Source organism: Kiritimatiellales bacterium (genome assembly GCA_041656295.1).
Taxonomy (GTDB): Bacteria; Verrucomicrobiota; Kiritimatiellia; order Kiritimatiellales; family Tichowtungiaceae; genus Tichowtungia.
On sequence record JBBADV010000020.1, the window covers coordinates 1 to 45965 of the forward strand.

General features: G+C 50.3%; 51 protein-coding genes and 2 riboswitches. Of the genes, 32 read left to right on the forward strand and 19 right to left on the reverse strand.

What is annotated here, in order from left to right:
• The 4 genes from WC959_10830 to pyrF form a co-directional block, all read right to left on the reverse strand.
• On the reverse strand, positions 1 to 587 hold a 587-nt coding region (locus tag WC959_10830; GenBank protein ID MFA5689622.1), incomplete at its 3' end, for a (Fe-S)-binding protein.
• A gap of 153 nt (positions 588 to 740) precedes the next feature.
• Positions 741 to 1343, reverse strand: a complete 603-nt coding sequence (locus tag WC959_10835; GenBank protein MFA5689623.1) for an RnfABCDGE type electron transport complex subunit A — start codon at positions 1341 to 1343, stop codon at positions 741 to 743.
• Between the two features lie 153 nt (positions 1344 to 1496).
• Positions 1497 to 2234 carry a DUF1638 domain-containing protein gene (locus WC959_10840; protein ID MFA5689624.1) on the reverse strand — a complete coding sequence of 246 codons (738 nt, stop codon included), beginning with the start codon at positions 2232 to 2234 and terminating at the stop codon, positions 1497 to 1499.
• A gap of 47 nt (positions 2235 to 2281) precedes the next feature.
• Positions 2282 to 2980 carry an orotidine-5'-phosphate decarboxylase gene (pyrF, locus tag WC959_10845; GenBank protein ID MFA5689625.1) on the reverse strand — a complete coding sequence of 233 codons (699 nt, stop codon included), beginning with the start codon at positions 2978 to 2980 and terminating at the stop codon, positions 2282 to 2284.
• Positions 2981 to 3179: 199 nt separating this feature from the next.
• On the opposite strand from pyrF, the gene WC959_10850 reads away from it, so the two are divergent.
• The 4 genes from WC959_10850 (at position 3180) to WC959_10865 (ending at position 5702) form a co-directional block, all read left to right on the forward strand.
• Positions 3180 to 3647, forward strand: a complete 468-nt coding sequence (locus WC959_10850; GenBank protein MFA5689626.1) for a CYTH domain-containing protein — start codon at positions 3180 to 3182, stop codon at positions 3645 to 3647.
• 69 nt (positions 3648 to 3716) lie between these two features.
• Positions 3717 to 4334: a hypothetical protein gene (locus WC959_10855; protein MFA5689627.1), complete on the forward strand. Its 618-nt coding sequence runs from the start codon at positions 3717 to 3719 to the stop codon at positions 4332 to 4334.
• Between the two features lie 39 nt (positions 4335 to 4373).
• Positions 4374 to 4979, forward strand: a complete 606-nt coding sequence (locus tag WC959_10860; protein MFA5689628.1) for a hypothetical protein — start codon at positions 4374 to 4376, stop codon at positions 4977 to 4979.
• 129 nt (positions 4980 to 5108) lie between these two features.
• Positions 5109 to 5702, forward strand: coding sequence for a hypothetical protein (locus WC959_10865; protein MFA5689629.1), 594 nt, complete (start codon positions 5109 to 5111; stop codon positions 5700 to 5702).
• 188 nt (positions 5703 to 5890) lie between these two features.
• Here the strand turns inward: WC959_10865 and rnc are convergent, their stop codons facing one another.
• Positions 5891 to 6574, reverse strand: a complete 684-nt coding sequence (gene rnc / locus WC959_10870; GenBank protein MFA5689630.1) for a ribonuclease III — start codon at positions 6572 to 6574, stop codon at positions 5891 to 5893.
• Between the two features lie 213 nt (positions 6575 to 6787).
• Between rnc and WC959_10875 the strand changes: the two genes are divergently transcribed.
• From WC959_10875 to WC959_10985, 23 genes are all read left to right on the forward strand, one after another.
• Positions 6788 to 9541: a tetratricopeptide repeat protein gene (locus WC959_10875; protein ID MFA5689631.1), complete on the forward strand. Its 2754-nt coding sequence runs from the start codon at positions 6788 to 6790 to the stop codon at positions 9539 to 9541.
• Entirely contained in the window at positions 9534 to 10232 is a 699-nt protein-coding gene (locus tag WC959_10880) for a hypothetical protein (GenBank protein MFA5689632.1), read from the forward strand. The genes WC959_10875 and WC959_10880 overlap by 8 nt, the downstream gene beginning before the upstream one ends.
• Positions 10233 to 10242: 10 nt before the next feature.
• Positions 10243 to 10977 carry a MotA/TolQ/ExbB proton channel family protein gene (locus WC959_10885; GenBank protein ID MFA5689633.1) on the forward strand — a complete coding sequence of 245 codons (735 nt, stop codon included), beginning with the start codon at positions 10243 to 10245 and terminating at the stop codon, positions 10975 to 10977.
• A 15-nt stretch (positions 10978 to 10992) separates the two neighbouring features.
• Positions 10993 to 11421 (forward strand): biopolymer transporter ExbD, encoded by a 429-nt coding sequence (locus tag WC959_10890; protein MFA5689634.1) that lies wholly within the window; start codon positions 10993 to 10995, stop codon positions 11419 to 11421.
• Positions 11422 to 11425: 4 nt separating this feature from the next.
• Positions 11426 to 11863 carry a biopolymer transporter ExbD gene (locus tag WC959_10895; GenBank protein ID MFA5689635.1) on the forward strand — a complete coding sequence of 146 codons (438 nt, stop codon included), beginning with the start codon at positions 11426 to 11428 and terminating at the stop codon, positions 11861 to 11863.
• Positions 11864 to 11873: 10 nt separating this feature from the next.
• Positions 11874 to 14219: a hypothetical protein gene (locus tag WC959_10900; GenBank protein ID MFA5689636.1), complete on the forward strand. Its 2346-nt coding sequence runs from the start codon at positions 11874 to 11876 to the stop codon at positions 14217 to 14219.
• 88 nt (positions 14220 to 14307) lie between these two features.
• Complete coding sequence (gene radC, locus WC959_10905) at positions 14308 to 15066, forward strand: DNA repair protein RadC (protein MFA5689637.1); 759 nt, start codon at positions 14308 to 14310, stop codon at positions 15064 to 15066.
• Positions 15056 to 15253, forward strand: coding sequence for a hypothetical protein (locus WC959_10910; protein ID MFA5689638.1), 198 nt, complete (start codon positions 15056 to 15058; stop codon positions 15251 to 15253). The genes radC and WC959_10910 overlap by 11 nt, the downstream gene beginning before the upstream one ends.
• Before the next feature lie 95 nt (positions 15254 to 15348).
• Positions 15349 to 16506, forward strand: coding sequence for an ImmA/IrrE family metallo-endopeptidase (locus tag WC959_10915; GenBank protein ID MFA5689639.1), 1158 nt, complete (start codon positions 15349 to 15351; stop codon positions 16504 to 16506).
• Positions 16506 to 16988, forward strand: a complete 483-nt coding sequence (locus WC959_10920; GenBank protein ID MFA5689640.1) for a DUF4411 family protein — start codon at positions 16506 to 16508, stop codon at positions 16986 to 16988. Before WC959_10915 ends, WC959_10920 begins: the two co-directional genes overlap by 1 nt.
• Before the next feature lie 26 nt (positions 16989 to 17014).
• Positions 17015 to 17362: a hypothetical protein gene (locus WC959_10925; GenBank protein ID MFA5689641.1), complete on the forward strand. Its 348-nt coding sequence runs from the start codon at positions 17015 to 17017 to the stop codon at positions 17360 to 17362.
• Positions 17343 to 20609, forward strand: coding sequence for a TaqI-like C-terminal specificity domain-containing protein (locus WC959_10930; protein MFA5689642.1), 3267 nt, complete (start codon positions 17343 to 17345; stop codon positions 20607 to 20609). Before WC959_10925 ends, WC959_10930 begins: the two co-directional genes overlap by 20 nt.
• A 1-nt stretch (position 20610) precedes the next feature.
• On the forward strand, positions 20611 to 21027 hold the full coding sequence (locus WC959_10935; protein ID MFA5689643.1) for a metal-dependent hydrolase: 417 nt from the start codon (positions 20611 to 20613) through the stop codon (positions 21025 to 21027).
• Between the two features lie 16 nt (positions 21028 to 21043).
• Positions 21044 to 21487, forward strand: coding sequence for a hypothetical protein (locus tag WC959_10940; GenBank protein ID MFA5689644.1), 444 nt, complete (start codon positions 21044 to 21046; stop codon positions 21485 to 21487).
• A gap of 121 nt (positions 21488 to 21608) precedes the next feature.
• Positions 21609 to 21929, forward strand: coding sequence for a hypothetical protein (locus WC959_10945; GenBank protein MFA5689645.1), 321 nt, complete (start codon positions 21609 to 21611; stop codon positions 21927 to 21929).
• A 300-nt stretch (positions 21930 to 22229) separates the two neighbouring features.
• Positions 22230 to 22345, forward strand: a riboswitch (FMN riboswitch).
• Positions 22346 to 22412: 67 nt separating this feature from the next.
• Complete coding sequence (locus WC959_10950; GenBank protein MFA5689646.1) at positions 22413 to 23618, forward strand: bifunctional 3,4-dihydroxy-2-butanone-4-phosphate synthase/GTP cyclohydrolase II; 1206 nt, start codon at positions 22413 to 22415, stop codon at positions 23616 to 23618.
• Positions 23619 to 23647: 29 nt separating this feature from the next.
• The gene (gene ribH / locus WC959_10955; protein MFA5689647.1) at positions 23648 to 24112 is read left to right on the forward strand and encodes a 6,7-dimethyl-8-ribityllumazine synthase; all 465 of its coding nucleotides are present in this window, start codon (positions 23648 to 23650) and stop codon (positions 24110 to 24112) included.
• 115 nt (positions 24113 to 24227) lie between these two features.
• Positions 24228 to 24677: a transcription antitermination factor NusB gene (gene nusB, locus WC959_10960; GenBank protein ID MFA5689648.1), complete on the forward strand. Its 450-nt coding sequence runs from the start codon at positions 24228 to 24230 to the stop codon at positions 24675 to 24677.
• A complete protein-coding gene (gene ribD / locus WC959_10965) occupies positions 24674 to 25675 on the forward strand; it encodes a bifunctional diaminohydroxyphosphoribosylaminopyrimidine deaminase/5-amino-6-(5-phosphoribosylamino)uracil reductase RibD (GenBank protein ID MFA5689649.1) in 1002 nt (333 codons plus the stop codon). The genes nusB and ribD overlap by 4 nt, the downstream gene beginning before the upstream one ends.
• Before the next feature lie 63 nt (positions 25676 to 25738).
• On the forward strand, positions 25739 to 26380 hold the full coding sequence (locus WC959_10970) for a riboflavin synthase (GenBank protein ID MFA5689650.1): 642 nt from the start codon (positions 25739 to 25741) through the stop codon (positions 26378 to 26380).
• Positions 26381 to 26462: 82 nt separating this feature from the next.
• Positions 26463 to 27038 (forward strand): orotate phosphoribosyltransferase, encoded by a 576-nt coding sequence (pyrE, locus tag WC959_10975; GenBank protein ID MFA5689651.1) that lies wholly within the window; start codon positions 26463 to 26465, stop codon positions 27036 to 27038.
• Positions 27039 to 27241: 203 nt separating this feature from the next.
• On the forward strand, positions 27242 to 27568 hold the full coding sequence (locus tag WC959_10980; GenBank protein ID MFA5689652.1) for a hypothetical protein: 327 nt from the start codon (positions 27242 to 27244) through the stop codon (positions 27566 to 27568).
• A 252-nt stretch (positions 27569 to 27820) separates the two neighbouring features.
• Positions 27821 to 28528 carry a C4-type zinc ribbon domain-containing protein gene (locus WC959_10985; protein ID MFA5689653.1) on the forward strand — a complete coding sequence of 236 codons (708 nt, stop codon included), beginning with the start codon at positions 27821 to 27823 and terminating at the stop codon, positions 28526 to 28528.
• A 6-nt stretch (positions 28529 to 28534) separates the two neighbouring features.
• Here the strand turns inward: WC959_10985 and WC959_10990 are convergent, their stop codons facing one another.
• Genes WC959_10990 through WC959_11005 form a run of 4 tightly spaced genes read right to left on the reverse strand, consistent with a single transcriptional unit; the run spans position 28535 to position 31878 of the window.
• A complete protein-coding gene (locus WC959_10990) occupies positions 28535 to 29785 on the reverse strand; it encodes an amidohydrolase (protein MFA5689654.1) in 1251 nt (416 codons plus the stop codon).
• On the reverse strand, positions 29782 to 30132 hold the full coding sequence (locus WC959_10995; GenBank protein MFA5689655.1) for a helix-turn-helix transcriptional regulator: 351 nt from the start codon (positions 30130 to 30132) through the stop codon (positions 29782 to 29784). The genes WC959_10990 and WC959_10995 overlap by 4 nt, the downstream gene beginning before the upstream one ends.
• Positions 30119 to 30475, reverse strand: a complete 357-nt coding sequence (locus WC959_11000; GenBank protein MFA5689656.1) for a type II toxin-antitoxin system RelE/ParE family toxin — start codon at positions 30473 to 30475, stop codon at positions 30119 to 30121. Before WC959_11000 ends, WC959_10995 begins: the two co-directional genes overlap by 14 nt.
• Positions 30476 to 30501: 26 nt before the next feature.
• Entirely contained in the window at positions 30502 to 31878 is a 1377-nt protein-coding gene (locus WC959_11005) for an aspartate ammonia-lyase (protein MFA5689657.1), read from the reverse strand.
• Positions 31879 to 31994: 116 nt separating this feature from the next.
• Between WC959_11005 and WC959_11010 the strand changes: the two genes are divergently transcribed.
• Positions 31995 to 32519, forward strand: coding sequence for a nucleotidyltransferase substrate binding protein (locus WC959_11010; GenBank protein ID MFA5689658.1), 525 nt, complete (start codon positions 31995 to 31997; stop codon positions 32517 to 32519).
• The gene (locus WC959_11015; GenBank protein MFA5689659.1) at positions 32516 to 32815 is read left to right on the forward strand and encodes a nucleotidyltransferase domain-containing protein; all 300 of its coding nucleotides are present in this window, start codon (positions 32516 to 32518) and stop codon (positions 32813 to 32815) included. The genes WC959_11010 and WC959_11015 overlap by 4 nt, the downstream gene beginning before the upstream one ends.
• Positions 32816 to 33027: 212 nt before the next feature.
• Here the strand turns inward: WC959_11015 and WC959_11020 are convergent, their stop codons facing one another.
• From WC959_11020 to WC959_11040, 5 genes are all read right to left on the reverse strand, one after another.
• Positions 33028 to 33582, reverse strand: coding sequence for a hypothetical protein (locus tag WC959_11020; GenBank protein ID MFA5689660.1), 555 nt, complete (start codon positions 33580 to 33582; stop codon positions 33028 to 33030).
• Between the two features lie 36 nt (positions 33583 to 33618).
• Complete coding sequence (locus WC959_11025; GenBank protein MFA5689661.1) at positions 33619 to 33939, reverse strand: hypothetical protein; 321 nt, start codon at positions 33937 to 33939, stop codon at positions 33619 to 33621.
• Positions 33940 to 33966: 27 nt separating this feature from the next.
• Positions 33967 to 34161 (reverse strand): hypothetical protein, encoded by a 195-nt coding sequence (locus tag WC959_11030; GenBank protein MFA5689662.1) that lies wholly within the window; start codon positions 34159 to 34161, stop codon positions 33967 to 33969.
• 78 nt (positions 34162 to 34239) lie between these two features.
• Positions 34240 to 35772 (reverse strand): phosphomethylpyrimidine synthase ThiC, encoded by a 1533-nt coding sequence (thiC, locus tag WC959_11035; GenBank protein MFA5689663.1) that lies wholly within the window; start codon positions 35770 to 35772, stop codon positions 34240 to 34242.
• Positions 35773 to 35800: 28 nt separating this feature from the next.
• A riboswitch (TPP riboswitch) is annotated at positions 35801 to 35898 on the reverse strand.
• A 76-nt stretch (positions 35899 to 35974) separates the two neighbouring features.
• Positions 35975 to 37684, reverse strand: a complete 1710-nt coding sequence (locus tag WC959_11040; GenBank protein ID MFA5689664.1) for a hypothetical protein — start codon at positions 37682 to 37684, stop codon at positions 35975 to 35977.
• A gap of 81 nt (positions 37685 to 37765) precedes the next feature.
• Here WC959_11040 and WC959_11045 point away from each other — a divergent pair, with 81 nt between their 5' ends.
• Positions 37766 to 39118: a hypothetical protein gene (locus tag WC959_11045; GenBank protein ID MFA5689665.1), complete on the forward strand. Its 1353-nt coding sequence runs from the start codon at positions 37766 to 37768 to the stop codon at positions 39116 to 39118.
• Positions 39119 to 39173: 55 nt separating this feature from the next.
• On the opposite strand, the gene WC959_11050 is transcribed toward WC959_11045, so the two are convergent.
• Entirely contained in the window at positions 39174 to 40475 is a 1302-nt protein-coding gene (locus tag WC959_11050; GenBank protein MFA5689666.1) for an HD domain-containing protein, read from the reverse strand.
• A gap of 23 nt (positions 40476 to 40498) precedes the next feature.
• Here WC959_11050 and WC959_11055 point away from each other — a divergent pair, with 23 nt between their 5' ends.
• Complete coding sequence (locus WC959_11055) at positions 40499 to 41674, forward strand: cytochrome c biogenesis protein CcdA (GenBank protein MFA5689667.1); 1176 nt, start codon at positions 40499 to 40501, stop codon at positions 41672 to 41674.
• 29 nt (positions 41675 to 41703) lie between these two features.
• On the opposite strand, the gene WC959_11060 is transcribed toward WC959_11055, so the two are convergent.
• The 3 genes from WC959_11060 to WC959_11070 form a co-directional block, all read right to left on the reverse strand.
• Positions 41704 to 41934, reverse strand: coding sequence for a KH domain-containing protein (locus WC959_11060; GenBank protein MFA5689668.1), 231 nt, complete (start codon positions 41932 to 41934; stop codon positions 41704 to 41706).
• Positions 41935 to 41937: 3 nt separating this feature from the next.
• A complete protein-coding gene (rpsP, locus tag WC959_11065; protein ID MFA5689669.1) occupies positions 41938 to 42330 on the reverse strand; it encodes a 30S ribosomal protein S16 in 393 nt (130 codons plus the stop codon).
• 299 nt (positions 42331 to 42629) lie between these two features.
• Positions 42630 to 44675, reverse strand: coding sequence for an elongation factor G (locus tag WC959_11070; protein ID MFA5689670.1), 2046 nt, complete (start codon positions 44673 to 44675; stop codon positions 42630 to 42632).
• Positions 44676 to 44890: 215 nt separating this feature from the next.
• Between WC959_11070 and WC959_11075 the strand changes: the two genes are divergently transcribed.
• The gene (locus tag WC959_11075; GenBank protein MFA5689671.1) at positions 44891 to 45352 is read left to right on the forward strand and encodes a phosphatidylglycerophosphatase A; all 462 of its coding nucleotides are present in this window, start codon (positions 44891 to 44893) and stop codon (positions 45350 to 45352) included.
• A 47-nt stretch (positions 45353 to 45399) separates the two neighbouring features.
• Here WC959_11075 and WC959_11080 read toward each other — a convergent pair.
• Positions 45400 to 45965, reverse strand: a 566-nt coding sequence (locus tag WC959_11080; protein MFA5689672.1) for an IS1595 family transposase, incomplete at its 5' end; no start/stop codon positions are given.

Here is a 45965-nt window from a genome sequence, read left to right on the forward strand (position 1 = left end):
GCTGCGTGCACATTCACCGTTGCCGGTACGAGCGCAATCAGGTTTTTCGGACACGCAGCCACACACTTGCCGCAACCGACGCAAATCTCCGGATGCACAACCGCCAGCCCGTCGCGTATTTCAATCGCATCGAACGGGCACGCCCGTGCACAGCTTGCAAAGCCGATGCAGCCGTAGTCGCAGCCTTTCGCACCGCCGGCAACCACCACCGCCGTGCGGCAGTCGCCCACGCCGTTATACGGTGCGCGCCGGGTTACCGCCGCACTGCCGCTGCAGCGTACCACTGCCACCAGTTTTTCCTTCTCTTCGGCGATAATGCCGAGAAATTCAGCAATCCGTTTTATATCGGCGGCAGACGCCACCGGACACTGCGCTGGCGGGACCTGCCCGGCGGCCAGCGCCTTTGCAAAATCGGCACAGCCCGCATAACCGCAGCCGCCGCAATTCGCGCCGGGCAGCATATCCGCGACAACTTCAACCCGTTCGTCCGTTTCCACCGCAAACGTTTTTGCGGCGACTCCGATCACCAGCGCCAGCAGTGCGCCGAGCACTGCGGTGAAAATTAAAGAAGCAATTATTGTGGTCATAATGAATCAGGCATTAGGTTTAATCAGTCAAAAGTTTCAAAGTCGAAAGTCTGAAAGTCAGATGTCTGGAGCTCGTTTTCCGACCTTTGGCTTTCAGACTTTGGACTTTTAAACGCTTCATTGTTTAGGTCTCAGATTTTAATTTCAAGCATCTTAAACCAGGCCGGAGAATCCCATAAAAACCATTGCGAGAATTCCGGCGGTGATTAAACCGATGCCGGTACCCTGCAGCGGCGCCGGAACTTTTGCGAGATCCAGCTTTTCACGCAGACTGGCGAACAGCACCAGTGCCAGCGCAAAACCAACTGCTGAACAGAAACCAAAAACGGTTGATTCAAGTACGCCGCGCGATGCCTGTACATTCAGCTCCGCAGCGCCCAGCACGGCGCAGTTCGTGGTGATCAGCGGCAGGAAAATGCCGAGTGCCTGATAGAGCGGCGGACTGAACTTCTGCAGAATAATTTCAACCAGCTGCACCAGCGATGCAATGACTACGATAAATACCAGAATACGCAGAAAGCCCAGATTGATTTCCGTACCGTTCAGCACAAAGGATTTGGAAAGAAGATGGTGATAAAAAACTGATGTCGCAAACGATGCCAGTGTCATTACAAAAATCACTGCGCCGGACATGCCGAGTGCGGTTTGCAGTTTTTTGGAAACGCCCAGAAAAGGGCAGATGCCGAGAAATTTTGACAGCACGAAATTATTTACCAGAATCGCGCCGATCGTAATCGCTAAAATATTGTCGCCCATGTTACATCCCGTATTAAAAATACACATGACCCTAGGTTATTCTAATCACCGGCTCAACCTTTCTCTGTGCCGGAACTGTATGTTTAGATTTGATATGAACTGTGAATTGATCATGACAGGCATAATCATCCGGCGCTGAAAATGATCCGCAGTTTAACAGGGGTCAGCGCGTATCACTGAGTTGTCATACACCGCTTTAACCGCAGCACCGGGCGGGACGGTGAGAAAATCGGCGTTATCCCAGTCGCCCTGAATCAGTTTTTCAATCAGATACATACTGCCGGGCACTGTAACGAACTCCCAGTTTTTTTCCACCGCGCACCGGCGCGCTTCTGCTTCCATGTGCGGCGGTTCAATCCCCATCGGAATCCATGTTACGCGATCGTAATGTTTCGTGCCGTTGCACAGCATTTCAAATAAATATTCGGCATTATCCTCACCGTATTTTTCTACCAGTTCCTGCAGAGAAAGATTCATACCGAGCTGCTGCTGTACTGACAGATCTTCAAATTCACCGGCAGCGTTACCGCGCTCAATCCAGCCGCTTGTCAAAAAATAGGTGCCGGGATGTTCATCAAACAGTTTCCGGTAACGGTCGCGTCCGCCGAGAAACAGCGTAATGCAGTCATGCGCGCGCGGCAGAATTAACGGACATCTCCGCGCACGAACACCGGCGAGTCCGTTATTGCACAAGCCGTAGCCGAGCAGGATTGCATCATAGTCGTCGTTTACCGTATCAATTATTTCCTGCATTTTTACCGCCATTTGTCCCGGCGGCAGATCGTGCAGGCCTTTCGGTAGAAAGGTGAGGTCAATCCGGTGCGGCGTGTGCGCAATCACAGAGCACATTTCCCGGAAAAAAATTTCACAGGCGATGAGTTTTAAATTCATGGAATAGAGCCGTTAAATTAAATTTTTATTGTACCGGCAGTTCAAAATTATGTGTTCTGTTTTTTCATGTCCGCAAAAAATGCAGCGCTAGCGGCGGCAGGGTCCCCGGCCTGCATGATTGGACGGCCGACCACGAGATGCGTTGCGCCCTGTGCCGTTGCGAACGCCGGTGTTGCTACGCGCTTCTGATCGCCGGCGTCGCTGCCGGGCATCCGGATTCCCGGTGTAACAAGCAGTGCCGCTGGAAATGCTTTGCGCAGTGTGCCGGCTTCGTGGGCGCTCGTGACCAGTCCATCAATTCCGGCGCCGAGTGCAAGCTCGCCGAGTTTCAGCGCCTGTTCAGAAACGGTGCGATGGATGCCGAGGACAGCAAAATCGTCCTGCGACAGACTGGTCAAGGTGGTTACAGCAACGATTTTCGGCGGATTTTCACACTCGCGTGCGGCACCGGCGGCGGCTTCCAGCATGGCGCGTCCGCCGATGGCATGCACAGTCAGTAAATGCACACCGTGCGCAGCGGCTGTTTTAACCGCGTTAGCCACGGTTTGCGGAATATCGTGCAGTTTGAGGTCGAGAAAAATATTTTTCCCGCGCGTTTGCAGCGGTTTAAGTGCTGCAGGGCCGGCGGCGCAGAATAATTCGAGGCCGACTTTATACCACTGCAGTGAATCAGGCAGACGGTCGAGCGCGCGTTCCATTTCGTTAAGATTCGGAACATCCAAAGCAACAATCAGAGCGGGATCCATGTTATTCCTTTCATTTAAGCGGAAAAAAGATAACCATAAACTCCAGGGAAATTAAAACTCAAACCACAGATATCACGGATATAGACGGATAATTTTTTAACTGGAGGGACGCTGGCTCAGCGTCCGCGGTCGCCGAGGCCGGCGACCCTCCAATTCTTTTTTCGTGTCTTTTTTGTGTTTTTCGTGGCTAATAAAAAACATGAAACAGGAAATCGAACGAAAATTTCTGGTGAAGGACCATAGCTGGCGTTTAAGCGCCGGCGTCGGTGTTAAAATTACGCAGGGTTATTTATCGTCCGGCGCTGAAAGCACGGTACGCGTACGTGTTGCCGGCGGACGGGGATTTTTGACGGTTAAAGGCAGGCCCGCCGGCATTGCGCGCACTGAACTGGAATACGAAATTCCGCCGGCAGATGCGTTGTATATGATTGAGCACTTGTGCGGCGGGCGCGTGATTACTAAAACGCGTTACACAGTGAAATATGCCGGCGCGGTATGGGAAATTGATGAGTTTTCCGGCGCACATACCGGGCTGGTACTTGCCGAAATTGAACTCGAAGCCGAAGACCAGCCCGTTGGAGCGCCGGACTGGCTTGGTGAAGAGGTTTCTGCCGACCGGCGTTACACTAATGCCGCCTTAGCGGAAACCACTACAAAAAAAATTTAAAAAACTTCTTTTTTCTCATACGCCATCCTGTAGAGTCCGCCCGATTTGTCATAAATCCAAACGAACGTTATGAAGAATATTATTACAGCCATTGCACTGGGTTTCATCGCCGGCACCGCCGGCGCCGGAATCACGTTCGATTTTTATAGAGACCCTGCTGTGTATACAGATATGCACCTGCAGGCCGGTCCGGTCACGCTCGTAACGAACGGACTCCAGGCAACATTTTCCGCCAGTACCGGAGTCATGAGCTGCGCTCATTCGACAGGGCTGGGCATTCACACTGCGGGCGGAGACGAAGCTGGACGGTATCTGATCGATCCCGGTGAGGTTTTACTGATCAGCTTTGACCAGGATGTCATATTTACATTTCTTCATTTCATTAGCTTTACTGAGGGGGAAACATTTGTGATCCGGGGCGACAATATCGTGTTAAACGGAGTTGCAACGGATCAGTGTATAATTAATTATCACGATCTGGACGGACTGCCGATAAAAAGCTGTACGAATATGGTTTTTTCTGTGCCCGCCGGAACGGAGCTTCAATTTACCGTAGCCGATGGATTTAGCAGTATCGGTCTGAGAGCATTTACTGTTGATGTAATTCCCGAACCGGCAACCACCGGGCTGGCTGTTATGCTGCTCGTGGGTACACTGTTTTTCTACCGCAGATTTTACCAGCAATAGAAGCATTAATGTGAGATAACGACTAAAAGGAGAAATACAATGAAAAAACTCATTACACTGTGCATTCTCGGCCTCATTACCTGCGCAGCAGGGGATGAAATATCGTTCAATCTGTCCGGACTCACTGCCGTTGCCGGCGATCCGGTGTATGCGCAGTTAACCAACAATGCGGGACCCGTCAGCGTTACACTGGACGGATTGACCGCAATATTTACAGCCAATACCGGAACGATGCACCGGACAGGCAGTGGTTTTGGAATCCGGTCGGATGCCGGAAGTGTTACTTATGAAATTGAAGCGTCTGTTGTTGCGCGGGAAGCACTGCTTGTGCAGTTTGATCAGGATGTAGAGATCACACTCGTTGATCTGCGCCGGTTTGAAAACGGAGAGACGTTTAATGTGATCTTTGATTCAACGGATCATCTGATTGGATATGACGATTTAACTAATAAAACAACTGCGATTTATGCAACCAGCTGGTTTATCTCTGCCGGCAAAACGGTTGAATTTACGGTTCTTCCGGGATCCGGTGTCAGTCTTGACGGATTTACTGTAACAGTGGTTCCGGAGCCGGCGGCGGCCTTAATTCTCGCTTCCAGCTTGCTTGCCCTTGGATTTTATCGCCGGTTTTTCTGCCTGCTGTAATACATTGCCCGGTTGCTCTTTCGCAACCGGGCACCGCATGAAATAAAGAGCAATAAATTCTTTTAAAGTTTATTTCTCCTGCTACACTGCAGTTATAGGAGTTGGTAACTGTACTTAGCAGGAGGAATTATGCAGAAATCTATTGTTTCTATTGTTCTCGGTTTCATCATCGGAGTTAGTGGCAGCGAAATATCATTTGAATTTTTTGATGCCAACTCCGCAGCTTATTTCCCGGTGAGCGGGCTCAGCTCGGCCGTCATCACCAACAATGGCTTAGTGGTGTCATTTTCGGTGAACACCGGTACCATGAATCGCGTCGGGTCATACGGCTTCGGCATAACGTCCGGCGTTACAGGGAATTCGACCTCGGCGATTGACCCCGGTGAAAGTCTGCTCGCGATATTTGATCACGATGTCGAAATTACTGCGCTGGATTTCCGGCAGTTTACCGCTGGTGAAGTTTTTAATGTAATTTTTGATTCAGCGGACCATCTGATTACACGCGACGATCTGACCCAGAAAGTCTCTGCCATCTATTCCGGCATCCACTGGTTCATTGCCGCCGGAACAGCGGTTGAATTTACCGTTATACCGGGATCAAGCATCAGCCTCGACGGATTTACAGTAACCGTTGTGCCTGAACCGGAGGTCACGGGACTGACAGCTCTTGCACTCGCTGCCGGAATTTTTGCCACCCGTCGTCTCCGCCGGCGACAAATATAGGATAAGTTTCCGGTCGCGCGCGCGCGACGAATTCTGTGCAATCATGGACAGGCATCCTGCCTGTCCATGAGCATTCCCCGTTTAATTTGTCGCATTGATTATTGCGCGCCCGCCGGATGCGTCTGCAAATATTGAAGCATACATTGCAGCCGCGGGCGTTGACCGCACTTTTTCAGCGAACACGGTTGCTACATTTTATGGCACAAACTTTGCACCGCCTTTTCAGCGGCGCGTTTTTCCGCTTCGCGGCGGCTGGTGCCTTTGCCGCGAAAGACAAATGTAGAAACCGTTACTTCAACGCAATACTGCCGCGCATGATCCGGCCCCGCCGCTTCAACCACGCGATACGCCGGAATATCAAACCCGTTCTTCTGGGCGAACTCCTGCAGCACACCTTTTGGATTAATCAGTACCGGACCGGCGCTTTGCAGCGGATTCAGAATATTGCGTTCAAAAAATTTGCGCGCCGCTTTCAGTCCGCCGTCCAGCCATACCGCACCGATCAGCGCTTCAAGCGCATCTTCCAGATTCGAATTGCGGTTGGCGCCGCCGCTCGCCGTTTCACCTTTGCCGGTGCGCAGGAAATCGCCGAGCCCGATTTCACGCGCCATTGCCGCCAGCGCCGGACCGGACGTCAGCGCACTTTTCAATGTGGTTAATTCACCTTCCGCCGCCGCCGGGTTTTGAATCATCAATGCATCTGCCGCTAAAAATCCGAGTACCGCATCGCCGAGAAATTCCAGCCGCTGATTATCATCCTTTACCTCTTCCGCTTCGTAACGGAACGATGGATGTGTCAGCGCCGCTGCCAGCAGGGCCTTCTTTTTAAAGCGGTACCCGATTCGTTTTTCTAATGCCTTAAACTGTTGCATAATTGTCAAGCCATGGAATACACCGGTTATTCCGATTACTCAATTCAACTTTTTTAGAGTATATTGCACAATAATTTTATAAAGAAACAACAGGAAGCATGGCGGCGGGAAACTACCGGGTCGCAAGATTTCCGGGATAAGTAAAAAAACACAAAAAATTTATTTAAGGTGATTGAATGGGTGTCCGGTTTCTGTTAGAAGTTTCGTCCACTTATGAATAACGTCCGTATTTTGCGGTTTTTACGATGCATCCTGTATGCGGGATGCTTTCTTTTTACGGCGGCGATTTTTGCTCAAACGGACGAAGCGCCGTTGCCGGAAGAATCCAGTGCATCGGAACTGGCGACAAGTATTCTTTTACAGGATGCGCGTAAACTGCTGGAAGCCGGGCGGAATGTAAGAGCGATTCCATATCTGGAGGCGATTGTTGTTCGTCTGGAAGATATGCCGAATGCGGATTCGGCGATGGTGCGGGCGACCTGCATGTATCAACTCGGAGTGAGTTATATGGAAGCGCGGCGGTTTGAAGAGGCTGCGCAAACATTCCAAAAATTTTCGAAAGAGTATCCTTCGAATGAATCGGCGGAGATGGCGCGTTTTCTGACGCTGGATGCCTATTCGCGCATGTCCGGTTCCGAATTGATGAAAGAATATCTGGCCGAACTGGAAGCGTCCGGTGAAATGTCGCGGATCTTTGCCATGTTCCAAAATCCGGAGCATGCGGATATGTACCGCCTGGCGGTGATTTCGATTTGCAGCGCGTATGCCAGATCAATGGATATTGAAAATCTGGAGAAATTTCTGCCGTACTGCGATAAATCGGCGCGCAATGATATCGGTCTAAATCTTGCATTGCTGGAAGGCGGCGACAATGCGTTTGAAAAGAGTGAATATATTACAGCACTCGAACTGTACCGGTTGATCCAGCTCAGCGAGGAGTTGAAAAAAGATTATGATGTCCGCATTGCGGTGCTGACGGCTGAACTGGCGAAACAGCCGCCGTGGGTTCCGCAGGCGCAACGCGAGGCGCAGGACGCGCAGCGGGCATCGGAATCGAACCGGCTGCAGCGGATGAAAGATGACCGCAGCGCGTTGGACACACAGAATTATGATAATGATGTGCGTATCCGTATGGCACAGTGCTACGACGCGATGGAGCGCCGGTGGGCGGCGTATGAAATTTTCAGCTATATTTATACCGCATTTCCGGAAGGCGTTCAGGCGGAGCAGTGCCGGTTTTTCGCGTTCCAGACGCTGATGGCGCTGAGCGAATATGAGGACGCCAAGAAAGAGGGCTATACCTATCTTGAAATGTTTCCGTCCGGCGGTTTTTTTGATGAAACGGCGCTCGGCCTGATTCATGTTCATATTATGGCGCATGAACTGGACAAGGCGGATGAATTCGCCCGTGCACAGCTTGAACGCGAAATTCCGAACCGCTTCGCCGATCAAATCTGTTATCTGCTTGGTTATATCCGTTTCCAGCAGATGGATTTTGAAGACGCGCTGACATTTTTTAACCGGACATCAAAAGAGTGGCCGACCGGTATTTACGCCGAAGAATCCATTTACTGGGTTGGCATGTGCAATCTGTTTCTCGGAAAGTTCGCCGACGCGGTGGAGGTGTTTGAAAACTATCTGAACGATCCGGAATGCGAACACAAAGAATTTGCCGAAGATGTAACGTACCGGCTCGGCATGGCGCGTTACGGTTTAGAGGAGTTTGACAAAGCGGAAAAAACGTTTCTCGGTTTTCTTGAACAGTTTCCGGATAGCGAGTTGAGATCGGAAGCGCTCAGTATGCTCGGCGATCTGCGCGGTGCGGAAGGCGATTTGGCGGCGTCGCTGGAATGGTACGCGCAGGCGCGCGCAGCGGCACTGAATATGGAACAGGAAAATTATGCGGTGTTCCAGATGGCGCGTGTGTATGAGCTCGACAAGCAGTTTGAGTCGATCATCTCACTGATGGATACATACGGCGAAAAGTGGGGAGATCAAGGCGATTTTGCGCAGGCGGCAATGTGGACGGCGAAAGCATGGCAGTCGCTTGGCAACGATGCAAAAGCACTGGATGTGCGTTGCAGTGCAATTATCGCACATGGTGGAAACCCGGAGCTCGACAGCGTGGATGTAATGCTGAAAGAGCTGATTCAGGATGCGCGTAAATCCGGAGAAGAATACGCCGGCGGAATTAAAAGCCGCATGGCCGCGCCGCTGGCGGATGCGGTGCAAAATGATAAACCGCTCTATTACCGTTTAGCTGCGCTGTTCGCACGGATCAGTTCCGGTACGGAGCATGCGCAGTATGCGGCGCCGGTACTGCAGGAAACGGACTTGAACCTGCTCTCGCCGCTGCCGCTGCTGCTGGCCGCTGAGGAATTGGCCGGTGCCGGAAATATGATACGTGTGCAGGAGGTTTATGACTGGTTCACAAAATCGTTTGGCACATCGGATATGCTGCCGGATATGGTGAATATTGAAATTGCGGCACTGTCAGACTCCGGCGAGTTTGAAGCCGCGCTGAAACTGGCAAATGAAGCCATGATTCGTTTTGACCGTTATGCCGAAACCGGACTGACGAAAAAACTGACCGGCGATATATTCCGCAGGATGAAAGAGTATGATTCAGCGGTTGAGCAGTATAATGAATTTCTCACGGTACGCGAATGGCGCGGGCCGCTGACGCCGCAGGTGCTGTACTGGATTGGCATGTGTAAGTTTGAGCAGGGCCATACGGAAGAAGCATTCGCTTATTTTCAGCGTGTGTATGTGCTGTATGAAGGTTATCCGGAATGGGTGGCGAAAGCGTATGAGGCCAGCGTGAACTGCCTGCAGAAGCTCGGACGCCGGACAGAGGTCGTGAAGACGTGGCAGGAAATGGCGGCAAATCCGAAGGTGGCTGAGATGCCCGAAGGCCGGCGCGCTCAGGAAGAACTTGTGAAACTGCCGGGAGGCCGCCGTGATTAAATTAAAATGGATTCCACTTTTATTAGCCGGCGCTGCGCTGCTGACATCAGCACAGGTACAAAAACCGGCGGCACCGCCGCCGCCGTTCATACTGGATCATACGGCTGTAGAACAGTTTAATGAAACATTTACTGCCGGTGATTTCGCGGGCGCGGCGGATATTCTGAACACACAAAAGCCGGCGCTGATTGCGGCGCTGGCGCGCCCCGGCGACGCAGCGGAGTGGATGGCAAAACTGGTGCGCGCGGAATATCACAGCGGCGATTTTGCATCCATGCGTTCGGCGGTTAATGCATTGAAAAAAAGCGGCAGTCCGCTGGCCGGTGAAGCAGCGGTGTATGAACTGCTCGCGCAAATGGATGAAGGTAAAGCGGCGGTGGTGACAGCGGCGCTGCCGAATGTGACGTTGAGCGATTGTGCGGCAGCGGAAATGGTGTATGCGCGCGCGGCGGTGGAATCCGGCGATCATAAAACCGCGCTGCGGCATCTGGCACGGCTCGGAGCATTTCATTACCGTGAAACGGACTGGCTGCCGCCGGCGCTGTATCATGAAAGTTTAATTTATCGCCAAACGGGTGCTGCAAAGGCGGAGCAGTTTACAGTTCGTGAGCTGAAAGCGAGCGATCCGTCCGGACGCTGGCATCAAAAGGCCGTTGAGGAATTGAAGAAGTTTGAGCAACAGGAAGGATAGGAGTTCGGTTATGAAGAAGATCGGGTTGGTTTTGTTTTCAGTTTTTTCCGCCGCAGTGCCGGTGTTTGCACAGGGTGTAATTAACGCGGAAGCCGCCGCTGTAAACGGCGAAGAGCAGACGATGACGTTTATGGTGCTGCTGAAGCAGGGCGGCTGGACGATGTGGCCGCTCGGACTGTGTTCGGTGGCCATGGTATTTTTCGTTGTTCGCAATGCGCTGATGCTGCGCCAGAAAGAGCTGCTCCGGCCGGATCTGCGTAAAGATTTTGAAGACATTCTGAGGGAAGGACGGATTAAAGATGCGCGCCGGATGTGTGAAGATCATGTCTGTCTGATGACGGCGGTGCTGGACGCCGGACTGGAGCGGATGGAAGAGAGTGCAGATATTGTATCAGCTAAAGAAGCGATTGAGGAAGCCGGCAATGAACAGATGGTGACGTTTATGAAACCGATCAATTATCTTTCAATTATCGGTGCGATTTCTCCAATGCTCGGACTGCTCGGTACGGTTTCAGGTATGATTAAGGCGTTTCAGAGTATTTCCGCCAGCGGTATGGGTAAGCCGGAACAGCTTGCCGGCCACATCGGTGAAGCGCTGATTACCACCGCAGTGGGCTTAACGATTGCAATTCCGGCGATGCTGGCCTACTTCATCTTTAAAAACGGATTCATTAAAACGATGTCGTCGATGGAACGGACTATCAGCCATTTTCTTAATGTATATCAGAATTCGCAGAACCGTTAATCCGGGGCGGAACGAATGAAATTCAGAATTCCGACAGAAGGCGGCGAAGACTCTCTCAACATGGCCCCCATGATTGATATGGTCTTCCTCCTGCTGATCTTTTTTATGGCGGCGTCGCATCTGACGAAGATCGAACGCGTGCCGGTGGAACTGCCGACGGCGGATAACGCGAAAGTACCTGAAAACACCGGTGCCCGGCAGATTATCACGCTCCTTGCAGTGGATGATTCCGGAAAGACGATGGAAATTTTTATGAACCAGCTGCCGGTTGAAATGAAAGAGTTCGGTGCGGCGATTGAAAAGGCGACGAACAGCGGTGAGCGCCCGGTGTATTTGCGCGTTGACCGCCGGCTGCGCCACCGGAATGTCCGGCAGGTTATGGCTGCATGTGCCGACGCCGGTATTGCGGACGTAATTTTCGGTGCACTGGAATCAGGGAAATAATTTAATGAAAGCCTGGCTCGAAGAATTAGTGAATGAAAAGGCGGAGCTGCAGATTGCACCGTTGATCGACGTGGTGTTTCTGCTGCTGATCTATTTTATGGTCAGTTCAACGCTGATTAAATCTGAAGCCGATTTGAGTCTGGCGCTGCCCGGCGCTGTTGCGCAGTCAGAAGCCGTGGCCATCCCGGACGAGCAGATTATTGAGGTCGGAGAAAACGGTGCGATTATTATGAACGGCCGGATATACACTGCGCCGGATAAAAGCGATCTCGCCGAGCTGGAATATACGCTCGTCCGTTACGCCGAGGCGTCACGCATGGTGAATGTTCCGGCGGCGATTACAATTTATGCTGACGATGAAGCGCTGCATGAACGCGTGGTGGATGTGCTGAATGCCTGCGCCGGCGCAAATATTAAAAACATAACTTTTGGTGCGAATTAGACGGATTGGTATGAAAAAAAGATTTTTCAATCTGACCCGCAAGGGACACGTCCGCAGTACAGAGGCGGCAATCGTCAGCATTGCTGTACACGTCGTATTGATTCTGCTTGCCGGTTCGATTGTCGCGGTGCGTATCATTCAGAAACGTAACGCAGAATTTACCGTTTCAACCAGTACGCCTAAACTGGAACGGCGTCAGTTGCAGATGCCGTCGAAAATGGAAAAACTGCGCGAAACATCGCGCGCGCCAAAAATTGTCAGCCGCCGGACATCCTCATCCAGTCCGTCGTTCACGGCGCCGGATATGGGCAAAGTCGGTGCTGTCAGCACTCAGAAATTCACAATGCCGTTTGCACGCAGTGGACGCGATTTCAGCGTACTGATGCGCGGCATCGGAACCAGTGCACCGCAAATAAAATTTTTCGGCATTCGCGCGCAGGGCGAAAAATTTATTTTTGTTATCGATGCCTCGGTTGCCATGATTACAGAGGATACCGGAAAAACGGCCTCGTTTGCTCACATTAAAGATCAGTTGAATCAGACGTTGAAGCAGCTTCCGTCATCGGTTCTTTTTAATGTTATTCTGCATGACGGCGATACCGTTTGTTTATTCCGGCCTGCCATGGTTCCGGTGACGGAAAGTAATTCCACGGCCATGGTTGAATGGCTGGCTCCCGTGAATAGCGATATAGAAAAACCGGGACTGACCGAAGAACAGAATAACTACACACCGCGCGAAGTGTATAACAGTGCGATGGGCACAGATGTCAACAACTGGATTCTCGGGTTGCAGGCGGCATTTGAGCAGCGTCCGGACACTGTATTTATTGTGGGTGCGGGGTGGAATAAATATAAAATCAGCAAAGAAAAAGGCGAACTGCTGTTGGATTTCTCTATGTGGGAGCTGTTCGGCGGCGGCGGACAAATGTCAGTGGCTAATTCGCCGCTGCTCAAAGACGATCGCACCATGCGTGATGATCTGTTAAAGCAGGCCGTGGCCGCCATTCAGAAGGATGAAGAAGCGCGCCGTATCGAACGCAAGCCGACGGATTTTGTACATAGTCTGTTAAATTACGTTGAATATTCCGACAAACAGGTGATCGGACACGCCGAAACAGTTTTCCGGCGGAATTATCTGCCGCGTAAGCTGGCGCGCCCGCGCGTCAGTTTTGTCCGGCTTATGCCGGAACATCTGGCAGCAGTGGCGGATGCGGATACCAGCAGCATTCGTGAACTGGTTCGTAATTACGGCGGCGAAGCCGGTGTCTACCGCTGGCAGGATTTCAGCATTGCACGCCGCCGTTCTTCACCGGCAGCTCTCAGTGGCGAACCTTCCAGAGCTGATAAGACATCGCTGAGTGAAGTAAACTTTTTCGGCGCGCCGGCGCGCGGGCAGAAATTTGCATTCCTGCTGGATGCATCGGCGGATATGATTCGCAGTCATCGCGGTGGAACCAATGCTTATGCGTTTATAAAAGATCAACTGGTCAAAACAGTTGCTGAACTTCCGGCTAGCACGCAGTTTAATGTGATTTTATACGATGAAGGAAAAACCGCATTGTTCCGTCCGGAACTGAGTCCGGTGTCCGCAGCTGCCGGTCTTACGGAATGGCTTGCGCCGGTGAATACGAATGCGGTTTCTGCCGGCTTAACGGATGAGCGGAACAATTATATCCCGCTGACCATTTATTCTTCAGCCCTCGCAGAAGATGTCAAAGGACTGCCGCGCGCACTTCAGGCGGCGATGGAACAGGGCGCGGATTCGATTTATGTTGTCAGTACAGCAATCGGGCGTGTCAGCGTTGACCCGGAAAAAGGACGCCGCCTGCTCGATTTCTCAGTTTGGGGCACGCTCGGTGCCACAGCTTCTTCCGGTAATACAGAAGAAGATGAAATGGATGCGGAGGGAAATGTTGTTGCAACGGCTATTGCGACATCCGGAAACGTTACTTCCGGTGGCATCATGTCGCCGCTCCAGGAGGACCGGAAACAGATCGCTGCCATGATGCGTGCTGCATTGACACGAATCGGTGCTGAAAACCGGCAGCGGCAGAATGCCGGACTGCCGCCCGGCTTCGTTCACAATATTTCACAATATCTCGATTACACTGCCGCTCAGGTGAATGCCCACATTTCAGAAGTTGTTAATGAGCAGTATATCGGGAACGAATTAAATCCGCCGCAGATTCACACCGTGTGTCTGGCTGAAACAACAACCCGCCAGACCGGACGTGAAGTCGGACGCGACCTGAAACAATTGTCAGAAGCATACCGGGGGAATATGCGTGTATTCCGCGGTGCGCCGACGGACGACCAGATCCGAAAAATCAACCGTCTGATTGAATTGAAGCCTTAATGTTGAAAATAAATTGATCTGAAAACGCCGGGAAATATTCCGGCGTTTTTTACGCGCAATACTTTTAAAGAATATATATTGTGTGCGCGTGAAACAGATCTGTTTAAGGGAAGAAGGCGAAGACTATGCTGTGCGGATGCAGGATCTGCCTCCGTCGATGCAGCCGCGCGAAAAATATGATCAGGTCGGGCCGGAACATCTTGCGGATTCCGATCTGCTCGCGCTGATTCTGCGTACGGGCGCTGCCGGTGTAAATGTAGTTCAGTTAGCGGGCGGACTTTTATACCGGTACGGATCACTCAGTGCGCTGTTGCGCGCATCAACCGCTGAGCTGCAAAAATTTCACGGTATCGGAAAAGAAAAAGCGAAAATCCTGAAAGCGGCGCTGGAACTGGGGCGGCGGCTAAGTCAGGAAAATATCGGCGGACAGCCGTATGTTAAAGAACCGGCGGATGTGGCCGCCATTCTGCGTGAACGTGCCCGTGCGGCCGATCGTGAACATTTATGGGTGTTGCTGCTCGATCTGAAACACCGGCTGATCGTTCCGCCGGTTGAAGTATTCCGCGGCACGTTGACTTCAACATTAAGCCACCCGCGCGAAGTGTTTAAACCGGCGATCCAGCACTCCGCCTCCTCAATGATCGTTGCACACAACCATCCGTCCGGCGACCCGGAACCGTCGCCCAACGATATTCAAATCACGCTTCGTCTGATTGCTGCCGGGAAAACACTGGGAATCGGTGTCGACGATCATGTCATTATTGGACGGCGCATGCACGATGGACAGGACGACTTCATCAGTATTCGCGAAACAGGTCGCGTGATTTTTTCTAAGGATGGCTGTTAAAAAAATATCAAGGGAATTTGATGAATGGGAAATGATTGGAACAAAGACGGACAATGAAGCCGCTCTGACGTGTATAAAAGAACCGCCGGATGCAGCGCCGGATTCTCCGGAAGAGGAAGAGCTTGCATCGTTGGCGATACAGATCGAAATGTATGAAAAAGACAATTTTTCTATCGATATACATTGAGTTGTTCATTGCCGAATATCGTTATACAAAGAAATAAAATTAGTACAGACCTTGAGATTTCTTCTGAAACAGTCTAGTTTTTATAACAACAAGGAATGAAAGCATATATACAACCGAACATGATTTTGTGGACACGAAAACGCGCCGGTTTTTCTGTTGAGAACAGTGCGAAAAAATTAAACGTGACACCTGCCCGGTTTGAATTATGGGAACGCGGAGATGATTTTCCGACGCTTCGGCAGGCTCAGGATATAGCCAAAACAATGCATGTCCCACTAGGCTGGCTGTATTTACAGAATCCGCCGCAAGAAACAGTGATTCTGCCTGATTTACGAACGGTCCGTGATGGAGAACGTGTTGAATTGAGTGTTGATTTTCGTGATCAGCTTAATGAAGTTCTCTATAAACAGCAGGAATACCTTGAGTTGATTATAGAAGAAGGGGCTGAACCGCGTCCATTTATCGGCAAATATTCTGTTCGGGATGAAATTAATGCAGTGGTTGCAGATATTCGAACGGTATTGGGGCTGGATAATGAAATGCGCCGCACCGCAAAAAATGGAGGAGATTTTCTCAGGGCATTTATTCACCGCGCAGAGAGTGTTGGAATATTGGTAATGCGCAGTGGGATTGTGGGAGGCAATACTCATCGGGCTCTTTCTGTAGAAGAGTTTCGCGGTTTTGCCATCAGCGATGCATACGCGCCTGTGGTTTTCCTAAACGGAAAAGATGCTCCCGCTGCTCAGATTTTTACATTGGCGCACGAATTGGTTCATTTATGGATCGGCGAAAGCGGCATTTCCAATCAAGCAATGAATTATTCCGGCGGAACGCAAAAACAGATTGAAGTTTTTTGCAATAAAGTGGCAGCGGAACTGCTGGTTCCTGCTGATGAAATGAAATATCTGTGGAATGCTGCAAAAGAACCGCAGGAAAATATTCACGAGTTAACGCGTCATTTCCGTGTTAGCGGATTGGTCCTGTTATATCGGGCAAAAGACCTGAATTACATCAATCGTTCTGTTTTTGATGAGCTTTATCGAATTGAAGCTGCCCGCCATCGCCGGAAAAAGAACGATAACGGCGGCCCGCCGCCTGTAATGACAGTTCCAGTCCGGAACAGCCGTTTATTGACAGATACAGTGCTTGTCGCAGCATATGAGGGTCGTATGCTGTTTCGTGATGCCTGCCGGACTCTTGGAACAACAATGACAACACTCAATAAGCTGGCGTCTGAGGCGGGAGTCATATAATGCCCCGTTTCTGCTTTGACTCAAACGTGTTGATTCAGGCAAAAAACGGACCGTATCCATTTGAAATTTTTCCGGCATTCTGGAACTGGTTTGGAGACCAGATAAAATCCGGAACGGTATACAGTTCTTATTTTGTTTATGATGAATTAATCCGTTATGACGATGAACTCTCGGAATGGGTAAAAGAATATAAAGAACTTTTTCTTGAGCCTGATGAGAACGTTCAGAAAAAATATGCTGAAATCGTCAATCAGGTACAGCAAAGCGATTGTCCTTCTGCAAATATAGATAAGTTTTTAGCAGGAGCGGATCCATGGATAATTGCTCATGCGCTGGTTGCAACGGATGTTTTAGTAACGCATGAAAAACGGGTTGGGGCGGATTCGAAAAAAATAAAAATTCCCAATATCTGTGACACATTCGGCAGTGTTGAATGTATTGATACATATCAGCTTTTAAAACGGTTAAGCGCCCGTTTATAAATATGACGTTAACCTGAAAAACAATCATGGAATATAAAGCACTCAAGCCGCGTGATTCGCTGAATAAAGCTTTTTTAAAAGTTAAGCCGGGCCGCTTTGAAGTTGAACGGTTTAAAGCGGAATTTGCGACGCTGCTGGGGTGCGTTAATCCGGCGGAATCAGAGGAATTTCACAAAAATCTGCTGTCTGATTTTTTAAAGAAAACAGGATTTGATCCGCAGTTTTTTATTAATACCAAGGGATATAACGATTTGGTCATTCACACCGGCAACAGCGCCAAAACTCCGGTCGGTGTAATTATTGAAGCGAAAAAACCGTCCAACCAGACAGAAATGCTTCGTCTTGACCGGGTTAATGTTAAAGCAGTTCCATGAACTGCTTCTGTATTATCTGCGTGAACGGATCACAAATAATAATCTCGAACTCCGGCATCTGATTGTCACCAATGTGTATGAATGGTTCATTTTTGATGCACAGGTTTTTGAGCAGTGTTTTGCAAAAAATAAAGAACTGGTACATTTATTTCGCAGTTTTGACGATGGACAGCTCAGCGGAACAAAAACGGACTGGTTCTATAAAGAAATTGCGCCGCGGTTTATTGATGCGGTGCTTGGCGACATCTGTTTTACGCACATTGATTTTCGGTCGGTCGATCAAGCTAACGACGCAAAACTACTTCCGCTGTTTAAAATTCTCTCGCCGGCACATCTGTTAAAACTGCCGTTTGTCAACGACAGCAACACGCTGGACAAGAAATTTTATACAGAACTGCTTCATATTATCGGTCTGACGGAACGCAGAGAAAAAGGAAAGAAGCTGATTGAGCGAAAACCGGAAAATGAACGCGACACCGGATCGCTGCTCGAAAATGCGATCGTTCATCTCGACAGCCTTGATAAAACTTCCCGGCTCGAAAAACCGCAGCGGTTCGGCGCGAACACAGAAGAGCGGCTTTTTAATGTGGCGCTGGAACTGGCGATTACATGGACAAACCGCATTCTGTTTTTAAAACTGCTCGAAGCGCAATTAATTGCCTATCACAAGGGTGACCGGAAGCATGCGTTTTTGAATAAAGAAAAAATCCGCAACTACGACGATCTCAACAGCCTGTTTTTCGAAGTGCTGGCCAGAATTCCGCCGGAACGCCGCAGTGAAATGAATGCACGGTTTGACAGGGTGCCGTATCTTAACAGTTCGCTGTTTGAACCTGCTGCCATCGAGCATGCCGGATTATTTATCAGCCAGATCAAAGATCGCCCGCTTCCGGTTCTTTCTGCGACAGTATTGAAAGACCGGAAAGGCCGGAAACGTACCGGCGAACTGGATGCGCTGGAATACTTTTTTGACTTCCTGGATGCGTACGATTTTACATCGGAAGGCTCGGCAGAAATCCAGGAAGAGAGTAAAACGCTCATTAACGCGGCGGTGCTCGGATTGATCTTTGAAAAAATCAACGGTTATAAAGACGGCTCTTTTTTCACGCCCGGTTTTATTACGATGTATATGTGCCGCGAAACCATCCGGCGGGCAGTGATTCAAAAATTTAATCAGGAAAAAGGGTGGAGTTGCGTAACGGTGGACGAACTGGTTGAGCGGATTGATGACAACGCCGACGCCAACCGGATTATTAATTCACTGAAAATCTGCGATCCGGCCGTCGGTTCCGGGCATTTTCTGGTTTCCGCGCTCAACGAAATTATCGCATTAAAAAGTGAAATGGGAATTCTGTGCGACCGCGCCGGAAAGCGGTTGAAAAATATACACGTCGAAGTCGTCAACGATGAACTGTTCGTTACGGATGAAGACGGCGAGTTTTTTGATTACAAACCGAAACTGCCCGACAGTCAGCGGATACAGGAAGCACTTTTCCATGAAAAAGAAACCATCATTGAAAACTGCCTGTTCGGTGTGGACATCAATCCGAATTCTGTAAAAATATGCCGGTTGCGCCTCTGGATTGAACTGCTGAAAAACGCCTATTATAAAACAGAAAACGAACTCGAAACACTGCCGAATATCGACATCAACATCAAATGCGGCAATTCGCTCATCAGCCGGTTTGCACTCGATTCCGATCTGAAAAAAGCACTCAAAAAAGGCAAATGGACTATCGATACATACCGTCTGGCAGTAAAAAACTATCGCAATGCAAAAAACAAAGAGCAGAAGCGGGAGTTTGAAAAACTGATCGACGACATAAAAAGCAACTTCGAGGCAGAAATTTATGCCAACGATCCGCGCATGGTTCGCCTGCGCAAAGAACGCGGTAAACTTTTTGAACTGACTAATCAAACGCAAATGTTTGAACTGTCGAAAAAAGAAAAAGCCGACTGGAACAAAAAAGTTAAAGAGCACACCGCTGTAATTGAAACACTGGAAGCCGAAATCGAAGCCATAAAAAGCAACCGGATTTATGAAAACGCATTTGAATGGCGTTTTGAGTTTCCGGAAGCTCTCGACGATGACGGAAACTTTATCGGCTTCGATATTATGATTGGGAATCCGCCATATGTTTATCGGAATTCAGAAGTAGCTAGCTTGAAAGAGTATTTTAAAACTAATTATTATAACGTGTCCGGAAATTTTGATTTATACAAATTTTTTATTGAAAGAGGGGTGGCTTTAAATTCGATAAAAGGAATAAGTTCGTTTATAACCAATTCTTCATTCTTGTTACAAACTTCGTTTGAAAAGAGTCGACAATTTATTCTTGAGAAAACGAAATTTATAATGTTAACGCCTTTAGGTCCAAAAGTTTTTGAGGAAGCTACTGTTGATTCTGCAATTTATGTGATTCAAAAAATACAAGAAAGCAATCCTCAGATTATGATTGTTGTCCCGCCAACCCCTCTCGCAATCAATTCCGCTGATAAATATTATATTAGTCAGGAGCGATTTAAAAACAATGATTCATACGTTTTTGATTATCTTCTTGAAAATTGTGATTACAAATTAGTTAAACGATTGCTTGACTCATTTCCGAATATCGAAACAGGGTTTGAGTTTGGTGTAGGTATAAACACTGGCTACATTAAATCCGAATTAACTTCATCAAAAAAGATCGATGATCGATACCACTTGATGATTACAGGGACAGGTATTCAGCGATACGCTCCGCCTAATTCAAATGGATATATTATGTACGATCGGGAGTTTGTAAAAAGCAAGGGCTCTCGAGGACGCACTTTACCGGAAGAAAAATTTTTTACTGATCCAAAAATTTTGATTGTTCGGACACGCAATCTCTCCATTAAACAGAGAATAGTTGCAACTATTGATTATGAGCAGAAATACAATCTTAATCGGATTTCGAATATCATCGCTCGAAAAGGGTTTAAATTAGAGGGATTGCTTGGGGTTTTAAACTCTAGTTTATTCAACTGGCTATATTTAAATCGGTATTTTGATTATGAAATAAAGCCTGTTTATTTGCGAAAATCACCGTTATGTGATGTAAATAATAAAAAACTCAATCAGCTTGTTGTAAAAATTTTGAAAATAAAAAAGAAAAACCCGGATGCCGATGTGTCGGCATTCGAGGCCGAGATTGATCAAATTGTTTATAAACTTTACGGGTTAACTGAAGATGAAGTGAAGATTGTGGAAGACGCAAAGGTGTAAAATGGCAAATGGGAAAACACATGCAAGTTTAGGGGTCGTTGCAGGAACGGTAGCTGATACCATGTTTCAAATTCAGCGTCTGCGTGCAGGTGAACAGGAAGAATTCAGTTTACCGGAAGTTTTGGGTGCAGGGCTTGTCGGTTATCTGGGCGGTACTTTGGTTGATATTCTTGAGCCTGCTTCAATCGGAGGGTCTTGGCATCGAAAAAGTCTGCACAGTTTTGCGGGATGCGCATGTCTGGTTGCGGCAGCCTGCCTGTCCGAAAACAAAAATACAGCAGGATATCGCTTGTTAAAGGTTTTTGTTGCCGCCCATCTTTCTCATCTTTTTTTGGATGTGCAAACGCCTCGAGGTCTTCCATGGATCCATCCAAAAGCAGACAAATTGATCGGATTGAAAGCATTACGTTTATCTTAGAAAATTCATCTGAAAAATGAAATATTCGTTAAAAATAAAAACATTGAAACGCGGTTGGCAGGATAGGGACAATCTGATTTTACATTCGGCATTTCAATGTCTGGTCGATTTTGTTGAAGAGGAAATGTTTCACGAGATTGCCAGCAGGACACGATCCGAAGATAATCCAGCAGAAGCTGCCGTATACGATGAAGTGCTTTATCTTTACAACTGGTGGACTCAGGAACGTCCGGCACGAAAAGATCCGCTGAATGATAAAACCATTCCGCGCCCAACTGAAAAGGAAAGGTGGGAGCCCCAGCTAGACGGTTCATCTCTTTTACTTTCGGTCGATCCCATCAAATATCCGGAGTATGTGAATGCGTTGAAGGAGTCGAGGCGGCTGGATGATGAGTGGAAAGATGAAGATCAAAGAAATCTGCATCGGTTGATTGATCTGCGTTTTTATCTTTGGACGTAAAGGAGAGCATATGCTCAGAGTTTTAACACCCGAGGAGGTTCAAGAAGACGAGCAGCTGTGTTGGGATGCGTTGTCTGCCGGGTCAATATTTTCTGCCAGGTCAGAGGATTCGGAGGACCGGATGTTTCTCTCGATCAAAAAGACGGCTGACCAGATTGATGTGATCGAATTGCATCCTGAAAATATCAAACGGATTGTTGATTCACAATGCTGTCAACACGATTCATATACGTCCGATGAAATCAAAGTATGGGAATTACATGACCCGGATAGTCAGGGGCGTAAAAATGAAGCCTACGAAACGCTGCATCCGGTGCCGGAGTGGATGTGTTCACCGGTTGCTCCTGTTTCAAAAAAACGAGCTGTCCGTGAGAAATTCATCCGGGAAATTAAACATATAAAAATAAAATTTCGAAAGTTTCCACTACGCCGAAGAAAGTGAGATTTATCAGATTGTTTATGAGCTTTACGGGTTAATTGAAGGTGAAGTGAAAATTGTAGAAAACGTAAAATAGGGTTCGTGCGATGTGGAGCAGACATTCCTGTCTGCTCAATCAATCTTGTGCGAAAAGGGCAGGCAGAGATATCGCCTGAAGCACAGACAGGAATGTCTGCGCCACGATCCTGTAAATCCTGTCAAAAAACGCTTCGTTCTCTTCGTTTGCTCTGTGTGAAAAATCTGAGCGGGTTTCTGCTTGCGATATAAAAACCTTGCACTGATGCCGGAAATATCAATAATTGCAACCATCTTCAGGGCAGGGTGAAATTCCTGACCGGCGGTTAAAAGTCCGCGAGCCGCAAGGCTGATGCAGTGTGATTCTGCAACCGACAGTAGAGTCTGGATGAAAGAAGATAGCGCGGAACCCTTTATGCCCTGAAAGACTGCGATCTTCAGGGTTTTCGTGCATATAAAAGGAAAGTTGCAATGGGTGAAAAACTGTTTGATCCGATAGAGGATGTGCTGGCTGCACTGCGGCGCGGCGAAATGGTGCTGGTGACGGATGACGAGCGCCGGGAAAATGAGGGCGATCTGATTTGCGCCGCCGAGTTTTGCACCGGCGACCACATCAATTTTATGATCACACATGCGCGCGGTCTGGTTTGTGCGCCGATCACGGCGGAGCGCGCGGCAGAACTCGGGTTGCGCCGGATGAACGTCCGGCACACCGGCGATAAATTTAAAACTGCGTTCACGGTGTCGGTGGATACCGCAAACTGTACGACCGGCATCAGCGCCGCCGAACGCGCCATGACGGTGCAGGCGCTTGTTGACGAAAATACAAAACCGGAAGATCTGCTGTGCCCCGGCCATATTTTCCCGTTGATCGCCGTGGACGGCGGTGTACTCGAACGTTCCGGCCATACCGAGGCGACGATCGATCTGATGAAGCTCGCCGGATTGAAGCCCGCCGGCGTTATCTGTGAAGTGACGAACGACGACGGTACAATGGCGCGCCTGCCGGATCTCGTTGCATTCGTAAAAAAACATAACTTGAAAATGACATCCGTCGCCGAAATTGCCCGCCATCGCTATGTTCAGGAAAAACTGATTCGGCGCGAGCGGCAGGTGAACCTGCCGACGGCTCACGGCGCTTTTATGCTGCGGATGTACGATTCGTTTGTGGATCACAAAGAGCATCTCGCGCTGTTTGTCGGTGAGCCGTCAGCGGAAAAGCCGTTTCCGCTGGTGCGTGTTCACAGTGAATGCCTCACCGGCGATGTGTTCGGTTCACAGCGCTGTGATTGCGGCGAGCAGCTCCGGTGCGCGATGGATATGATCAGCGCATACGGATATGGCGCCGTAATTTATATGCGGCAGGAGGGGCGCGGCATCGGGCTGACCAAAAAAATCCATGCGTACGAGCTGCAGGATCAGGGGCTGGATACCGTGGAAGCCAATGTGAAGCTCGGCTTTGAGCCGGATTTGCGCGATTACGGAATCGGTGCGCAGATTCTCAGCGATCTCGGTATGACAAAAATCAAACTGCTCACCAACAATCCGGCGAAAATTGAAGGACTGGATAAATACGGCATCGAGATTGTTGAACGCGTGCCGATCGTGTTTCCTTCCACGCCGTACAATGAACGCTATCTGAACACAAAACGCGACAAAATGCAGCATCTGCTGTAATACTTTATCGCCGCAGTCCAAAGGAATTTATGAATAAGCATTTTCCAGCAATTGAATTAAACGCCGCCGGAATGAGGTTCGCCATTGTCGTCAGCCGGTTTAACGCAGAGCTGACGGCACAGCTCGCCGGCGATGCGGAAACATGTTTGCAGGAAAACGGTGCGGCGGAAATTAAAATTTTCCAGGTGCCGGGTGCGTATGAAATTCCGGTGGTTATCAACGAGCTGGCAAAAACCGGCGGATTTGATGCGCTGATTGCTCTTGGCGTGGTGGTTGAAGGCGAAACACCGCATGCGCAGATGATCGGCGAGTCAACCGGACTTGCGCTGCTGGATATTGCGCGCGAGTATGGTGTTCCGGTCATTAACGAGATCGTCGGCACACGGAACTGGGAACAGGCGGCGGCACGCTGCACGAGCAGCCGCACAAGCCGCGGCTGGTACGCCGCTGAAGCGGCGATTGAAACCGCCGGCGTGATGAAACAATTAAAATGATTTTTCGGAGTGCGGCGATGGCGTGCAGCATATCGCCGCTTGTAAGCGGATTTAACATAGAGGAAACAGCGGTGATATGTCCGACGGCTTTATTCCCGCAATTCGAAGGTGACTTATGAGCAAAATTACCGGGCGCCGGCTGGCGCGCGAGTGGGCGGTGCAGTTTTTGTTTCAAACGGAATTTAATCCGGAAGAACTGGATGTTGCGCTGCCGGATTTCTGGAGCGATCCGGATAAAAAACCGGCGGCGCGCGACCGGGCGTATGTTGAGGATGTTGTACGCGGCGTGCTGGAAAAACGCCGTGAGCTGGACCGTATGATTTCGCGCTATACCGACAACTGGGACATGGAGCGGCTCGGCGTGCTCGACCGCAACGTGCTGCGCGTTGCTGTGTATGAAATGATGTTTCGCGGCGATATCCCGCCGGTGGTTTCTATCAACGAAGCGGTTGAAATTGCCAAGGCCTACAGCAACCGGGGGTCCGGCCGGTTTGTCAACGGTGTGCTCGACCGCATTCAAAAGGAGATCGGCCGCCCCGGACGAAGTACCTATACGACACAATGAATTCGCACGAACCATTCATGCAGCGCGCGCTCGAACTCGCGCGGCGCGGCGAAGGACTGACGCGGCCGAATCCGCCGGTCGGTGCAGTACTGGTTCGCAACGGAAAAATTATTGCCGAGGGATTTCATAAAACCGCCGGCAGCGCGCACGCCGAAGTAAACTGTTTGAAGAAAATCTCCGGCGATCTAAAACACACCATGCTCTATGTAACGCTTGAGCCGTGCTCAACATGCGGCAAAACTCCGCCCTGCACCGACTTGATTTTACAGCGTAAAATTCCGCGTGTGGTCATCGGCGCCAAAGATCCGAATCCGGTGCACGCCGGACGCGGAATCACAATTTTACGGCGTGCGGGAATCGAGGTGAGCACCGGAATCTGCCGCACGGCAGCGGAGGAACTCGTTGCGCCGTTTGCCAAACGCATTCTCACCGGTCTGCCGTTTGTCACGTTGAAGCTCGGTGTAACACTCGATGGACAGATTGCCGATTCATCCGGAAAATCAAAATGGATTACCGGCGCGCCGGCGCGCCGGCGCGTGCAGGAGCTTCGGCGGCGGGTCGATGCAATCCTGGTCGGCGCCGGAACGGTGCGCGCCGATAATCCGTCGCTGCTGCCGCGCCCGGCAAAAGGACGCAAACCGTGGCGCATTATCGCCGGCGGGGCAATTCCGGCAGATTCCGCTGTGCTCACCGATGAAGCGGCGGAGCGCACGATCGTGACTCGCGCCCCGCCGGAAGACATTCTGCGCGATCTCGGCGGGCGCGGCATCATGCACGTTCTGTGCGAGGGCGGCGGCGAGCTTTCCGGCGCGCTGATCCGCGCCGGTTTGGTCGACGAACTTCTGATTTTTATGGCGCCGGCAATTCTCGGCGGTGCCGGCATTCCAATGTTCGGCAAGCGGGGCTGGATGCTGGACGATATGCCGCAACTGGTTTTTAATGATGTTGAACGGTTGGGAGAAGATATTTTAATTAAGGCAGCTATGTCGAAAGTCTGAACGTCGCCGGTCGAATGTCGAGACCTTGGGCATTCAGAGCTGCGACTGAAGAAAGGAGTGTTTATGTTTACCGGAATTATTCAACGGCTGGGAAAAGTAACCGATGTGACGATGAGCGGCGAAGCGGGACGGATTACACTGGAACCGAACCGTCCGTTTGATTCGCCGGTCAATCTCGGCGACAGCATCGCAGTGAACGGAACATGCCTGACGGTTGCGGCCATGGGCGAAAACAGTTTTTCATTTGACGTGCTTAAAGAGACATTTGATAAGACAAATCTCGGCGAAAAAACCGCCGGTTCGATGGTCAATCTGGAACGCGCGCTGGCGCTCGGCGATACGCTTGGCGGACACATTGTTACCGGCCATGTCGACGGCACCGGGGTTGTCCGCAAAATTGAGCGCGTCGACCGCGATTTTAAATTTACCATCGAAGCGCCGCCGGAGATGTTAATGCTGATGGTGTATAAAGGTTCGATTGCACTCAACGGAATTTCGCTGACGGTTGCGGAGCTAACGGACGATGGTTTTGTGGTGCACATCATTCCGCATACCATTGAAGAAACCGATATGTCTGAGTTTAAGATCGGCACGAAAGTGAACCTTGAAGCGGATATCCTCGGTAAACATGTGCAGCGCATTCTTGAATTCGGCGGCGGGCAGGAATACCGGGTCCGCTTTGAAAACATGAATGTTGCGAAATAATTTTTTGACCGGATAACAGGAGCTCTCAGATATTATAAATCCTGTAATCCTGTCTAAAATTTCAAATAGAAAGGACAATACAATGACAGAAAATGAAATGTTGAAAATTTTTGAAGATACAAAAGCGCTGCTGAACGGTCACTTTGAACTGCGCTCCAAACTGCATTCAGACAAATTTTTCCAATGCGCGCTGCTGTTGCAGTATCCGCGCATTGCCGCGCAGGTTTGCGCCGCGCTGGCGGAGAAGATGAAGACGACTCCCGGACTGACGGAGGTGGATACGGTCATTTCTCCGGCGCTCGGCGGAATTCCGGTTGGACACGAAGTTGCGCGCGCGCTGGACAAACGTTTTATCTTTGTTGAAAAAAATGCCGACAAAATGCTGGAGCTGCGCCGGTTTAAAATTGAAGCGGGCGAACGGTTTCTGGTGGCTGAAGATGTGATCACGCGCGGCGGCCGCGTGCAGGAAACGGTTGATATTGTTGAACAGCACGGCGGTATTGTGAAAAGCATCGGTGTGCTGGTCGACCGCAGCGGCGGCAAGGCGCAGTTTAACTATCCGCTGGTCAGCCTGCTGAACATTGAACCGGTGACGTGGGAGCCGGCGGAGTGTCCGCTGTGCAAACAGGGACAGCCGCTGATTCATCCCGGAAGTTAATATAATATTGTATCTTTATTTAATTTTCTTGTTCAAATTATCTTGATTCAACGCACTAAATTTTCTGACAGAATTCCCAGTGAGTAACTTCACACTTGAAAGCATCCTATGATGGTGTAACTTTTATATGTAACACTAGTTCAAGAAATTCTATTGGGGGATTTGTTAGAAAAGCCGATCTCTGATATTCATAGGACAAATAGATGAAACGTCGAAAAGAACTTTTTTTCTTAACGTTTGAGGAAGCCAAAGCCGCTGCAAAAAAAAACCGCAGCTATCTAGTTCGTTCTCCTGACCGGTCTGGATGGTTCGTCGGAGTACGGATATGGTCGGAACCTATATCTAAGTCCGACTCTCGTACAAAAGAAGATGATTCCCTGGAATATGCCGATCAACCACCGATTCCTGGGACTTGGGAGTATTTTAAGCAGGACGTTGGACCAGACCCATCTGTCAATGTGTGGGGTGTTCCCGGAGAGGAATACACTGAAGACTGGAGCGATTGTTTTGATGACATGGAGCCGGGATAAGCGGGCAACGATCAAGTGGAAAAGTATTTTTTAAATTAACCGTAGAAATGGCTGTTGGGTTTGCAACGTCACCTTTTAGATCTCTTGGGTCTGATTGAACCGGTGACGTGGGAGCCGGCGGAGTGTCCGCTGTGCAAACAGGGACAGCCGCTGATTCATCCCGGAAGTTAATTGCGATTTTCTGTTGTCGTGCCCGCTGCAACGCCGTACACTCCTCCCTCAATTTTGTTCTTGAAATCTGAAGGAGAGAATATGGCGCATCCGCTCGAAGCACTGCTGGTCCTGCAGGAAAAGGATCGTAAAACTGCCCGTCTCCGCCGCGAAGTACGAGACATTCCGATTCGAAAATCGGACATTGAAAAACAGCTCGAAGGTGCAAAAGCCAGACTCGAATCCGCCAAAGAAGAGCTGAAACGACTGACTGCCGAACTGCATCAGATTGAAGTTGACGCTGCCTCCCGGCGCGAAAAAATCACGAAATATAAGCAACAGCAGATGGAAGCCAAGAATAATGAGCAGTATCGTGCGCTGCTCAGTCAGGTAGCCGTTGAGGAACAGGAGATCTCTGTACTGGAAGACCGCGCGATCGGACTCATGGAGCAGAACGAAACGGCCAAAGCCGCCGTAGCCGAACGCGAAGCGGAGCTGAAACAAGAGGAAGCCGGTGTCGCAGAAGAGATTGAGATGCTCGAGGAGCGGTTAAAAGAGGTTGAAGCAGAGATTGCTGAACGGATCAATGACCGCAAACATTTTGCCGCCGGGATAAACAACCCGCCGCTGCTTGCCCGGTATAACCGCATTCTTACCAATAAAGGTGATTTTGCCGTCGTCGAAGTGGATAAAGACTATTGTACCGGCTGCCATATGAAACTGCCGCCGCAGATCATCAACGATGCACTGAATCCCGCCAAGCTGGTTGCCTGCAGTTATTGCGGACGTATGCTGATTAACCGGCGCTGAAAAATTTCAGCGCTTTAATTTTTTCCGGTATTCGCGACCTTTGGCGATAATTTCTTCTTCGCCGGCAACATGCCGGCGCTGCATCAAAATTTTTCCGTTGCAAATCACCGTGTCAATACAGCTGCTGCCGGCACTGTAGACCATATCGTCGATCAGATGATATCCCGGCGCGAGCCGTTCGTTATTCAAATCAGCCAGCATGCAATCGGCGAGTGCGCCTTCGGCAATGCGTCCGCTGTCGAGTCCGAAAATTCCGGCGCCGGCGCGGGTTCCGGCGTACCACGCGTCCTGTGCGTTCAGCGCAGTGGGATTGCCCGTAAAATGTTTTTCAAGCAGCGCCGCCGTCTTTATTTCGGCGCGCATATCCAACGAGTTATTCGATGAGCATCCGTCGGTTCCGATAGCAATCCGGATGCCGGCGCGCACTGCATCGGAAAACCGGAATTTGCCCGATGCAAGTTTCATGTTTGAAACAGGACAGTGCAACGCTTTCACACCGCGCGCAGCCAGCAGATCCATTTCCGCCGGCAACAGCCAGATGCAGTGCGCCGCTGTCATGCGCGGTGAGAGAACGCCGATGGAGTCCAGATATTCCGGCGGGCGCATGCCGGTGTGCACCATACAATCCCGCACCTCTTTTTCAGTTTCGGACAGATGCGTATGAATCGGCAGGTCGTTTTCTCCGGCAAATTCGGCGCACCAGCGCAGCAGTTTTTTTGATGCGGTGTAGATGGCATGCGGGCCGAGCTGAAAAATAATGCGGTCGCTGTACTGCCGGTGCTCTTCATACAGCCGGCGCACCAGCGCAATTGCCTCTGCGGTTTTTTGCGGATTGCCGGCGTCAATTAATACATTCGACAGTGCGGCGCGCAGGCCCATCTCTTCCACCGCGCGCGCCGTGCCGTGAAAATACCAGTACATATCATTAAAAAATGTCGTGCCGGATTTAATCATTTCCAGACACGCCAGCCGTGCGCCGTTGTAAATATCCTCTTCCGTCAGCGTTGCTTCGAGCGGCCAGATATACTCATTCAGCCAGGTAAACAGCTCGAGATCGTCGGCGTAACTGCGCATCAGCGTCATTGCTGCGTGCGTGTGCGCGTTGTGGAACGTCGGCAGAATTGCAAAGCCGCGGCCGTCAATAACTGTACCGGCTGACATACCGGCGCACGCGCCGATTGTTTTAAACCGGCAGCCGTCAATCAATACATCCACCGGCGCGCCGTCCAACTCAACCTGCTGAATCAGAATGCTCATTTTTTCTTTGTCTTATAAGAAAACGTAGGTTTTTCTGCCAGAACGGGTGAGTCAAAATTCCGCTCAAACGTTATTTTTAAATCTGCATTCAATGCCTGTGCAACGCGCCGCAGCATGCTCAGAGAATGTCCCTTATATGCCGGTGATTCCAACCGGCTGATTTGCTGCTGTGATGTGTGCAGCATTTCCGCCAATTCGGCTTGAGAAAGTCCGGCTTCTTCTCTCAGTTCAGCAATTTGAAGCGCGACATCCCACGCTTCACCGGCACGTTCGAAGCGGTTGAAAAAATCTTCATCTGCTAAACGTTTGTTCAGATATGCATCAAAATTTGTTTCACGTTGTTTCATTCCGTTTGACCCAGTCTTTCCTTCGCCCGGCTGCCGTTTGCAAATCGCGTGCAGGAATCGATGTGCCTTTATTACGGATTCCGTGTACCGCGATAATTCTTTGTCCGCGCATGAAAAAATACAGAACGCGGATATTTAATTTTCCAACATGCCGCAACTCAAACAACTCATTGCCCAGCGACTTCGAAAGCGGAGGGCGGTGATATTGACAGTGACGCAATTTTGCCAACCCTGCCATCACTGCAGCAAAATCACAGGGATCGCTTATTTCCAATTCATCCAGAAATTCACGAACCGGAGTTCTTCCGTTTTCTGACACATAAAACTCTACGCTGAATTGCATACCGGTCAACATCAAATTTGATGTATTTAGTCTTGCGGACGATTTGAATTTGCGAGCAGGGCGGCGAATTCTTTTTCCGGCAGCAGGTTTTTTTCGCGGACGAGCTCCGTCAGCGTTTTGCCCGTGGCAAGACTCTCTTTTACAAGTTCTGCCACACGATCATAGCCGAGAACCGGGTTTAAAATTGTCGGCAGCCCGGCACTGCGCTCGAAGTAATTTTTACAGACCGCTTCATTCGCCGTGATTCCGCGCACGCATTTTTTGTCCAGCGCCGCGCAGACGCGGATCAGAATGTTTAACGACTTAACAATATTCACGCCGACGAGCGGCATGTGCGTATTTAATTCAAGCTGACCGGCGGCGCATCCTGCGGCTACCGCCGCATCGTTGCCGACCACCTGGAGGCAGGCCATATTCGCAGCTTCGCAAATGCCCGGATTAATTTTGCCGGGCATAATTGATGAGCCCGGTTCCACTGCCGGCAGATTAATCTCGCCGAGTCCGGTATTCGGGCCGGAGCTGATCAGACGCAGGTCGTTCACAATTTTATTAATATCCAGCGCCAGCAGTTTCAATGCGCCGGAAAATGCGCCCATATCGGAAAGGAACTGCGTAATTTCAATACCGTTCGTGGCGACGCGATATTCCTGTCCGGTGGCCTGATTCAATGCACTGATAATTTTTTCGCGAAAGGCCGCCGGGGTATTTACACCGGTGCCGATTGCGTTGCCGCCGACTCCCAGTTCAAGCAGATCCATGCACGTACATGCCACGCGCCGTTCCGCTTTACGCAACGCATGCGCCCATGCCGCAAATTCCTGTCCGAGCGTTACCGGCACCGCATCCTGCAGATGCGTGCGGCCGGCTTTCCAGACACCAGAAAATTCATCCGCTTTTTTATTCAGCGCCTCAATCAGCTCGTCCAGCGCCTGAAACAGTGCGCCGCAGCGCTGCACCGCCGCGACACGAATTGCCGACGGAAATATATTGTTCGTCGACTGGCCCCTGTTTACATCGTCGTTCGGATGAACCGTTTTGCGGTCGCCGCGCGCACCGGCAAGCGATTCCGCTGCCAGATTCGCCAGCACTTCGTTTACATTCATGTTACTGGACGTGCCGGAACCCGCCTGAAACAGATCGATTGGAAACTGATCGTCAAACCTGCCGCTCAGCACATCGCCGCACGCGCCGGCAATCGCCACTGCTTTTTCAGGTGACAGGAGACCGAGCTCCGCATTGGCCGCCGCACACGCCTGCTTCAACTGAACCATCGCGTAAATCAATTCGACAGGCAGCGGCTCGCCCGCCATATTAAAATTCGCAATCGACCGGCAGGTATGCGCGCCGTACATCGCATCGTCCGGAACCTGAAGTTCGCCGAAAGAATCTTTTTCTGTTCTCATAATACGCTGGATTTTATCCATCACCCGGTGAGATTGGAACGCAAAACAGAAAGGAAATAATTCAAACCGCGGATCAAACGGATATAAACTAATTTTTCAACCGCGAATGAACGCCAATGAACGCGAATAAAAAGGTAGGGGTGGCGCGCCGTCGTCATCCGCCGCACGAATACAAAACAGAGACTTTTAATTTTCCGACGCATGTGGTATTCTATGCCGCAATGAAAGAAGAACAGGATATTCGGTGGAAACAACGGTTCCGGAATTTTGACAGAGCATTTGTGCTTTTGCGCGGTGCGCTGGAAGAAGCGGACGTCGGCGAATTTAATCCGCTGGAGCAGGAAGGACTCGTTCAGCGGTTTGAATACACGTTCGAACTCGCGTGGAAAACCGCCAAAGATTACCTGATTGAAAATGGCGCGACATTTCTGGAAATCACTCCGCGCAGTGTAATCAAAGAGGCATTCGCCGCCGGAATTATCAAAGACGGCGATGTGTTTATGAAAATGATGCTCGACCGCAATCTGATGTCGCACTGCTACGACTTTGCAAAATTTTTAGAAGTCATCGGTCGCGTAAAAACAGATTATCTGCCGGCGCTCGGTGAACTGCACGATTTCTTTCTTGGAAAAATAATATGACCGCCGGACTGGACGAAAAAACTGCAACGTTGATCCGCACCGTTCTCAAAAAATTTCCGGCGGTTGAGCGCGCCGTGCTTTTCGGCTCACGTGCTAAAGGAATGCACGCCGCTAATTCCGACATCGACATCGCGTTTTTCGGCGAAATTGATTCACAACTGGCAGAACAAATCAGCCTCGATTTAAACGAACTCCCATTGCCGCAGAAATTCGACGTTCAACCTTATGCCGGAATAAAAAATCCGGCGCTCAAAGATCATATCGACCGCATCGGAATTACCGTTTATGAGCGGTGAAAAATTTGACCGCTGATAGAGTGGGAATATAAACGGATTTTTCAACTGCGAAAAAATATAAGTATGTAACCTTCGCGGCATTTAATTAAAACATTTGCCGAATGGGAGTATCGCCCAGCAGTTCACGTGGTCGCGTTTCGCTCTATATTAAAATTCGCAATTGATCAGTACGTATGCATACCATAGCGTTACATTTACTCGGAGAGTTTTTTTCAATTCTCACTTTCGCCCTTCTTTTCGTCAAATTGCATAATTTGTTTGAGTATGGGTTCAAAGTCTGTAAAAAGATCGGCTTTCAGTACAAATCCTAAATTTACTGGGATATCGCTATTTGATCGCGGTTCCAGTTTTGTTGGGATATTCTTAACGATAATGGTTCCTTCTACTGTATATTGTGGACCTGCGTAAATTATGCCTAGAAAATTAATCTGTCCTCCGCCTGCTATGAAAGAAGAGTTTTCAATATAAGCACCTTCATTAAAACGAAATACTGGCGAGCCATTTGATCCCGGGAAACATGCTGCATCAATAAGAAATTCTTTTTTTCCTTCATAATCTATTTGTGGATTCGTTGCGGTAACACCCTTTCGGGTAATGGGCAAATTATTTTTTGAATCCCATAACCCAATCGGATAACCAAGGAAAATAATGTCTTGTAACGTTCCCATAGTTGATGTGGTTGGCAAAAGTAATGAATCATCCAAACAAATGTAGAATGGGTTCTTTCCTTGCATTTCTGCACGTTTTATCAGAGGTGCAATAAGCATAATACAAAGATCAATGGACGTGTCCGGATGAGGAATTCACAGCGATTCAAAATTATCAAATGCTACGGAAAAATAACTGCCAATTTTGGGTAGTGAATTAGTTCCTCTTTCGGTGAGATAAAATTGCCCTTTTGTTGCACCCTTTATGACGTGTTTACATGTCACAAGAACGGGAACGTATGACCCGTTTTCGTTGTCATTAAAAAAAGAAAAGAAAAAAGCTGTGCCGGTGCCATTTTCAGTTTGAATTCTAACCGTAGTGTGAGTTAGCCGTTCAGAAATAGATAAAGGTGATTCTGCTTTTATAGCGCAATAGCTGATAATGATTAATAACTGGATAGTAAATAAATTTTTCATACATTAAATGTTGAAAGATTAAAATACTTAATTACAATTTTTATTTTTAAAAAGTTTTGTCGTATAATGAAGGGTGATATTGGTTAAATCTTTGCCGCCGAGCACGCGGGCGATTTCTTCGGTGTGGGCGTCGCCGGTGAGTCGGGGAATTTGCGTGAAGGTGCGTCCGTTGCGAACCTGTTTTGAAACGGCGAATTGGAAACTGATCGTCAAACTTACCACTTAGCGCATCGCCGTGCGCTCCCGCAATTACCACCGCGCATGCCTGCTTCAGCTGAACCATCGCATAAATTAATTTAATCAATCGCCATCGTTTTTACGGATGTCATGATTGATGCGCATGGAGCAGAATTTTTCTCCGCACATGGAGCAGTAACGCTGTTTAACTTCAAATTTTTCTCCGGGCGGCATGGACTGTTCGCGGAACCGGCGTGCGCGTTCGGGATCGAAGCACAGGTTAAACTGATCTTCCCACCGGAATTCAAACCGTGCCTTGCTGATTGCGTTATCGCGTTCCTGAGCACCGGGGATCCCTTTGGCAAGGTCGGCGGCATGTGCCGCAATTTTATGTGCGACAACTCCTTCGCGCACGTCATCTTTATCCGGCAGACCAAGGTGTTCTTTCGGCGTGACATAGCACAGCATAGCACAGCCGTACCAGCCGATGATTGCGCCGCCGATGGCACTGTTGAGATGATCGTAACCGGCGCCGAGATCGGTGACTAAGGGGCCGAGCGTATAGAACGGCGCTTCATAACAGTCGGCGAGTTCGCGTTCCATATTTTCTTTGATCAAATGCATCGGCACGTGACCGGGACCCTCAATCATCACCTGACAGCCGTGCTTCCATGCAACCTGCGCCAGCTCGCCGAGTGTTTTAAGTTCACCGAATTGCGCGGCATCGTTTGCATCGGCAAGACAGCCCGGGCGCAGTCCGTCACCGAGTGAAAATGCAATATCATACGCCCGGCAGATTTCGCAGATTTCTTCAAAGTGCGTATAGAGAAAACTCTCTTCGTTTTTTGATTGCATCCACTGCGCCATAATTGAGCCGCCGCGGCTGACAATTCCGGTCAACCGGCCGTTTGCGAGCGGAATATGCTCTCTTAAAATTCCGGCGTGTATAGTGAAATAGTCGACACCCTGCTCCGCCTGTTCAAGCAGCGTCTCTTTGTAAACGTCCCAGTTGAGCGCATCGATCGCGCCGGAAACTTTTTGCAGCGCCTGATACAGCGGCACCGTGCCAATAGGCGCCGGACAATGACGCAGAATCGCTTCACGGGTCTCATGAATCTGCTTTCCGGTGGATAAATCCATAACAGTGTCGGCACCCCAGAGAATCGCCCACTGCATTTTTTCGAGCTCTTCTTCGATTGACGAGCCAAGCGCGGAGTTACCAATGTTGGCATTAACTTTAGTGCGGAATTTTCTGCCGATTATCATCGGCTCGCTTTCCGGATGATTGCGGTTGGCCGGAATAATGGCGCGGCCGGCGGCAACTTCGTCACGCACAAACTCCGGCGCGACCTGCTCGCGAATGGCTGCAAATTCCATTTCCGGCGTGATGATCTTCCGGCGGGCAAATTCAAGCTGCGTTGCATGTTCACGTGCGGCGATCCACGGCGCACGCAATGCAGGCAGAACGCCGCCGGTTTGCGGGCCGGATGTATCGTAAACGCGGACCGGTGCATTATAACTTTTTTGAGTTCCGTCGGCGTTCAGCGTATGCGCGAGTTCAATTTCGCGAAACGGCACACGTACGCCGGTAATTTTCCCATCCACATAAACTTTCCGCGAGTGCGGGAACCAGTTTCCGTATCCATTATTTTTCATCGTTTTCTCCATTGGCGGAGCGGAAGGGATACGGTTCAACGCGCTTCCCTTCGCGGCATTATCCGCGCAGGTTCATAGGGTTTGTTCTCAGCAATCCGCATTCCGGATGCACCCCCGGCAATCCGCAGACTTTACATGAAGTACTGCTGTAACAAAGAACAAAGTGCACAATCGTTAAAGAACCGAACGCCGGCGAATTGTTTTATAACATCACAGTATGATGCAACTGTTTTGAAGAAACGAATTCAATTTCATGCGAATCGAATTTTAATTGTGCGCGGTCAGGCTGAACCGTGAGTTTAAATTTTGTTTCCGGCCGGCGGTGTTTGAAAATATTAACCAGCAGGATTGCTTTCTCAAGCCCGTCGCCGGTTTGAAAATTCCAGACTTCATCGGGCTGGGCGAGTCGCGGTGCAGCGTAAATTGAATCGGAATTCAGCACTGTAATTTTTTCAATGAGCTGCTGATCGGAAAAATCTTTGGTTTCGTCAATAGAAACCGGATTGCGCTCAAGCGCCGCTTTGAAGAAGGGCGCCCAGTCGGAACGGGTCATATCGCGCAGAGCATAAAATGAAAGCTCGGCGGCAGAGTTTTCAGTGCGCATGCTCTCGAGATAAGCGATGATTTCTTCACGGGTCATGCCAGGCATGATCTCCAGTTTTTTCCACGGCACAGACTGTTTGTTTTCCATCGCCGGAAATTCCGGTTCGAGATGAACGAATGAGGCCAGTGCCGCAAGCATTTCATTTTTGTGTATGCTGGTGCATTCCAGCTTTTCACCGAGCTCTGCCATGCCGGCGGCGTCGTAATATTTCATCGGGGCCTGCTTAAAAAACTCTTCGAGTTTCGGCATGCAGATGCGGTCTTGAATCGGCGAGGGATAAAACTCTCCGCTGTCGATCTCCTCAAGCAGTTTGTCGCGCGTGCCGTCGCTGACTTTATAGGAACTGCCGTGTTCATAGGCATACGCGCGTTCGGCGGCGATCCACCGTTTTTTACCGTGAAACATGTGGCAGATCTGAAAACATTGCTGGAAGCGCGAATGCTGCCGTAAAAAATTTGCGAGAATCTCAAAGGTGATGCCGGTGGAGAGATAGGCGCCGATCTGCTTTTTGAACCGTTCGTAATGCGCCGGTTCCATCGTATATTCCGGATAAACGCTGTGAACATATCCGGTATTGTTGAGCACCATCGTAATTTGTTCATGCCGCAGGGCGCGCTGGGCTTTATCCGTCAGTTCCGTGCCGTTGAACCACATGTTTTTGGTGACAATACGCCGGTTGTTCGTCAGCAGCCCGTCGTCCACCATAACAAAATTCTGTGAATGGAGCGGGGTGGCCATCAGGAAAATATCTTCCAGCGGAATGCCGCACACAATGAACAGCGCAGCGGCGTACAGCGCAGCCAGCGAAACACATTCACCGGCGCCGGCACGATAGTTTTTTTTGCGCACAAACGCATTCATCGCCTCCACCGTTTCCGTTTTCCAGTAGGGAATGATATCCGCCGAGTATTTTTCGAGTCCGAAATGCCGGCGGATATCGAGATCAAAATAGTGTTTATCGCCTTCGTAACCGAACAGCGCATTGCTCTGGCTGATGGTTTTCAGATCCATATACGGTGCAAAGCGTTTTAATTCAGTCTCTTTGCTGGTGAGCCCCCACGTATCGAGGTCGAGGTTGAATTCATAATGATCCATGATGAATTGTTTGAGCCGGTCGATTTTCCGGCGCGGACTCATTTTATCGATTTTTTTAAACCACGGATCATTGCGCCATTCCCAGACAGACGGACTCATCAGGTTCGCCAGTACCAGGGCATAAAACAGATCCGGGAAAACAAAAATTTCCATGTCGGAAAGGGTGATGGCGGAAGAGTATTTTTCTAAATTTTCCGGTGTAAATGTTGACATTATTCGTGCGCTCCTGTGAATTTTGCTTTTCCAAACTTACAAAAGCGTATACTAATGACGTTTCAAATCAAAGGATTTGCTATGTCTGATAAAATGGCACTGCCGGAAAACGCTCCCCGCCCGGACGAAGATGTTCTGCTCGATCTCAATTTCGTACCGCAATGGGCAAAAAAAGAGCCGGGGATCAATCACTATGGGATTTCCGACCGCACGGAGCGGGAGCGGTCAGACCGCCGGCCGCGCGAACGCTCCGGCGGGCGCAGTGAACGCCGGCGGGATCGTGACGACCGCCGCGGCAGCCGTCCGCCGCGGCGTGAACGTGAGCGCAACGACGACCGCAGCGAACCGCGTCGCGGGCTGCCTGACCGGCGCGAGCACCGTCCTGAGCGGGTCGAGCTGCCGGTGGACATTAAATTCCTGCCTGACCAGAAGATGCTCGGTTCCATGGTGCGCCAGATTCATCACTCTAAACGCGCGTATCCGCTGGTTGATCTCGCCGGACTGTTCCTGGCCGACACCAAGGGGCATCTGGTCAAGATCGAAGTCCGTTCCGGTTCCGATTATAAATTTTACCAGGGACGTAAGTCGAAGATTGTTGCGACCGGTCGCGAAACACTGCTTAACCAGATTATCAGCGATCACCTCGACACCTTTTTCATCAAGGAAGAACTCGATGTTGAACCGCCGGCCGGTGTATTCCCGATGATCGCCAAAATCGACGACATGCTGATTGGCCCGCCGAATCACCACAGTTATGCTGACCGGCTCGCCGAAATCCACCGCACACGCTATGCCGGTATGCCGTTCGAGCGCTTTAAAGAAAAAGTCCAAACCGTGCGCGAAGAGGAACTCATTGAACGGTGGAAACAGGAAGCCTCGAAAAAAACAGTCTATCGCCTGAAAGACGCGCCGGCAGAAAACGCCAGAGAATTTTCACTCATTCAGGCGGAAGAGTATCTCCGCACCGCCGCTGCCGGTGATGAAATTGAAGAAGTCACGCGCGCCGTCATTCCCTCTGCGCTCGCCCGCAAAATTAAAGATTACAATCTCATTCGCATGATTCGCGAAGCCTGGCAGGCCGAAAGCCGGTTTCCGATCTCACTGTCATTTGCCTTGCGCGCTGCTTTCCGGCACCTGCACCTTTATATGTTTAAAGCCGGCCGGAATATGAACTTTGTCACCGCTGTAAAACCCGATCCGATTGCACCGGATGCAACGGTTGAAAATATCCGCGTCGTGCTCGAATTTCTGGCTGACCATCCCGGCTCAACGCGTGAACAGCTGGTAGAAGAATTGTGCCCCGGCGCAGAAAAAGATTCACCCGCCGCACTCGAAATTCTAAATCCGATCCGCTGGCTTGTGGAGCGCGGGCACCTGATCGAATTTTTTAACGGCACGCTCTCCGTTCCTTCGCGGCGGCGCAGAAGACAGTAGACGCGGCGCCCTCGCCGCGTTCACGAACGCAGGGTACGCGGCGAGGGCGCCGCGTCTACTTTTTTAACCATTCGAGCAGCTCAGCTTTGTTTGCAAACGTTCCCTCAAGCTGTGCATCATACGCTTTTTTCAGCAGCGCACCCATTGCCGGACCGGGAGGAATGCCGCGCGCAATCAGATCGGCGCCGGTAATCCAGCGCGGCGGCAGCACCGGCTCTGCTTTAAAGTTGTCTCGTTCGCGCCGGAGAAATTCATAGTTTCCGAGCATGCGGTGACTGCTTGCGCAATCAAGCCGGTGCAGTTCAAGCTCGAGTTCAAAGGTTTCGGCGCCGATCAGTTTACGCAGCGTGGAGCGGTTCATGTTCTGAACATCTTTGAAACGCATGTGCCGGTCGATGGCAATTACGATGTGCCTGATCTCTTTCGCCGGCAGCCGCAGGCGCCGCAAAATTTCTTCCGCCATGCCGGCGCTGACGTGCTCGTGATTATGAAAACGCCAGCGGTCGGTTTTGAAGGCCGTCGCCGGTTTGCCGACGTCGTGCAGCAGCACGGCATAAGCCAGTTCGCGCGCCGGGTGTTCCGGCATCATATTCAGCATTAAGACGGTGTGTTCAAATACATCGCCTTCGGGATGAAACTCCGGCGGCTGTTCCTGTCCGATCAGCGGCAGAATTTCCGGTATGATAAATTTTATCAAACCGAGTTCAACCAGTTCACGCAGGGCATCCCCGGGGTTCGGGCTTTCGGTGAGCGTGCGCGAAAATTCATTTTCAATCCGCTCCGGACTGATTTTCGCCAGCGCCGGTGCGTGCCGGATTATTGTAGCGCGCGTTTCGGTTTCGATATCAAAACCGAGCGTGAATGCAAACCGCACTGCACGCAGCATGCGCAGATGATCTTCGGCAAAACGCCGGTCCGGTTCGCCGATGGCACGCACGAGTTTATTTTTTAAATCCGCCCGCCCGCCAGTAAAATCAATAACTTCATTTTCCGCCGGATCATAAAACATACCGTTGATGGTAAAATCCCGGCGCTGTGCATCTTCTTCGGCACCGGAAAATTTAATCGACCCGGGACGGCGTCCGTCCTGATATCCGCCGTCGGCGCGGAATGTCGTTACCTCGATTTCGATCCCGTTTTCAACCACAATAATCACGCCGAATGCTTTTCCCACTGCGACGGTTCTCGGGAAGAGCGCTTCAATCTGTTCCGGCAAGGCGTCTGTTGCGATGTCATAATCTTTGGCAGGGCGGCCGAGCAGCATGTCGCGCACCGATCCGCCGGCGAACAGGGCGGCAAAACCGGCGGTGCGAATTGTGTTTAAGATTTTGAGCGCGGTTGTATAAACTGTGTCCATTAAAAAGATAGTGGAGAAATCCGGTGAAAAAGTTAATTCTGTTTTTCTGTTTAATTTCGGCGGCACTTTTCGCGGAGTGGCGGGAACACGCGGACAAGTTTCAGGAAACGGCGCGCGACAGCGGGTTTAAACCGCCGGCGGAGTTTTTTGTTTTCCTCGATCATGCCGAAGGAATACCGGCGGTGGAGCACGGCGCCATGTACCGCTTCATCACGCATCCGATCAGCTTTCTCGAAGAGTCCGGTATCGGCATTACCGCACTGCTGATTCTGCTCGGCGGATTTCTGCTTAATTTTACACCGTGTATCCTGCCGATGATTCCGGTGAATATTGCCATTATCGGTGATTACACATTGAAGCCCGGCGGCGCGTTCGGCACGCATGCGCGCGGATTTATTCTTGGCGGAATTTACGGGCTGGGCATTGCCACCGTGTACGGGCTGCTCGGCCTGATCGCCGTGTCCGGCAGTCGTGCGCTCGGGTCACTCAATTCAAACCCGTGGTTCAATGCGGCGATCGCAGCCGTTTTTGTGCTGATGGCCCTGGCGATGTTCGGCGTTTTCAACATTGATTTTTCACGGTTTAGCGCCGGACAGAATCTGCGCTTTCAAAGCCGTTACATCATGTCGTTTGTGATGGGCGGAATCGCGGCACTGCTCGCCGGCGCGTGCATTGCGCCGGTCGTTCTGTCGGTGCTGCTGCTCGCCGGCACGCTGTATGCCGCCGGCAACAGTGCCGGAATTTTTCTGCCGTTTCTGCTCGGCGTCGGCATGGCACTGCCCTGGCCGTTTGCCGGGGCCGGAATTGCGCTGCTGCCGAAACCGGGCAAATGGATGAATACGGTAAAATATATTTTCGGCACCGTTATTTTAATGATCGCATTGTATTATGTGCGGGTTGCATTTTCATTAACGCAGCGTCATACAGCGACCTACGATCCGGCGCTACTCGCAACGGAATTTGCCGGCGCGCTGGCAGATCAACAGCCGGTGTTCCTGGAGTTTACGGCGGACTGGTGTACGAATTGTAAAGCAATGGAAAAACATACATTCAGCGACGGGGCCGTAAAAAAGCGGCTGGCGAATTATCGCGTGATCAAAATCGACGCGACCGACTTCCATAATCCCGAAGTCAGCGCCATTCTCGATTATTTTGACGTCAAAGGTCTGCCGACCTACAGTGTGCTTAAAGTCAAATAAACAGGTATTCGCCGTGCCGCCGGCGCTGTTTACTCAACAACTTCCAGCATGGCACGGCGTCCGTCGCGCGCGGCGATGGCACCAAGCAGTACGCGCATTGCTCCGACGGTTTTGCCGCTGCGGCCGATGACTTTACCGACATCTTTTTGATTACAGCGAAGTTCATAGACAACGCTTTTGTCGCCCTTGACTTCAGTGATTTTGACATCGCGGGGATGATCGACAAGTGCGGCGACCATCTGCTTAACCAGTTTTTTCATGGCTTAAGCCTCCTGCGTTTCAACGGCGGGCGTCTCTTCCGCAGCGGGGGCTTCGGCTTCCACCGGCGCCGATTGCTTGTCGGCGACAGCGGCCGGAACTTCCACCGGTGCCGCCGGCGCTTTAGCTTTCGGTGCAGCCCCGATCGCAACACCCTCGCCGGCTTCCGCTTTTTTTACCAAACTTTTCGCGGTGGCAGAAAGCTGTGCGCCGGTACCGAGCCAGTAGTTCACGCGCTCAATATTCACGCTGAAATTATCACTCTTCTGTTTAGGATCGTACCAGCCAAGCACTTCAAGAAAACGGCCGGTGGTTGCAAAGCGGGAATCAGCCACAACGAGGCGGTAGAACGGTTTGTTGCGGGCGCCCATTCGACGTAAACGTATTTTTGTTGCCATAGTATCTATACTCCAGTCCAATATTGCAGACTTCCTGTCTGCAGAGAAAGAGGAGCATGTCTACCTGATTCCTGCTGCCGCATCAACCTTTTTTGACGCAGAATTTTAAACCAATCTGCCCGATATATCATACTGATGAAAATTTGAACCTGCGGCGCAGCTTCCCCGGCAGGACGCATTTCCGGATTTGACCGGAGTTACAGGATACAAATCCTGTCCGGTTTATTTATCCGGTTATCCGGCCCGAACTGCCTTTTTGTACAGGGGAGCTAAGTGCCTGGTTCTATAATTTTAAAATTTTAATCGCTGTCGGCCTGTTTGTCTTTCCGGGCCGCATCAATAACTTTTTGCGCGATATTGGCCGCAACGGGTTCGTAGCGCGCAAACTCCAGGTCAAACGATCCACGCCCGCCGGTGATCGACCGCAGTTCGGAACAGAATTTAAATGTTTCGACCTGTGGAACTTCGGCGGTAATCACCTGCAGTCCTTCTTCTACATCCATGCCGAGAATGCGTCCCCGCTTGGTATTGAGAATTCCGGTGATGTCGCCCATGTACTCATCCGGCACCATCACTTTCAGCGTCATGATCGGCTCCAGCAGAACAGGTTTCGCTTTTTCGATGGCTTCGTGCAGCGCACGCGAACCGGCGATTTTGAACGCGACTTCAGAAGAGTCAACGTCGTGATAAGAGCCGTCATACAGTTCCACTTTAACGTTAATTACCTGATCGCCAACGAGCGGTCCTTTGGTCATGCCTTCGAGGAAGCCTTTCTGACACGCCGGAACAAAGTTACCGGGAATTGCCCCGCCGACAAGTTTGTTGCTGAACCATTCCGGATCGGACGGGTCTTTTGGAAATACACGTACATAGCACTCGCCGTACTGTCCGCGTCCGCCGGACTGTTTTTTGTGTTTATAATGTCCTTCGCCGGTGGTCGTGATGGTTTCTTTATAGGCGACTTTCGGTGTGCTGCGGGCGATATCAACGTTGCTGCGGTTTTTGATGCGTTCAAGTGTTACATCGAGATGCATGTCGCCCATGCCCCACAGAATGGTTTCGTGTGTTTCAGTGTTGCGCTCAATCCGTATAGACGGATCTTCTTCTGCGGCGCGGTTAAGTGCAGTGCCGATTTTATCTTCGTCGCCTTTCGTTTTCGGCTCAACCGCATACGCCGTGAGCGGATTCGGAAACTCGATCGCCGGAAAGGTGATTTTTTCCGCCGGATCGCACAGCGTATCGTTAAGAAATGTATTTTTCAGTTTCGGAATGGCGATGATGTCCCCGGCTTTCGCTTCGAAACAGTCCGACTGTTTGCGACCGTTGATGAAGAAAATTGCGCCGATACGTTCTTTTTCATTTTTTGTGCTGTTGAGCACTTCGCTGTTCGGGCGCAGCAGTCCGCGATAGACGCGCACGAAACTAAGCTGACCGGTAAAAGGATCGTTGACAGAACGCCAGACAAATCCGGCGAACGGCTGATCTTCAGCGGTGGAAAGTTCAGCGCCGTCAGCAGATTTTACCGGATAATCTTCCGGTGACGGGAACAGACGGCTGATCGTATCCATCGTTTCTTTAACGCCGGCATGCGTTTTGGCAGATGCTGCAAAAACCGGAATCAGCGCCGTTTTGTGCACCGCTTTCCGGATTCCGTCGGAGAATTCGTCCGCCGTCAGTTCTTCGCCGTTAAAATATTTTTCAATCAGCGAATCGTCTGTCTCGGCGGCAAGTTCAATCAGATGATCTTTTACCGCTTTTACAGCATCCGCCATATCTGCCGGAACAGATGCGGCCGGCGTATTCAGTACATCCACTCCCGACTTATAGTCCGCCGCCGGCAGAACCACCGGCACGCAGCGGCTGTCGCCCCACAGTGCCTTGATTTCATTCAGCACTTTATTAAAATCCGCATCCGGTTTGTCGAGACCGGTGATTACAATCCCGCGCGGCAGATTACGTTTTTCGCACATGCGCCACGCGCGGAATGTTCCGACCTGAATACCGGAAACCGCATCCACTACAAGCAGCGCGGCATCGGTTACCGCCGCCGCCGCGGTGAGCTGTCCGATAAAATCGGCGTATCCGGGCGTGTCGATCATCACAAAGCGGCGCTGTTTCCCGCTGGCGGCAATGTAAACGCCGTCGAACGGTTTAGCCCAGATCGAAATCAAGTGCGCCTGCTCTTCTGCCGTCCAGTCCGCTATGCTCGTTTTTTCCGCCGGCGAACCGACGCGGTCATTTGTGCCAAGAATGTTAAGCATCACATCCAGCAGTGATGTCTTGCCGCTGCCGGTATGGCCCATTAATGCAAAATTACGCACACCCGAGATCGGAATTCCTCTCATTGCACAGCTCCTTGAATTAATTGTTAATAAAAACCTTTTGCTGCACCGGCAGCACACAATACGCAACGCTATGAAAAGAACTCATAGAATACACAACAATCCGGCGCATCGCAATAAAGAAGAGGAACAATTGTATGTGATCTGGCTTATAAAAAGATCTCTGCAGCGGAAGCGGTGAGTTGTGCCGCGCATATATTTTACGCTACACTCTGGCAATGAAAAAACTGCAATGGATAAAGATAGTCGCCACCGGTTTCGGCACAGGATTCAGTCCGGTGCTTCCCGGAACAGCGGGAACACTCTGGGGGATCCCGCTGGCATGGGCGGTTTTTCAACTGCCGGAGCTTTGGATGCACATTGCAGCATGCGTTTTTTTAACGGTGCTGGCCGTTCCCGTCTGCGCCATCGGCGAGCTTTTGTTAATGAGAGGCAACGATCCGGGATGCATCGTTGCCGACGAATTTTTCACACTGCCGATCTGCTTTCTCGGGCTGCCGTTCACGGTCAAAACAATCATGACCGGATTTATTTTCCACCGGATTTTCGATATTACCAAACCGCCGCCGATCCGGCAGCTGCAGAAGATCAAAGGTGGCACCGGGATTGTGATTGACGATTTTCTGGCCGCGCTGCTCGCACTCGCTGCAAATCATTTTCTATGGCGCGTGATTTATTAGAGCGTATTAAGAAAAATTATAGCCGCAAAAAACACAAAAAATAAGGTTCAAGACAAGTTAATGGGACGCTTTCTTAACATTTTTAACAGTATCTGATAGAGATCTTCATGGCGATGATTAAATCGGAATTCGCACTCTTTCAGGTGAAGATAAAACGTGGATTTATGGATGCCTCTAAACTTCGATAAACGGACTTTTGCAATGCTCCAGAAGTTTTCGATTCCGTTGATATGATTACGTCCGGTCGCGAACTCATGTTCGCCATGATGAACTCTATAATGCTTCTGATAACCGAAATTCACCAGCCCGTCGTAGCTTTTAAATCCATCGGTATATACGGTCGAGTCGACATCCACTTTCTGTTGTATAATCGGGAGTAACTCCTTTACAGAGCAGTTCTTAACAACCTGAGTGTAGACACGGCTCTTTCGTTTGATCAGTCCGAACACGATGGGTTTCCCTTTTGCGCCACGTCCGCGAATACCTCGGACACGACGGGCGCCAAAATAGCTTTCATCCAGTTCAACTTCGCCGCATTTAAACGGACTGTCCAGTTCGCAACACTCCGCAATCCGCTGACGAACTGCATAAAAAATCCGGTTGATGGTGTTGC

Bases quoted from the DNA above. Each gene is read 5' to 3' on its own strand.
- WC959_10835 (MFA5689623.1), bottom strand. From the start codon at position 1,343: ATGGGCGACAATATTTTAGCGATTACGATCGGCGCGATTCTGGTAAAT.
- WC959_10840 (MFA5689624.1), bottom strand. From the start codon at position 2,234: ATGAATTTAAAACTCATCGCCTGTGAAATTTTTTTCCGGGAAATGTGC.
- pyrF (MFA5689625.1), bottom strand. From the start codon at position 2,980: ATGGATCCCGCTCTGATTGTTGCTTTGGATGTTCCGAATCTTAACGAA.
- WC959_10850 (MFA5689626.1), top strand. From the start codon at position 3,180: ATGAAACAGGAAATCGAACGAAAATTTCTGGTGAAGGACCATAGCTGG.
- WC959_10855 (MFA5689627.1), top strand. From the start codon at position 3,717: ATGAAGAATATTATTACAGCCATTGCACTGGGTTTCATCGCCGGCACC.
- WC959_10860 (MFA5689628.1), top strand. From the start codon at position 4,374: ATGAAAAAACTCATTACACTGTGCATTCTCGGCCTCATTACCTGCGCA.
- WC959_10865 (MFA5689629.1), top strand. From the start codon at position 5,109: ATGCAGAAATCTATTGTTTCTATTGTTCTCGGTTTCATCATCGGAGTT.
- rnc (MFA5689630.1), bottom strand. From the start codon at position 6,574: ATGCAACAGTTTAAGGCATTAGAAAAACGAATCGGGTACCGCTTTAAA.
- WC959_10875 (MFA5689631.1), top strand. From the start codon at position 6,788: ATGAATAACGTCCGTATTTTGCGGTTTTTACGATGCATCCTGTATGCG.
- WC959_10885 (MFA5689633.1), top strand. From the start codon at position 10,243: ATGAAGAAGATCGGGTTGGTTTTGTTTTCAGTTTTTTCCGCCGCAGTG.
- WC959_10890 (MFA5689634.1), top strand. From the start codon at position 10,993: ATGAAATTCAGAATTCCGACAGAAGGCGGCGAAGACTCTCTCAACATG.
- WC959_10895 (MFA5689635.1), top strand. From the start codon at position 11,426: ATGAAAGCCTGGCTCGAAGAATTAGTGAATGAAAAGGCGGAGCTGCAG.
- WC959_10900 (MFA5689636.1), top strand. From the start codon at position 11,874: ATGAAAAAAAGATTTTTCAATCTGACCCGCAAGGGACACGTCCGCAGT.
- WC959_10910 (MFA5689638.1), top strand. From the start codon at position 15,056: ATGGCTGTTAAAAAAATATCAAGGGAATTTGATGAATGGGAAATGATT.
- WC959_10915 (MFA5689639.1), top strand. From the start codon at position 15,349: ATGAAAGCATATATACAACCGAACATGATTTTGTGGACACGAAAACGC.
- WC959_10920 (MFA5689640.1), top strand. From the start codon at position 16,506: ATGCCCCGTTTCTGCTTTGACTCAAACGTGTTGATTCAGGCAAAAAAC.
- WC959_10925 (MFA5689641.1), top strand. From the start codon at position 17,015: ATGGAATATAAAGCACTCAAGCCGCGTGATTCGCTGAATAAAGCTTTT.
- WC959_10930 (MFA5689642.1), top strand. From the start codon at position 17,343: ATGTTAAAGCAGTTCCATGAACTGCTTCTGTATTATCTGCGTGAACGG.
- WC959_10935 (MFA5689643.1), top strand. From the start codon at position 20,611: ATGGCAAATGGGAAAACACATGCAAGTTTAGGGGTCGTTGCAGGAACG.
- WC959_10940 (MFA5689644.1), top strand. From the start codon at position 21,044: ATGAAATATTCGTTAAAAATAAAAACATTGAAACGCGGTTGGCAGGAT.
- WC959_10945 (MFA5689645.1), top strand. From the start codon at position 21,609: ATGTTTCTCTCGATCAAAAAGACGGCTGACCAGATTGATGTGATCGAA.
- WC959_10950 (MFA5689646.1), top strand. From the start codon at position 22,413: ATGGGTGAAAAACTGTTTGATCCGATAGAGGATGTGCTGGCTGCACTG.
- ribH (MFA5689647.1), top strand. From the start codon at position 23,648: ATGAATAAGCATTTTCCAGCAATTGAATTAAACGCCGCCGGAATGAGG.
- nusB (MFA5689648.1), top strand. From the start codon at position 24,228: ATGAGCAAAATTACCGGGCGCCGGCTGGCGCGCGAGTGGGCGGTGCAG.
- ribD (MFA5689649.1), top strand. From the start codon at position 24,674: ATGAATTCGCACGAACCATTCATGCAGCGCGCGCTCGAACTCGCGCGG.
- WC959_10970 (MFA5689650.1), top strand. From the start codon at position 25,739: ATGTTTACCGGAATTATTCAACGGCTGGGAAAAGTAACCGATGTGACG.
- pyrE (MFA5689651.1), top strand. From the start codon at position 26,463: ATGACAGAAAATGAAATGTTGAAAATTTTTGAAGATACAAAAGCGCTG.
- WC959_10980 (MFA5689652.1), top strand. From the start codon at position 27,242: ATGAAACGTCGAAAAGAACTTTTTTTCTTAACGTTTGAGGAAGCCAAA.
- WC959_10985 (MFA5689653.1), top strand. From the start codon at position 27,821: ATGGCGCATCCGCTCGAAGCACTGCTGGTCCTGCAGGAAAAGGATCGT.
- WC959_10990 (MFA5689654.1), bottom strand. From the start codon at position 29,785: ATGAGCATTCTGATTCAGCAGGTTGAGTTGGACGGCGCGCCGGTGGAT.
- WC959_10995 (MFA5689655.1), bottom strand. From the start codon at position 30,132: ATGAAACAACGTGAAACAAATTTTGATGCATATCTGAACAAACGTTTA.
- WC959_11000 (MFA5689656.1), bottom strand. From the start codon at position 30,475: ATGCAATTCAGCGTAGAGTTTTATGTGTCAGAAAACGGAAGAACTCCG.
- WC959_11005 (MFA5689657.1), bottom strand. From the start codon at position 31,878: ATGAGAACAGAAAAAGATTCTTTCGGCGAACTTCAGGTTCCGGACGAT.
- WC959_11010 (MFA5689658.1), top strand. From the start codon at position 31,995: ATGAACGCGAATAAAAAGGTAGGGGTGGCGCGCCGTCGTCATCCGCCG.
- WC959_11015 (MFA5689659.1), top strand. From the start codon at position 32,516: ATGACCGCCGGACTGGACGAAAAAACTGCAACGTTGATCCGCACCGTT.
- WC959_11020 (MFA5689660.1), bottom strand. From the start codon at position 33,582: ATGCTTATTGCACCTCTGATAAAACGTGCAGAAATGCAAGGAAAGAAC.
- WC959_11025 (MFA5689661.1), bottom strand. From the start codon at position 33,939: ATGAAAAATTTATTTACTATCCAGTTATTAATCATTATCAGCTATTGC.
- thiC (MFA5689663.1), bottom strand. From the start codon at position 35,772: ATGAAAAATAATGGATACGGAAACTGGTTCCCGCACTCGCGGAAAGTT.
- WC959_11040 (MFA5689664.1), bottom strand. From the start codon at position 37,684: ATGTCAACATTTACACCGGAAAATTTAGAAAAATACTCTTCCGCCATC.
- WC959_11045 (MFA5689665.1), top strand. From the start codon at position 37,766: ATGTCTGATAAAATGGCACTGCCGGAAAACGCTCCCCGCCCGGACGAA.
- WC959_11050 (MFA5689666.1), bottom strand. From the start codon at position 40,475: ATGGACACAGTTTATACAACCGCGCTCAAAATCTTAAACACAATTCGC.
- WC959_11060 (MFA5689668.1), bottom strand. From the start codon at position 41,934: ATGAAAAAACTGGTTAAGCAGATGGTCGCCGCACTTGTCGATCATCCC.
- rpsP (MFA5689669.1), bottom strand. From the start codon at position 42,330: ATGGCAACAAAAATACGTTTACGTCGAATGGGCGCCCGCAACAAACCG.
- WC959_11070 (MFA5689670.1), bottom strand. From the start codon at position 44,675: ATGAGAGGAATTCCGATCTCGGGTGTGCGTAATTTTGCATTAATGGGC.
- WC959_11075 (MFA5689671.1), top strand. From the start codon at position 44,891: ATGAAAAAACTGCAATGGATAAAGATAGTCGCCACCGGTTTCGGCACA.